This is a genomic window from Noviherbaspirillum soli, from assembly GCF_015352955.1.
Lineage (GTDB): Bacteria > Pseudomonadota > Gammaproteobacteria > Burkholderiales > Burkholderiaceae_D > Noviherbaspirillum_A > Noviherbaspirillum_A soli.
In genome coordinates this window covers 1-57496 of record NZ_JACYOX010000001.1, presented here as the reverse complement: position 1 = coordinate 57496, position 57496 = coordinate 1, and the positions used below count along the sequence as shown (strand labels likewise).

Annotated in this window: 51 protein-coding genes, 1 tRNA gene and 1 pseudogene (1 of these 53 cut by a window edge); 25 read left to right on the top strand and 28 right to left on the bottom strand. The window is 59.9% G+C overall.

The window, feature by feature from the left end; genetic code table 11:
* Positions 1-989, top strand: partial view of a putative bifunctional diguanylate cyclase/phosphodiesterase gene (locus tag IGW04_RS00265; protein ID WP_194711016.1) — the 3' portion only. 1420 nt of this gene lie to the left of the window's left edge; 989 of the gene's 2409 nt are visible here — the last part of the coding sequence; its start codon lies off the left edge, out of view; the stop codon is at positions 987-989.
* Positions 986-1333 carry a hypothetical protein gene (locus IGW04_RS00260; protein WP_194711015.1) on the top strand — a complete coding sequence of 116 codons (348 nt, stop codon included), beginning with the start codon at positions 986-988 and terminating at the stop codon, positions 1331-1333. The genes IGW04_RS00265 and IGW04_RS00260 overlap by 4 nt, the downstream gene beginning before the upstream one ends.
* Positions 1334-1346: 13 nt before the next feature.
* Here the strand turns inward: IGW04_RS00260 and IGW04_RS00255 are convergent, their stop codons facing one another.
* Complete coding sequence (locus IGW04_RS00255; protein ID WP_194711403.1) at positions 1347-1631, bottom strand: hypothetical protein; 285 nt, start codon at positions 1629-1631, stop codon at positions 1347-1349.
* A 163-nt stretch (positions 1632-1794) separates the two neighbouring features.
* Between IGW04_RS00255 and ompR the strand changes: the two genes are divergently transcribed.
* Together ompR and IGW04_RS00245 are read left to right on the top strand one after the other, a co-directional pair.
* Positions 1795-2559 carry an osmolarity response regulator transcription factor OmpR gene (gene ompR, locus IGW04_RS00250; protein ID WP_323744785.1) on the top strand — a complete coding sequence of 255 codons (765 nt, stop codon included), beginning with the start codon at positions 1795-1797 and terminating at the stop codon, positions 2557-2559.
* Positions 2560-2578: 19 nt separating this feature from the next.
* The gene (locus IGW04_RS00245) at positions 2579-3934 is read left to right on the top strand and encodes an ATP-binding protein (RefSeq protein ID WP_194711014.1); all 1356 of its coding nucleotides are present in this window, start codon (positions 2579-2581) and stop codon (positions 3932-3934) included.
* Between the two features lie 3 nt (positions 3935-3937).
* Here the strand turns inward: IGW04_RS00245 and ispF are convergent, their stop codons facing one another.
* Both ispF and ispD read right to left on the bottom strand, forming a co-directional pair.
* Positions 3938-4435 (bottom strand): 2-C-methyl-D-erythritol 2,4-cyclodiphosphate synthase, encoded by a 498-nt coding sequence (gene ispF, locus IGW04_RS00240; protein ID WP_194711013.1) that lies wholly within the window; start codon positions 4433-4435, stop codon positions 3938-3940.
* Positions 4428-5129: a 2-C-methyl-D-erythritol 4-phosphate cytidylyltransferase gene (ispD, locus tag IGW04_RS00235; RefSeq protein ID WP_194711012.1), complete on the bottom strand. Its 702-nt coding sequence runs from the start codon at positions 5127-5129 to the stop codon at positions 4428-4430. The genes ispF and ispD overlap by 8 nt, the downstream gene beginning before the upstream one ends.
* Positions 5130-5262: 133 nt before the next feature.
* On the opposite strand from ispD, the gene mfd reads away from it, so the two are divergent.
* From mfd to IGW04_RS00220, 3 genes are read left to right on the top strand one after another with little or no spacing between them, the layout of a single operon-like run.
* Entirely contained in the window at positions 5263-8712 is a 3450-nt protein-coding gene (gene mfd / locus IGW04_RS00230; protein ID WP_194711011.1) for a transcription-repair coupling factor, read from the top strand.
* 25 nt (positions 8713-8737) lie between these two features.
* A complete protein-coding gene (serB, locus tag IGW04_RS00225) occupies positions 8738-9580 on the top strand; it encodes a phosphoserine phosphatase SerB (RefSeq protein ID WP_194711010.1) in 843 nt (280 codons plus the stop codon).
* Between the two features lie 27 nt (positions 9581-9607).
* Positions 9608-9970 (top strand): DUF4870 family protein, encoded by a 363-nt coding sequence (locus IGW04_RS00220; protein ID WP_194711009.1) that lies wholly within the window; start codon positions 9608-9610, stop codon positions 9968-9970.
* A gap of 287 nt (positions 9971-10257) precedes the next feature.
* Here IGW04_RS00220 and IGW04_RS00215 read toward each other — a convergent pair whose 3' ends face one another.
* From IGW04_RS00215 to phaC, 5 genes are all read right to left on the bottom strand, one after another.
* Complete coding sequence (locus tag IGW04_RS00215; protein ID WP_194711008.1) at positions 10258-11427, bottom strand: cystathionine beta-lyase; 1170 nt, start codon at positions 11425-11427, stop codon at positions 10258-10260.
* Between the two features lie 32 nt (positions 11428-11459).
* Positions 11460-11885, bottom strand: coding sequence for a hypothetical protein (locus IGW04_RS00210; protein WP_194711007.1), 426 nt, complete (start codon positions 11883-11885; stop codon positions 11460-11462).
* Positions 11882-13246: a 30S ribosomal protein S12 methylthiotransferase RimO gene (gene rimO / locus IGW04_RS00205; protein ID WP_194711006.1), complete on the bottom strand. Its 1365-nt coding sequence runs from the start codon at positions 13244-13246 to the stop codon at positions 11882-11884. The genes IGW04_RS00210 and rimO overlap by 4 nt, the downstream gene beginning before the upstream one ends.
* A gap of 69 nt (positions 13247-13315) precedes the next feature.
* Positions 13316-13897 carry a polyhydroxyalkanoate synthesis repressor PhaR gene (gene phaR / locus IGW04_RS00200; protein WP_194711005.1) on the bottom strand — a complete coding sequence of 194 codons (582 nt, stop codon included), beginning with the start codon at positions 13895-13897 and terminating at the stop codon, positions 13316-13318.
* A 147-nt stretch (positions 13898-14044) separates the two neighbouring features.
* Complete coding sequence (gene phaC / locus IGW04_RS00195; RefSeq protein ID WP_228526714.1) at positions 14045-15775, bottom strand: class I poly(R)-hydroxyalkanoic acid synthase; 1731 nt, start codon at positions 15773-15775, stop codon at positions 14045-14047.
* A 63-nt stretch (positions 15776-15838) separates the two neighbouring features.
* Here phaC and IGW04_RS00190 point away from each other — a divergent pair, with 63 nt between their 5' ends.
* Complete coding sequence (locus IGW04_RS00190) at positions 15839-16099, top strand: hypothetical protein (protein ID WP_194711004.1); 261 nt, start codon at positions 15839-15841, stop codon at positions 16097-16099.
* Positions 16100-16112: 13 nt separating this feature from the next.
* Here IGW04_RS00190 and pgeF read toward each other — a convergent pair whose 3' ends face one another.
* Both pgeF and IGW04_RS00180 read right to left on the bottom strand, forming a co-directional pair.
* Complete coding sequence (pgeF, locus tag IGW04_RS00185) at positions 16113-16862, bottom strand: peptidoglycan editing factor PgeF (RefSeq protein ID WP_194711003.1); 750 nt, start codon at positions 16860-16862, stop codon at positions 16113-16115.
* On the bottom strand, positions 16859-17899 hold the full coding sequence (locus IGW04_RS00180) for an RluA family pseudouridine synthase (RefSeq protein WP_194711002.1): 1041 nt from the start codon (positions 17897-17899) through the stop codon (positions 16859-16861). The genes pgeF and IGW04_RS00180 overlap by 4 nt, the downstream gene beginning before the upstream one ends.
* Positions 17900-17944: 45 nt before the next feature.
* Between IGW04_RS00180 and IGW04_RS00175 the strand changes: the two genes are divergently transcribed.
* The gene (locus IGW04_RS00175; protein ID WP_194711001.1) at positions 17945-18754 is read left to right on the top strand and encodes an outer membrane protein assembly factor BamD; all 810 of its coding nucleotides are present in this window, start codon (positions 17945-17947) and stop codon (positions 18752-18754) included.
* A 43-nt stretch (positions 18755-18797) separates the two neighbouring features.
* Here the strand turns inward: IGW04_RS00175 and yaaA are convergent, their stop codons facing one another.
* Positions 18798-19565, bottom strand: a complete 768-nt coding sequence (gene yaaA / locus IGW04_RS00170) for a peroxide stress protein YaaA (protein ID WP_194711000.1) — start codon at positions 19563-19565, stop codon at positions 18798-18800.
* Between the two features lie 27 nt (positions 19566-19592).
* Here yaaA and IGW04_RS00165 point away from each other — a divergent pair, with 27 nt between their 5' ends.
* Together IGW04_RS00165 and IGW04_RS00160 are read left to right on the top strand one after the other, a co-directional pair.
* On the top strand, positions 19593-20066 hold the full coding sequence (locus tag IGW04_RS00165) for a putative toxin-antitoxin system toxin component, PIN family (protein ID WP_194710999.1): 474 nt from the start codon (positions 19593-19595) through the stop codon (positions 20064-20066).
* Positions 20067-20122: 56 nt separating this feature from the next.
* Positions 20123-21307 (top strand): pyridoxal phosphate-dependent aminotransferase, encoded by a 1185-nt coding sequence (locus IGW04_RS00160; RefSeq protein ID WP_407672007.1) that lies wholly within the window; start codon positions 20123-20125, stop codon positions 21305-21307.
* A gap of 58 nt (positions 21308-21365) precedes the next feature.
* Here IGW04_RS00160 and IGW04_RS00155 read toward each other — a convergent pair whose 3' ends face one another.
* Positions 21366-22010 (bottom strand): glutathione S-transferase family protein, encoded by a 645-nt coding sequence (locus IGW04_RS00155; protein ID WP_194710997.1) that lies wholly within the window; start codon positions 22008-22010, stop codon positions 21366-21368.
* Between the two features lie 167 nt (positions 22011-22177).
* On the opposite strand from IGW04_RS00155, the gene IGW04_RS00150 reads away from it, so the two are divergent.
* The 5 genes from IGW04_RS00150 to IGW04_RS00130 all read left to right on the top strand — a co-directional run bounded on the left by IGW04_RS00150 (position 22178) and on the right by IGW04_RS00130 (position 27134).
* Positions 22178-22957 (top strand): oxepin-CoA hydrolase, alternative type, encoded by a 780-nt coding sequence (locus IGW04_RS00150; protein ID WP_194710996.1) that lies wholly within the window; start codon positions 22178-22180, stop codon positions 22955-22957.
* Positions 22958-22967: 10 nt separating this feature from the next.
* Positions 22968-23669, top strand: a complete 702-nt coding sequence (locus tag IGW04_RS00145) for a histidine phosphatase family protein (RefSeq protein ID WP_194710995.1) — start codon at positions 22968-22970, stop codon at positions 23667-23669.
* A gap of 96 nt (positions 23670-23765) precedes the next feature.
* Positions 23766-24830, top strand: a complete 1065-nt coding sequence (locus tag IGW04_RS00140; protein WP_194710994.1) for a phosphotransferase family protein — start codon at positions 23766-23768, stop codon at positions 24828-24830.
* Positions 24831-24855: 25 nt separating this feature from the next.
* Positions 24856-26118 (top strand): acyl-CoA dehydrogenase family protein, encoded by a 1263-nt coding sequence (locus tag IGW04_RS00135; protein ID WP_194710993.1) that lies wholly within the window; start codon positions 24856-24858, stop codon positions 26116-26118.
* A gap of 323 nt (positions 26119-26441) precedes the next feature.
* Positions 26442-27134, top strand: a complete 693-nt coding sequence (locus IGW04_RS00130) for a glutathione binding-like protein (protein WP_194710992.1) — start codon at positions 26442-26444, stop codon at positions 27132-27134.
* Between the two features lie 102 nt (positions 27135-27236).
* On the opposite strand, the gene IGW04_RS00125 is transcribed toward IGW04_RS00130, so the two are convergent.
* The 4 genes from IGW04_RS00125 to IGW04_RS00110 are packed head-to-tail and all read right to left on the bottom strand — an operon-like array spanning position 27237 to position 30558.
* Positions 27237-27692 (bottom strand): MaoC family dehydratase, encoded by a 456-nt coding sequence (locus IGW04_RS00125; RefSeq protein WP_194710991.1) that lies wholly within the window; start codon positions 27690-27692, stop codon positions 27237-27239.
* 34 nt (positions 27693-27726) lie between these two features.
* Positions 27727-28188 carry a MaoC family dehydratase gene (locus tag IGW04_RS00120; protein WP_194710990.1) on the bottom strand — a complete coding sequence of 154 codons (462 nt, stop codon included), beginning with the start codon at positions 28186-28188 and terminating at the stop codon, positions 27727-27729.
* Positions 28189-28212: 24 nt separating this feature from the next.
* Positions 28213-29352 (bottom strand): acyl-CoA dehydrogenase family protein, encoded by a 1140-nt coding sequence (locus IGW04_RS00115; protein WP_194710989.1) that lies wholly within the window; start codon positions 29350-29352, stop codon positions 28213-28215.
* A 9-nt stretch (positions 29353-29361) separates the two neighbouring features.
* Positions 29362-30558 (bottom strand): acyl-CoA dehydrogenase family protein, encoded by a 1197-nt coding sequence (locus IGW04_RS00110; RefSeq protein ID WP_194710988.1) that lies wholly within the window; start codon positions 30556-30558, stop codon positions 29362-29364.
* A 325-nt stretch (positions 30559-30883) separates the two neighbouring features.
* Between IGW04_RS00110 and IGW04_RS00105 the strand changes: the two genes are divergently transcribed.
* From IGW04_RS00105 to IGW04_RS00095, 3 genes are read left to right on the top strand one after another with little or no spacing between them, the layout of a single operon-like run.
* Positions 30884-32401, top strand: a complete 1518-nt coding sequence (locus IGW04_RS00105; RefSeq protein WP_194710987.1) for an ArnT family glycosyltransferase — start codon at positions 30884-30886, stop codon at positions 32399-32401.
* 49 nt (positions 32402-32450) lie between these two features.
* Positions 32451-33392: a glycosyltransferase family 2 protein gene (locus tag IGW04_RS00100; protein ID WP_194710986.1), complete on the top strand. Its 942-nt coding sequence runs from the start codon at positions 32451-32453 to the stop codon at positions 33390-33392.
* Positions 33373-34254 (top strand): lysylphosphatidylglycerol synthase transmembrane domain-containing protein, encoded by an 882-nt coding sequence (locus tag IGW04_RS00095; protein ID WP_194710985.1) that lies wholly within the window; start codon positions 33373-33375, stop codon positions 34252-34254. The genes IGW04_RS00100 and IGW04_RS00095 overlap by 20 nt, the downstream gene beginning before the upstream one ends.
* A 677-nt stretch (positions 34255-34931) precedes the next feature.
* Here IGW04_RS00095 and IGW04_RS00090 read toward each other — a convergent pair.
* From IGW04_RS00090 to IGW04_RS00080, 3 genes are all read right to left on the bottom strand, one after another.
* Positions 34932-35960 carry a glycosyltransferase family 2 protein gene (locus IGW04_RS00090; protein WP_194710984.1) on the bottom strand — a complete coding sequence of 343 codons (1029 nt, stop codon included), beginning with the start codon at positions 35958-35960 and terminating at the stop codon, positions 34932-34934.
* A 152-nt stretch (positions 35961-36112) separates the two neighbouring features.
* Positions 36113-37033: a glycosyltransferase family 2 protein gene (locus IGW04_RS00085; protein ID WP_194710983.1), complete on the bottom strand. Its 921-nt coding sequence runs from the start codon at positions 37031-37033 to the stop codon at positions 36113-36115.
* 12 nt (positions 37034-37045) lie between these two features.
* Complete coding sequence (locus IGW04_RS00080) at positions 37046-38182, bottom strand: glycosyltransferase family 4 protein (protein WP_194710982.1); 1137 nt, start codon at positions 38180-38182, stop codon at positions 37046-37048.
* Positions 38183-38724: 542 nt separating this feature from the next.
* Here IGW04_RS00080 and IGW04_RS00075 point away from each other — a divergent pair.
* The 4 genes and pseudogenes from IGW04_RS00075 to IGW04_RS00060 all read left to right on the top strand — a co-directional run bounded on the left by IGW04_RS00075 (position 38725) and on the right by IGW04_RS00060 (position 43655).
* Positions 38725-39654: a glycosyltransferase family 2 protein gene (locus IGW04_RS00075; RefSeq protein ID WP_194710981.1), complete on the top strand. Its 930-nt coding sequence runs from the start codon at positions 38725-38727 to the stop codon at positions 39652-39654.
* Between the two features lie 412 nt (positions 39655-40066).
* Positions 40067-40945 (top strand): glycosyltransferase family 32 protein, encoded by an 879-nt coding sequence (locus IGW04_RS00070; protein WP_194710980.1) that lies wholly within the window; start codon positions 40067-40069, stop codon positions 40943-40945.
* 152 nt (positions 40946-41097) lie between these two features.
* A pseudogene (locus IGW04_RS00065) lies at positions 41098-42425 on the top strand (IS4 family transposase).
* 159 nt (positions 42426-42584) lie between these two features.
* The gene (locus IGW04_RS00060) at positions 42585-43655 is read left to right on the top strand and encodes an acyltransferase family protein (RefSeq protein WP_194710979.1); all 1071 of its coding nucleotides are present in this window, start codon (positions 42585-42587) and stop codon (positions 43653-43655) included.
* A gap of 519 nt (positions 43656-44174) precedes the next feature.
* Here IGW04_RS00060 and IGW04_RS00055 read toward each other — a convergent pair.
* Together IGW04_RS00055 and IGW04_RS00050 are read right to left on the bottom strand one after the other, a co-directional pair.
* Positions 44175-45293 carry an acyltransferase family protein gene (locus IGW04_RS00055; protein ID WP_194710978.1) on the bottom strand — a complete coding sequence of 373 codons (1119 nt, stop codon included), beginning with the start codon at positions 45291-45293 and terminating at the stop codon, positions 44175-44177.
* Positions 45294-45775: 482 nt separating this feature from the next.
* Positions 45776-45868: transfer RNA gene (locus IGW04_RS00050), tRNA-Leu, on the bottom strand.
* A gap of 150 nt (positions 45869-46018) precedes the next feature.
* Here IGW04_RS00050 and IGW04_RS00045 point away from each other — a divergent pair.
* Together IGW04_RS00045 and IGW04_RS00040 are read left to right on the top strand one after the other, a co-directional pair.
* Positions 46019-46810 (top strand): YdcF family protein, encoded by a 792-nt coding sequence (locus IGW04_RS00045; protein ID WP_323744784.1) that lies wholly within the window; start codon positions 46019-46021, stop codon positions 46808-46810.
* A gap of 69 nt (positions 46811-46879) precedes the next feature.
* The gene (locus IGW04_RS00040) at positions 46880-47644 is read left to right on the top strand and encodes a S1 family peptidase (protein ID WP_228526712.1); all 765 of its coding nucleotides are present in this window, start codon (positions 46880-46882) and stop codon (positions 47642-47644) included.
* A gap of 24 nt (positions 47645-47668) precedes the next feature.
* Here the strand turns inward: IGW04_RS00040 and IGW04_RS00035 are convergent, their stop codons facing one another.
* The 7 genes from IGW04_RS00035 to IGW04_RS00005 all read right to left on the bottom strand — a co-directional run bounded on the left by IGW04_RS00035 (position 47669) and on the right by IGW04_RS00005 (position 57382).
* Positions 47669-47893 (bottom strand): hypothetical protein, encoded by a 225-nt coding sequence (locus IGW04_RS00035; protein ID WP_194710977.1) that lies wholly within the window; start codon positions 47891-47893, stop codon positions 47669-47671.
* 211 nt (positions 47894-48104) lie between these two features.
* Positions 48105-49547 carry a mannose-1-phosphate guanylyltransferase/mannose-6-phosphate isomerase gene (locus IGW04_RS00030; RefSeq protein WP_194710976.1) on the bottom strand — a complete coding sequence of 481 codons (1443 nt, stop codon included), beginning with the start codon at positions 49545-49547 and terminating at the stop codon, positions 48105-48107.
* Positions 49548-49678: 131 nt separating this feature from the next.
* The gene (locus IGW04_RS00025) at positions 49679-50929 is read right to left on the bottom strand and encodes a pyridoxal-dependent decarboxylase, exosortase A system-associated (RefSeq protein ID WP_194711365.1); all 1251 of its coding nucleotides are present in this window, start codon (positions 50927-50929) and stop codon (positions 49679-49681) included.
* On the bottom strand, positions 50929-52515 hold the full coding sequence (locus IGW04_RS00020) for an acyl-CoA ligase (AMP-forming), exosortase A system-associated (RefSeq protein WP_194710975.1): 1587 nt from the start codon (positions 52513-52515) through the stop codon (positions 50929-50931). The genes IGW04_RS00025 and IGW04_RS00020 overlap by 1 nt, the downstream gene beginning before the upstream one ends.
* Before the next feature lie 10 nt (positions 52516-52525).
* On the bottom strand, positions 52526-53878 hold the full coding sequence (gene prsR, locus IGW04_RS00015; RefSeq protein ID WP_194710974.1) for a PEP-CTERM-box response regulator transcription factor: 1353 nt from the start codon (positions 53876-53878) through the stop codon (positions 52526-52528).
* Positions 53875-55968 carry an XrtA/PEP-CTERM system histidine kinase PrsK gene (gene prsK / locus IGW04_RS00010; RefSeq protein WP_194710973.1) on the bottom strand — a complete coding sequence of 698 codons (2094 nt, stop codon included), beginning with the start codon at positions 55966-55968 and terminating at the stop codon, positions 53875-53877. The genes prsR and prsK overlap by 4 nt, the downstream gene beginning before the upstream one ends.
* A 19-nt stretch (positions 55969-55987) precedes the next feature.
* A complete protein-coding gene (locus IGW04_RS00005) occupies positions 55988-57382 on the bottom strand; it encodes a TIGR03013 family XrtA/PEP-CTERM system glycosyltransferase (protein WP_194710972.1) in 1395 nt (464 codons plus the stop codon).
* Between the last annotated feature and the right edge of the window lie 114 nt (positions 57383-57496).

The window sequence follows — 57496 nt, the reverse complement described above, 5'->3', positions numbered from 1 at the left end:
GCATTGGCATAGCGGCCTACCCGGAGCACGGCCGGGATGCCGAATCCCTGCTGAGTCATGTGGAAGTGGCGATGCACGTGGCCAAGCGCAGCGGAAACCAGGCCGTGGTGTACGACCCGGCTTACGACGAAAGCAGCCAGCAAAGCCTGTCGCTGCTCAGCGAACTTCGCCATGCAGTCAACCACAACGAATTGCGGCTTTACGTGCAGCCCAAGCTGTCGCTTGGCATCGGAGAAGTACATGGACTGGAAGCCCTGGTGCGCTGGGTTCACCCGGAACGCGGCATGGTGTTTCCGGACCAGTTCATTCCCTTTTCCGAGCAGACCGGCTTCATCCGCGTGCTGACGTTATGGATCCTGGATCAGGCTGCGGCACTCTGCGCGCGATTGGCTGGGGAAGGCATGCATCCGCTTATCTCCGTCAATATCTCGGCACGCGATCTGATGGATCAGGATCTGGCCGAAAAATTCATGGCAATACTGCGCAGGCATCATGTTGCGGCATCTTCCTTCTGCCTGGAGATCACCGAGAGCGCCATCATGGACGACCCGCTGCGCGCGCAAAGTACGCTCAACAGCCTGCATGCGCTGGGCGTCCAATTGTCGATTGATGATTTCGGCACCGGTTACTCTTCGCTTGCCTACCTCAAGCAGCTACCAGTGCATGAACTGAAGATCGACAAGTCTTTCGTGATGAATATGGAGCATGATGCCAATGACGCAAAGATCGTCAGATCCACCATCGATCTTGGACACAATATGGGCCTGCGGGTGGTTGCCGAAGGCATCGAGACCAGGCAGGTATGGAATCTCCTGTCCGAAATGGGCTGCGACAGCGGCCAGGGTTACTATATGAGCCGGCCGATCCCGGCTGACGAATTCATCACCTGGTCAAGGCGGTGGGCATCGGAGCGTGACGCGGGAAGCAAAACCGGCACATTGGCTCCCATTGCGCGGGCGGTGGAAACTCAACTGGAGCAAGATGCATGAGCAAGTTGCCGCTTTTTTGCCTGCTTACCCTGTCCCTCTTCGCCAACCAGGCCGGCGCAGAGGACGACGAAGCGCGTCTGCGTGCTCTCGATCAAAAATGCGAAGTTGCGCGGGCAAAGCGCCTGGCGCCGATCCGGGAAGAAATGGCGCGGCGATGCGTGGCCGAAAAGCGCTATCTGGCGAATCCCGAACAGGATTGCAGGCTGGAGATGAGTACGTACGGCGACACCTTCCAGGGCCCCCGCGGGGCAGCAATCAAAGGGAAGTTTTACGATTTGCCCGAATGCCTGGCCGCGGCCAGCGCGTGGAAGGAATGGGAAGCGTCGCGCCCCTGGAAAAACTGAGCACTGTGCCCGGTCAGCGACGGGAACGGTAGATGTCATGCCCTGCTTCATCGATCTGGCGACGCAATGCCTGGCGCTCTTCCGGGGACAGCCGCCCCTGGCGCGGCTGCTCCGACTGATTGCGGCCGTCCCGGCCGCCGCGATCCGCTTCGGGGCGCTGGGAACGGGGATCGGCAGGATGGTGTCTCTCGTCCCTGGCCTGGCGCGGATCCTGGTCCCGTTGCTGAGTCAGCCCGGTCACCGCGCCTGTAATCAGGAGTAAGGACAGGCAGGCTTTTTCCAGCGTTTTTCTCATCATGGATTCTTTCGGGATGTCAGGCGCCGACGCATATCGTCACAGGTCAAAAGTGTATGTCGGTTTGCTCAATGTCCGAACTTGGATCCGGTAAAGTGTGTAACACTTTGTAATGCCCGCAGAAAACATCCTTAACCGGCCGCGCGCCTGACGTTACCATAGCAAAATGAATACGACAAACCTTTCTGGCATGCAGACCAGCCATACCAATACCCATCAAGCCAAGATTCTGGTCGTGGACGATGACATCCGTCTGCGCGACCTGCTGCGACGCTATCTGGCCGAGCAAGGCTTCAACGTCGTGACGGCGGAAAATGCGCAGGCGATGAACAAGCTCTGGCTGCGCGAGCGCTACGACCTGCTGGTCCTTGACCTGATGCTTCCGGGCGAGGACGGCCTGTCCATCTGCCGCCGGCTGCGCGGCGCGGGCGACCAGACACCCATCATCATGCTGACCGCCAAGGGCGAGGATGTCGACCGGATCGTCGGCCTGGAAATGGGCGCGGATGACTACCTGCCCAAGCCTTTCAATCCCCGTGAGCTGGTGGCGCGCATCAGCGCGGTGCTGCGCCGGCGCGGCCCGGAAGAGGCGCCGGGGGCGCCGTCGGAAACCCCGCAAACCTTTACCTTCGGCGACTTCGTACTCGACCTCGGCACCCGCACGCTGAAAAAGAACGGCCAGAATATCTCCCTGACCACTGGCGAATTTTCCGTGCTCAAGGTCTTTGCGCGGCATGCCCGCCAGCCGTTGTCGCGCGAAAAGCTGATGGAATTGGCGCGCGGCCGTGAATACGAGGTATTCGACCGCAGCCTCGATGTGCAGATCTCCCGCCTGCGCAAGCTGATCGAGCCGGACCCATCCAATCCCCTTTACATCCAGACCGTCTGGGGCCTGGGCTATGTATTCATTCCTGAAGGACAGCCGCGTTGACGCGTGCGCTCGCGGTTCGATGCTAGCCAAGCCTGCGCGGTTCGCCTGGCTGACCAGCGGACTCTACTGGCGCACTTTTTTCCTGCTGTCATTCCTGATCGCGGCCAGCATGGCGGCATGGGTCATCAGCTTCCGGATCGTCGAGCGCACGCCGCGCGCCGAACAGATTGCCAGCCAGGTCGCGTCCATCGTCACGATCACCCGCTCCGCGCTGCTCCATTCGGCCCCGTCATCACGCCGCGAGCTACTGTTCGATCTCGCCAGCAATGAAGGCATCCGGGTCTATCCGCGCGAGGAAAACGACAAGGTCACGCCGCCGCAAGACACTACGCTGATGCCGCTGATCCAGTCCATGGTGCGCTCGCGGCTGGGCATTGAAACCCGCTTCGCCGGCTCGGTAAACGACATTCCCGGCTTCTGGATCAGCTTCACCATCGACGACGACGACTATTGGCTGACGCTGGACCGGGAACGCATCGAGCGCACTTCCGGCATCCAGCTGCTGGGCTGGGCCACGATCACGCTGCTGCTGTCGCTGACCGGCGCAGCCTTCATCAGCCGCCTGATCAACCTGCCGCTGGCGCGCCTGACCCAGGCCGCGCGGGCAATTGGCCGCGGCCAGCAGCCGGCGCCGCTGCCCGAACGCGGGCCCACCGAGATCCGGGAAGCCAATGGCAGCTTCAACCAGATGGTGGTGGACCTGAACCGGGTCGAGTCGGACCGCACGCTGATCCTGGCCGGCATCTCGCATGATCTGCGCACGCCGATCTCGCGCATGCTGCTGGAAGTGGAAATGGCCAAGCTGAGCGATGAAGCGCGCGCCGGCATGCAGTCCGACCTGGCGCAGATGGATGCCATCATCGGCCAGTTCCTCGACTACGCCCGCCCTGCCGGCGAGGAAGTGCGCCAGCCGGTCGACCTGTCGGCGCTGATCATGGACATTGCGCGCGAGGCATCGCGCCTGCCCGACGTGCAGATCTTCTCGGACGTGACCAGCGGCCTGGAAGTGCTGGGCAACGGCATCGACCTGCGGCGCGTCGTCAACAACCTGATCGAGAATGCGCGCCGCTACGGCAAGACGCCGGGAAGCAGCCGTACCGACATCGATATCCGCTGCTGGCGCGAGGGCGACAAGGCGATGCTGGAAGTCGGCGACCGCGGCACCGGCGTGCCCGACAGCGAGCTGGAACAGCTGCTGCGGCCATTCACCCGCCTGGACAGCGCGCGCAGCCAGGCCAACGGCGCCGGGCTCGGACTGGCCATCGTGGAACGGGTGGTACAGCGCCACGGCGCCACGCTGCGCCTGTCGAACCGCGACCAGGGCGGCCTGCTGGCCCGCATCGCGTTCCAGCTTGCGCCAGCAACCAAAGCCTGATGCCTAGCGGCGATACAGCAACGCGATCGCTTCGGCGGCAATGCCTTCCTCGCGCCCGAGGTAGCCCAGCCGCTCATTGGTCTTGGCCTTGATATTCACCTGGCCGACTGCAACGCCGAGGTCGGCGGCGACGTTGGCCACCATGGTCGGGATATGCGGCGCCATTTTCGGCGCCTGGGCAATGATGGTGGCGTCGACATTGCCGACCAGATAGCCGGCGGCGCGAACGCGTCCGATGGCTTCACGCAGCAGCACGCGGGAATCGGCGCCTGCGAATTCGGCCGCCGTATCGGGGAAATGGCGGCCGATGTCGCCCAGTCCCGCCGCGCCCAGCAGCGCATCGGTAAGCGCATGCAGCAGCACATCGGCGTCGGAGTGTCCGAGCAGCCCGGTGGCGTGCGGTATCGTGACGCCGCCGATCACCAGCTTGCGCCCGCTCACCAGCGCATGGCAGTCGTAGCCTTGTCCTATGCGGAACGGCGGCATGGTCGTTTCAGTCATTCAATGCTTTCAAGTAGAGTTCAGCCAGAGCGAGATCGTCCGGCAACGTTACCTTCAGGTTGCGCGGGCTGCCTGGCACCAGCCGTGGCGTCAGGCCGAGCGCTTCGATGGCGCTGGCTTCATCGGTCACTTCCGCTGCAGCCTCAAGCGCCTTCCTGAGCAGGCCGTAACGGAACATCTGCGGCGTCTGCGCGGCCCACAGTCCGTCGCGCGGCACGGTGGCGTCAACCCGTCCGGCGCCGTCGCTGCGCTTGAGAGTGTCGACAATAGGCAGGGCCAGCAGGCCGCCAACATCATCCGTCTGCAGGGCTTCGATCAGGCGGCTGGCAAGGCCGGCGCTGAGGCCGGGCCGGGCGGCATCATGAACCAGCACCCATTCATCGTCTGCAATCTGCGGGCGCATCGCCAGCAGGCCGTTGAGGACTGACTGCCGGCGGGTGTCGCCGCCGTCGCGCACGATGGTCACCCGTCCCGCCAGGGTGGGCCCGTCGCGCATCAGGTCGTCGATGTAGCCGTCGCTGCCACCCACCACGGCGAAGGTGTGGGTGATGGCTTCCATGCCTGCAAAGGTGTCCAGCACATGGCGCAGCATGGGTTTTCCAGCCAGCTTCGCATACTGCTTGGGCATGGCGGCGCCCATGCGCGCGCCGACGCCGGCGGCGGGAATCAGGGCAAAGTAGCGGGGAGGAATCATGGTATGGGCGCCGGGCGGCGCGGATGGCGGCAATCGAAAAAAGATGCTTGGTTTATAATCGCAACTCTTTTTACTGTCAAATCAGCGGCCCTGCGCCACTTCATTGACATGGCACTCCCGATACCGCCTTCCGATGCCATTTGACCTCAAAAACATTCTTCCCAAACCCGGCTCCCGTTTTGCGCTTCCCGCCGTCCACGGCTCGGCCGACGCCTATTTGCTGGCACAGGCCGCGCTGACGCTGAAGGCGCGCGGGCAGACCCTGGCAATCGTGGTCGCCAATGCCGGCGATGCCCAGCGACTGCAGAACGAGATCCCCTGGTTCCGTGGCGACGACACGCAGGACCCGTTGCGCTGCCACCTGCTGCCGGACTGGGAAACCCTGCCGTACGACGCTTTCTCGCCGCACCAGGACCTGGTGTCCGAGCGGCTCGCCACCCTGCATGAACTGCAGAACGGCCAGTGCGACGTGCTGATCGTGCCTGCGACAACGGCCTTGACGCGCATGGCGCCGCCCTCCTTCCTGGCGGCCTACACCTTCTTCTTCAAGCAGGGCGAGACACTGGATGAGGCAAGGCTGAAGTCGCAGCTCACGCTGGCTGGCTACACCCACGTCAGCCAGGTGATGTCCCCTGGCGAGTACTCGGTGCGGGGCGGCCTGATCGACCTGTTCCCGATGGGCTCGGCGCTGCCCTACCGTATCGACCTGTTCGGCGACACCATCGAAACCATCCGCACCTTCGATGCCGACACCCAGCGCTCGCTGTATCCAGTGCGCGAGGTAAGGCTGCTGCCCGGCCGCGAATTCCCGATGGATGAAGCGGCCCGCACCGCCTTTCGCGGACGCTGGCGCGAGGTGTTCGAAGGCGACCCGACCCGCTCGGCGATCTACAAGGACATCGGCAACGGCATCGCGTCGGCCGGCATCGAATACTATCTGCCGCTGTTCTTCGACCAGACCGCCACGCTGTTCCAGTACCTGCCCGAGAACACCACCATCGCGCTGCTGGGCGACATCGACGGCGCCATCAAGCGCTTCTGGAACGATACCCAGTCGCGCTACCGCTTCCTGAAGAGCGATCGCGAACGGCCGCTGCTGGAGCCGCAGGCGCTGTTCCTGACCGACGAGGACTTCTTCACGCTGGCCAAGGCGCACGGCCGCCTGACGCTGCAGTATGACGACGCGCCGTCCGCGCTTTCCTCGCCGCTGCCCAACCTGGCGGTGAACCGGCGCATGGACGATCCGCTGGCCAACCTGCGCAGCTACTTGGATCGCACCGACCGGCGGGTGATGATCTGCGCCGAGAGCAGCGGCCGGCGCGAGACCCTGCAGCAGTACTTCAGCGAATACAACCTGCCGCTGTCGCTGTGCGACGGCTACCAGGACTTCATCACATCTTCCGCGCCGGTCATGCTGGGCGTGGCGCCGCTGCATGCGGGTTTTGAACTCGCGCCCGAACTCGGGCAGTACGCCTTCATCACCGAGACCGAGCTGTATGCCGGCTCCGGCCGCAGGGCCGGCCGCAAGCGCCAGGAAGCCGCGACCCAGGTCGAGGCCATGGTGCGCGACCTGTCCGAACTCAAGATCGGCGACCCGGTGGTGCACGTCAGCCACGGCATCGGCCGCTACATGGGCCTGATCAGCATGGACCTCGGCGAAGGCGAGACCGAATTCCTGCACCTTGAATACGCGAAGGAGACCAAGCTTTACGTGCCGGTGTCGCAGCTGCATGTGATCTCGCGCTATTCGGGCGCATCGCCCGAGGATGCCCCGCTGCACAGCCTGGGCTCGGGCCAGTGGGACAAGGCCAAGCGCCGGGCCGCGCAGCAGGTGCGCGATACGGCCGCCGAACTGCTGAACCTGTATGCCCGCCGGGCGGTGCGCCAGGGCCATGCCTTCGAATACTCGGCGCATGACTATGTCGCCTTCGCCGAAAGCTTCGGCTTCGAGGAAACCCCGGACCAGGCGGCGGCGATCAATGCGGTCATCCACGACATGACCAGCGGCAAGCCGATGGACCGCCTGATCTGCGGCGATGTCGGCTTCGGCAAGACCGAGGTGGCACTGCGCGCCGCCTTCGTGGCGGTGCTGGGCGGCAAGCAGGTGGCGATCCTGGCGCCGACCACGCTGCTGGCCGAGCAGCATGCCCAGACCTTCGCCGACCGCTTTGCCGACTGGCCGGTGAAGATCGCCGAGCTGTCGCGCTTTCGTACCGGCAAGGAAGTGAGCCAGGCGATCAAGGGTATGGGCGACGGCACCGTGGACATCGTCATCGGCACCCACAAGCTGCTGTCGGGCGACGTGAAGTTTGCGCGCCTGGGCCTGGTGATCATCGACGAGGAGCACCGCTTCGGCGTACGCCAGAAGGAAGCGCTGAAGGCATTGCGGGCCGAGGTCGATGTGCTGACGCTGACCGCCACGCCGATTCCGCGCACGCTGGGCATGGCACTGGAAGGACTGCGCGACTTTTCCGTGATCGCCACCGCGCCACAGAAGCGGCTGGCCATCAAGACCTTCGTGCGCAGCGAGTCCGAAGGCGTGATCCGCGAAGCCTGCCTGCGCGAACTCAAGCGCGGCGGCCAGGTGTACTTCCTGCACAATGAAGTCGAGACCATCGAGAACCGCAAGGCCATGCTGGAAGCGCTGATGCCGGAAGCGCGCATTGGCGTGGCGCATGGCCAGATGCATGAGCGCGACCTGGAAAAGGTGATGCGCGACTTCGTCGCGCAGCGCTTCAACATCCTGCTGTGCACCACCATCATCGAAACCGGCATCGACGTGCCGAGCGCCAATACCATCGTGATGCACCGGGCCGACAAGTTCGGCCTGGCGCAGCTGCACCAGCTTCGCGGCCGGGTCGGACGGTCCCATCACCAGGCCTATGCCTACCTGCTGGTCAATGATGTGCAGGGCCTGACCAAGCTGGCCCAGCGCCGGCTCGACGCCATCCAGCAGATGGAAGAGCTGGGGAGCGGTTTTTACCTGGCCATGCATGACCTGGAGATCCGCGGCGCCGGCGAGGTGCTGGGCGAGAGCCAGTCGGGCGAGATGATCGAGGTTGGGTTCCAGATGTATTCCGACATGCTCAACGAAGCGGTGCGCTCGCTGAAGAACGGCAAGGAGCCGGATCTCGCCGCGCCGCTGTCCTCCACCACTGAAATCAATCTGCATGTGCCGGCCCTGCTGCCCAACGACTTCTGCGGCGACGTGCATGAACGGCTGTCGCTCTACAAGCGGCTGGCCAACTGCGGCAGCCAGGAAGCGGTGGACGACCTGCAGGAAGAACTGATCGATCGCTTCGGCAAGCTGCCCGATCCGGCGCGCGCACTGATCGAGACCCACAGGCTGCGCATTGCCGCCAAGCCGCTGGGCATCGTCAAGATCGATGCCCATGCCGAATCGGCGCTATTGCAGTTCGAGCCGAATCCGCCGGTGGATGCGATGCGCATCATCGAGCTGATCCAGAAGAACCGCCACATCAAGCTCAACGGCCAGGACAAGTTGCGCATCACCGCCAACATGCCCGACCTCTCCGCCCGCGTGCAGCAGGTGAAGTCCACCCTGCGCTCGCTGGTGGGTTGAACCATTCCCCTTACTTACTCAGCTTATGAATCTGATTTTCCAAGGCAGCACCGACCGCGCAACCATAGACCGGCTGGCGGCTCCGTCCCGACCGGCCCGCATCGAGCAGATCCATGCTCACGCATGGCGCTGCGTCGATGTGGCCGATAATCCCGCGGTACGCAGCCAGATCGAGGAAGCCAGCCTGCAGTCCAGGGTGGATGCCACCTTCATCGAAGCCGGCCGGCAGTTGTCGGATTTCGGCCTGCTGGCAATGGACATGGACTCCACCGTGATCACCATCGAATGCATCGATGAAATCGCTGACATGCAGGGCCTGAAGCCGCAGGTGGCGGCCATTACCGAGGCGGCGATGCGTGGCGAGATCGAATTCGCAGAAAGCCTGACGCGCCGTGTGGCGCTGCTGGAAGGCCTGGACGCGAACGCGCTGCAGAAGGTGTATGACGAACGGCTGAAGTTCTCGCCGGGCGCGGAGGCGCTGATCTCCGCAGCCCATGCAGCCGGCGTCAAGACGCTGCTGGTGTCCGGCGGCTTTACCTTCTTTACCGACCGCGTGCGTCAGCGGCTCAACCTCGATTACAGCCATGCCAATGTGCTGGAAGTGGCGGACGGCCGCCTGACCGGCAAGGTGGTGGGCGGCATCGTCGACGCGGAGGAAAAGAAGCGCACCGTGGAGCGGGTCTGCGCCGAGCTCGGCATCCCTGCCCGGCAGGCCATCGTGATGGGCGACGGCGCGAATGACCTGAAGATGATGTCGGTGGCCGGCCTGTCCGTGGCCTATCGCGCCAAACCTGTTGTTCGCGCGCAAGCCGATGTCGCCTTGAATTTTTCCGGCCTGGACGGCATCTTGGCCCTGCTTGCGCAATAACGCCAGGCATGACCTCGGAGGCCGCAGATGATGCAGGAGCTGGTACTCGATACGCAGTTGCAGTCTCGCAAGAACCTTGCCTGGTGGCTTTACCTGTTTCACGCGGCGAGCCTGGTGTTTTCGCTGGGCGCGTTTTCCTGGATACCGCTGATCATCAGCTACCTCAAGCGCCCTGAAGCGGCCGGCACCTTCGTCTATAGCCATCACAGCTGGCAGATCCGGTCGTTCTGGTGGTACATCGTGTGGATGGCCCTCGGTGGCCTGCTGTGGCTGACCATCGTCGGCATTCCGCTGGCCATGGTGGTGTTCTTCTTCGCCTGGGTCTGGAAGGCCTACCGGCTGCTGCGCGGCTTTTTCGCTCTCAATGACAACAAGCCGATGCCTGGCTAGGCGCGCAATGCCATTGGATGAACCGCGCCGGGGATCGGCATGGTGCCATGCCCGAAGGGCATTGCACCATGAGGCGCCAAAACGGCAGGCATATGGCGGGCTTCGAATTGATCGGCAAGCTGGTGCAATTCCCCTTTCGGGGGATTGCACCCTACCCTACATCACTACGCCATCAGGGCAGGACGAGGAGGCAAAGCGCTGCGTGCGCCACGCCGGGGCCTGCACCATAAGGCCAATCTGGCCGGATGCGCTCTGTCGGCGGATTTTGTTGAAGCTTGCTGAAACGGCTATTGCAGCCCGCTGAAGGCCTGCTCGATGTCGGCGATCAGATCCGCCGGCTCTTCCAGGCCGATATTGAAGCGCAGCAGCTGCCCCTTCGCGTGCCATTCGCGGCGCATGCCCTGCATGCGGTACGGCACGCACAGGCTGTTTGCGCCGCCCCAGCTGTAGCCGATCTTGAACAGGCGGAGGCTGTCGATGAAGCGGTCGGTCTGGGCTTCGCTGTAGCGCTCGTCGAAGATCGCCGAGAACAGGCCGCCGGCGCCGGTGAAGTCGCGCTTCCAGTGGTCATGCCCCGGACAGTCGGGAAAAGCCGGATGCAATACCCGGCTGACCTCCGGCCTGGCCTTGAGCCAGGCGGCAACCTGCCGGGCACCCCGGTCATGCGCATCGAAGCGCAGCTTCATTGTCGCCAGGCCGCGCGAGACGAGGTAGGCATCGTCGGCCCCGACGCCGTAGCCGAGACGCATGTGCGCCATTTCCAGCCGCTGATGCAGCGCCTTGTCGCGGCAGATCACGGCCCCCATCAGCACATCCGAGCCGCCCGACTGGTATTTCGTCAATGCCTGCATCACGATATCGACGCCATGGTCGAAGGCTGCGAAGGCAATGCCGGCCGACCAAGTGTTGTCGATCGCCACCAGCGCGCCGGCCGCATGGGCGGCCTGGCAGATTGCCGGAATATCCGGCACTTCCATGGATACCGAACCGGGCGCTTCGGTCCAGATCAGCCTGGTATTGGGCTGTATCAGCGCGGCGATGCCGGCGCCGATCATGGGATCGTAATAGCGGGCGCTGACGCCAAAGTCCTTGCTGAGCCAATTGCCCAGTTCGCGGCTGGGATTGTAGACGTTATCGGGCAGCAGCACGTCATCGCCGGTTCTGAGCAGCGCCAGATCGACCATGGCGATGGCGGCCAGCCCGCTGGGCGCGAGCACGCAATGGCTGCCGCCTTCGATGGCGGCAAGGCGGGCTTCCAGCGTGAAGGTGGTCGGCGTGCCATGCAGGCCGTAGGTGTAGCCGGTCTTGTCCTGCCAGTTGCGCGAGCGCAGCGCCGCCACGTCCTTGAACAGCACGGTGGAGGCATGGTGGATCGCAGTCGGAAAGGCGGCAAACCCGTCCGGGGCCCGGTAGTCATGGTGTATCAGCCGGGTCTGCAATGATTTTTCTTCGCTCACCTATCCTCCTGATGCAATGACTTCCGCTGGTTCTACCGCGATGCCGGCCTGGCTGAAGCAGCAGCGTTGCCTGCGTCGATTGCCTTGAGCACGAACTGCCTGGAGACCGCGCCGTCGGCCGACTGCCAGGTGCCGTGCACCTCGCCGCCCTGCTGCCGGCCTTCCCACTGGCCCGATACATCGGTGCCATTTTCGGATTCCTCCATCAGCAGGCTGTCGCCATCGGTCTCTCCTGCCAGCAGGATCTGACCGCTTCGGCCGAAGACGATATAGCTGCCTTCGATGCCTTCGCTCGGGTCGGCCTTCGGGCGTACCTGCATCTGGATGTTGGCATCGCCCAGCGTGCCTCGCAGAACCACTGGCCGCGAGAACAGGCCGCCCGCGGCATCCTGCGCCTGCGCGCTGCATGCCAGCAGCCCCAGGCACAGCAGCGCTGCACGCATCAGCCTGCTGGTCATGCCTTGGCCCACAGGTCGTGGGCATCCGCCGCGGTCACGGTGACATCGTAGAATTCGCCGACCTTGAGCTTAAGATGCGGCTCATACGGCGCCTTGATATGCACCACGCCGTCGATCTCGGGCGCGTCGGCGGCGGAGCGGCCGGTGGCGCCGCCAGTGCGGTCCACCGCGTCCACCAGCACGCGCAGGGTCTTGCCGACCTTGCGCTGCAGGCGCTCGGCCGAGATGCGCTCCTGCAGCTGCATCACGCGGCCACGGCGCTCCTCGCGCACTTCCTCGGGCAACTGGTTGGCCAGTTCATTGGCGGTGGCGCCTTCCACCGGCGAGTAGGCGAAGCAGCCCAGGCGGTCGATCTGCGCTTCCTCCAGGAAATCGAGCAGGTACTGGAATTCCTCTTCGGTCTCGCCAGGAAAGCCAGCGATGAAGGTGGAGCGGATCGTGATATCCGGGCAAAGCTCGCGCCAGCCGCGGATGCGCTCGATATTCTTTTCGCCGTTAGCCGGGCGCTTCATGCGCTTGAGCACATCCGGATGCGCATGCTGCAGGGGCACGTCGAGGTAAGGCACGACATGGCCGCCATTCATCATCGGGATGATCTGGTCGACATGCGGATAGGGATAGACGTAATGCAGGCGCACCCAGGCGCCATACTGCTTTGCCAGTTCGCCCAGCGCGCCCACCAGCTGGGTCATGTGGGTCTTGAGCGGTGCGCCGTTCCAGAAACCGGTGCGGAATTTCACGTCAACGCCATAGGCGCTGGTGTCCTGCGAAATGACCAGCAGTTCCTTCACGCCGGCCTTGAACAGGTTTTCCGCTTCCAGCATCACGTCGGCGATCGGCCGCGACACCAGGTCGCCGCGCATCGAGGGAATGATGCAGAAGCTGCAGCGATGGTTGCAGCCTTCGGAAATCTTCAGGTAGGCATAGTGGCGCGGCGTCAGCTTCACGCCCTGCGCCGGCACCAGGTCGATGAAAGGCTCGTGCGGCTTGGGCAGGTGCAGGTGGACTGCGTCCATCACTTCGCCCAGCGCGTGCGGGCCGGTCACGGCCAGCACCTTCGGGTGCACCTTCTGGATGATGTCGTCGCCGTCGCCGTCCTTCTTGGCGCCCAGGCAGCCGGTCACGATGACCTTGCCGTTTTCATTCAGCGCTTCGCCGATCGCGTCCAGCGATTCCTGCACGGCGGCGTCGATGAAGCCGCAGGTATTGACGATGACCAGGTCGGCGCCATCGTAGGATTTGGCCGTATCGTAGCCCTCGGCGCGCAATTGCGTCAGGATCTGTTCGGAGTCGACCAGCGCCTTCGGACAGCCAAGAGAAACAAAGCCGACCTTGGGCGTCGGCGAGGTAAGGTTAGACATGAGGTGGGAAATAGCGGAAAAAACGAATCCGCTATTGTACCCGCATCGACGCCGGCCATCCGGCCGGGCTTATTTGTCCTTCTTCTCGCCGCCAGGTGCCGCTGGGGGCGCCGGCGGCGCGAACGGGAAATTGCCGAACATGTTCTTGGTCTGGTTCTGCATCTGTTCCTGCATCTGGATGAACAGGGTTTTGCTCTGCTCGATGTAGTTGGTCATCATGCCCTGCATGATCGGGCCCTGCACGCTCATGAACTGGGTCCACATCTCGGGGCTGAACGGCTTGCCTTCGTACAGGCCCTTGGAGTTCTCGGTCAGCTTGTTCTGGATGTCGATGAAGGCCTGGATGTTCTTTTCCAGGTAGGAACCCATCATGCCCTGCATCGCATGGCCGTAGTAGCGGATGATCTGGGCCAGCGCGCCGCTGGAGAACATCGGCGAGCCGTTGGATTCTTCCTCCAGGATGATCTGCAGCAGGATGCTGCGGGTCAGGTCTTCGTCGGTCTTGGCGTCGACCACGGTGAACTCCTCGTTGCCGAGCACCAGCTGCTTGACGTCGGTCAGCGTGATGTAGGAGCTTGTCTGCGTGTCGTACAGACGGCGGTTAGGGTATTTCTTGATCAAGCGCTCGGACGCCTTCTTGGCACTGTTCATTGGAAAATTCACTTTAATACGCTCTCTCGCTGCGCTGTAGATAGGACCTGGAATGGATGGGCGCGCCGTGGCGCCCACCTGATTATAGTTCTAAAAATTAAGTGTTAAGACCTGTTTCGCACCGCATCACGCGGCCTTGCAAGGTGATCAGGCCACCGCTTTCTGCTTCACATAGCGGCCTGGCGCCGCTTCGATCGGCTTGTATTTCGCGTTGCCATAGCGTTTCGGCGCACTGATTTCCCTGCCCCCCTGCTCGGCGAGGAAAGCAGCCCATTCCGTCCACCAGCTTCCTGGTTTCTCGGTCGCCGTCTCGAACCATTCCGCCGCGCTGGCTGGCGTTGCCTTGTTGACCCAGTGGCTGCGCTTGTTCTTCGCGGCCGGGTTGATCACGCCGGCAATGTGCCCGGAAGCGCCGAGCACGAAGCGGCTGTTTGAGCGCTTCTTTGTATTGATCAGGTTCAGCGACTCATACGCCGCCTGCCACGGGACGATGTGGTCTTCCTTGGAGCCGTAGACGAAGGCTGGGAGGTCGAGACGACCAAGGTCGATGCCCTGCCCTGCAACCTGCAGCTTGCCGGGCTCGCGCAGATTGTTTTCCAGATACATGTTGCGCAGGTAATAGCAGAACATCGGGCCAGGAAGATTGGTCGCGTCCGCATTCCAGTAAAGCAGATCAAAGGCCGGCGGCTCCACGCCTTTCAGGTAACTCTGCTCGACGTAATTCCAGACCAGGTCATTCGGGCGCAGGCTGGAGAAGGCCGCGGTGAAGTCCCGGCCCGGCATCATGCCGCCGCCGCCGATCTCTGCTTCGCGGCGTGCCACCTGCGCCTCGTCGATATAGACTTCCAGCACGCCGGTGTCGGAAAAGTCGAGCAGCGTGGTCAGCAGCGTCAGGCTGGATGCCGGCTTGTCGCCGCGCGCCAGCAGCACCGACAGCGCCGTGGCGACGATGGTGCCGCCGACGCAGAAGCCCAGGGTGTTGACCTGGTCCTGGCCGGTGATGTCGCGCACCACCTCGATCGCCTTGATCGCGCCCGTTTCGATATAGTCGTCCCAGCTTGCCTGCTTGAGCGAGGCATCCGGATTGACCCAGGACACCAGGAACACGCTATGGCCCTGCTCCACCGCATAACGGACCAGCGAGTTCGCGGGCTGCAGGTCCATGATGTAGAACTTGTTGATGCACGGCGGCACCAGCAGCAGCGGGCGCTCGAACACGGTCTTGGTCAGCGGCTTGTACTGGATCAGCTGGAAGAGTTCGTTCTCGAAAACCACCGCGCCTTCGGTGGTGGCGACATTCTCCCCGACCTTGAATGCGGTTTCATCGGTCTGGGAGATGCGGCCCTTCTGCATGTCGGCCAGCATCAGCGCAATGCCCTTGGCCAGGCTCTCGCCCTTGGTTTCGACCAGCTTCTTTTGCGCTTCGGGATTCGTGACCAGGAAGTTGGACGGTGACATCGCATCGATCGTTTGCTGGATCGCAAACCGGATCTTCTGCTTGACCTTGGGCGAAGCCTTCACTGCATCGGCCATGGCCATCATGAAGCGGGCATTGAGCAGGTAGGCCGCGGCGTTGAAGGCATACAGCGCGTTTGATTTCCAGGCTTCACCGGAAAAACGCTTGTCCTTGATGTCCGGGGTGCTCGATGTGGCAAGGCTTTGCCAGAGCGTCGAGAACTCCTTTACGTAGTCGCTTTGCAGGCGGGTAAGCGCCTCAGGCTCGATCAGCACTGCCAGGTCGGAGGACAAAGGGCCGGGCAGCATGCCGCTTCCATTCAATTGCCCCATCTGTGGCTGCTTGAGCCAGCTTTGCCATGCATTCGGGTCGGACAGCTGGGCCATCCATGCTGCTGCATCCTGCGGAGTGAGCGTCTTCATGCTTGTCTTCCAGGTTTCGCGTATCGTTAGGGTTTTAACTCTTCATTACCAGCGGTGTTCCTCATGTTCATAGTCGCCATTGGCTGGATGTATGTCGTGCTCATGATGTCGATCGCGGAAGAAAATGCGGTCGCCGGCGTCATGACGTTGATCCTGTATGGCCTGTTGCCAGTGGCCATACTCTTATACATCAGCGGCGGAGGCAAGCGCAAGCGCCGCCGCCTTGACCAACAGCAGCGACAGGCCGAGGCCGCGATTGCCCGTGCAGCGGCCAATGATGACAAAGCGTCGGACAAGGAGCCGCCCGGCAAGAGCCAGGGCTAGCTCATCAGGCTCATCAGGCGTCGATCCAGATCAGCGAGGCCATGCGTCCCGTGACGCCATCCCGACGGTAGGAATAGAAGCGCGGCGCATCCTCGACCGTACAGAAGTCGCCGCCATCAAGCAGGTCCACGCCGCAGGCATGAAGCTCCAGGCGCGCCAGCGCATAGATATCGGCAAGATATTTTCCATTTGGCTGCAGCGCAAAGTGCCGCCCGGCCGGATCAAGGCCAGCAAAGGCCTTCCGCACATCCGCACCGACTTCAAAACGCCGCGGACCGATCGCCGGCCCCAGCCAGGCCTGTATCCGCTCCGCGCCTGCCTCGCGCATGCGCGTTGCCGTATTGCCGAGCACGCCCGCCGCCAGGCCGCGCCAGCCGGCATGGGCCGCCGCCACCACTTTCCCCGCCATGTCGCAGAACAGGACCGGCAGGCAGTCCGCGGTCAGCACCGCGCAGACGACGCCGGGGGTCGTGGCAAAGCTGGCATCTGCATCGGGCACGCCGGAAACCGCGCCGGCATCGACCACGGCGGCGCCATGCACCTGGTTCAGCCAGACCGGATCGGACGGAAGCAAGGTCCGCAGCCAGGCACGGTTCGCGCTCACATGCGCGGCATCGTCGCCGACATGCTGCCCCAGGTTCAGGCCCGGCCCGCCCGCGCCGTCGTCATATGGGGCCTGGCTTGCGCCGCCGCGGCGGGTCGTGCACAGGGCCCGCACCGGCCCGGGGTCAAGCTTCCATGCGGGAACGATCAGATTGCTCATGCGTCGAGATTGGCGGTGGCGATGCCGGCTTTTTCCAGCAGGGCGGCAAAGTCCGCCGGCAGCAGCGTGGTCCATTCGCATTCTGCCCGGCTTCCAGGATGGACCAGGCCCAGCCGGCAGGCATGCAGCGCCTGGCGGTGGAACACCGATGCCAGGTGCGGCTTGCCGTACAGCGCATCGCCCACCAGCGCAAAACCCAGGTGCTGCATGTGCACCCGGATCTGATGGGTGCGTCCCGTTTCCAGTTCGCACCGCACCAGGCTGACCGGCTTGCCATCCAGCATGCCGGTGGCGAGCCGCTGGAAACGGGTGACCGCCGGCTTGGCGCTCAGATTGTTCTGCACCGACATGCGGATGCGCTCGCGCGGATGACGCCCGATGGCCGCATCGACCTTGCCGCCGACCTGCGGCGTGCCCCATACCAGCGCCAGATAGACCCGGTGCACGGTGCGCGCCTGCAGCTGGCGCACCAGGTCGGTCTGGGCCTGCATGGTCTTCGCAACCACCATCAGGCCGCTGGTGTCCTTGTCCAGGCGATGCACGATGCCGGCACGCGGCACATCGGCAATCGGCTTGTGATAATGCAGCAGGCCGTTCTGAAGCGTGCCGGACCAGTTGCCGGCGCCGGGATGCACCACCAGTCCTGCCGGCTTGTTGATCACGATGATCGCGTCATCCTCATGCACGATATCCAGCGCCATTGCTTCCGGTTCGTAGGCATGCGCATCGGCCGCGGCCTGTGGCTGAACCAGCACGGTCTCGTCGCCGAACATGGTGGTCTTGGCGCGGGCGGTCTTGCCGTCGACGGTGACGTGGCCGTCCTCTATCCACTGCTGGATGCGGCTGCGCGAATATTGCGGCAGCCGGCTGGTCAATACCTTGTCGAGACGCATGCCGCAGTCGGCTTCCGACAGCACAAGCGTCATTGGCGCGCCATCACCGGCGCCGGCTTCGGCATCATCGCCAAAGTCGTCGTCCTGGTCGGTCGGAAAGTCGGGTTGGTTCGGGTCTTCAATTGGCGGCACGGCAAATCCCATCAGCTATAATCATCTATTGTTCAGTCGTCTTCACGCGAAACTCCCATGCAAAAAAAATCCCTCAAAATTCTTTTGATCGCATTCATGTTGTCGCTTTCGGCGTGCAGTTTACTGCAAACCGAACCCATAGACGAAACCCGGAACTGGTCGGCGCAAAAGCTCTACGCCGAGGCGCGCGACGAGCTGAAGGCCGGCGGCTACGAGAAGTCGATCAAGTATTTCGAGAAACTGGAGTCGCGCTATCCGTTCGGCACCTATGCGCAGCAGGCGCAGATGGACATCGCCTACGCCTACTATCGCTCGGGCGACCAGGCGCAGGCGCTGGCCGCGGTCGAGCGCTTCATCAAGCTGCATCCGAACCATCCGAACGTTGACTACATGTACTACCTGCGCGGCCTGATCAACTTCAACGACAAGCTGAGCCTGTTCGACTTCGTCGCCCGCCAGGACCTGACCGAGCGCGACCCGAAAGCGGTGCGCGAGGCCTTCGATTCCTTCAAGCTGCTCATCGACCGCTTCCCCAACAGCATCTATGCCCAGGATGCGCGCGACCGCCTGGCTTACCTGGTCGATGCAATGGCCCGCTACGACGTGCACGTGGCCAACTACTATTTCCGGCGCGGCGCCTATCTGGCAGCTGCCAACCGTGCGCAGCAGGTGGTGCGCGAGTTCAAGGACACGCCCGCTGTAGAGGATGCGCTGTACATCATGATGCGTTCCTATGACGCGCTGGGCATGCCGGAACTGCGCGACGACGCCGCCCGGGTGTTCAAGCAGAACTTCCCCAACAGCGAACTGGCGCTAAGCGGCGGCAAGCGCAAGGAAAAGACCTCTCCCTGGTGGAAGATCTGGTAATTCCTCAACTGAAACCGGCCCGCCATATCGGGCCGGCGCATCCTCAACGTCTCCTGAAGTACCACTCTGACGGGCCGGAAGCGGCTGCATCGTAGGCGTAACCGTCGAGATCAAAATCCTTCAGCTGCTCCGGGTCGGTCACTGCATTGATGGCGGCATAGCGCGCCATCAGGCCACGCGCCTTCTTGGCGTAGAACGAGATGATCTTGTAGCGGCCATCCTTCCAGTCCTGGAAAACCGGCGTGATCACCGGCACGCCGAGCAGCGCCGGCTGCACCACCTTGAAATACTCTTCCGAAGCAAGATTGACCAGTGCGGCGGCCTGCCTGCCCTGCAGTTCACGGGCCAGCGTCCTGCTGACCAGATCTCCCCAGAACGCATACAGGCTGGCGCCGCGGGATGTCTTGAAGCGGGTGCCCATTTCCAGGCGATAAGGCTGCATCAGGTCCAGGGGGCGCAGCACGCCGTACAGGCCGGACAGGATGCGCACCTGCGACTGCAGGTGCGCCATCGCCGTCGCTGGCAGCGTGGCCGCATCCAGGCCGGCATAGACGTCGCCGTTGAAGGCCAGCACTGCCGCGCGGGCATTGTCGCTGTTAAACTGCGGCGTCCACGACGCATAGCGGCCGGCATTCAGGACAGCCAACGGGTCCGAGATCTTCATCAGGCTGGCAATATCCGAAGGCGACAATTGCCGCAGGCCGTCGATCAGCTCGGCGGAATGATCGATGAATTCAGGCAGGGTATGCTCTGGCGCATTGACCGGCGATTCATAGTCCAGGCTCTTGGCGGGGGATAAAACAATCAGCATGCACTTTCCACGAAAAAATTTTCCGCAATGATACCGAATCGCCTCGTACTCGATACCAACGTCCTGCTCGACCTCTTCATTTTTCACGATCCACGCTGGGCTGCCCTGCTGCTGGCCCTGCAACATGGCAAGGCGGAAGCCGTCACGCGCGCCGACTGCCGCGACGAGTGGCACCTTGTGCTGCGCTATCCGCATCTCCCTTTGAACGAGGAAACCCGGCCGGCGGCCGAGGCGCAGTTCGACTCGCTGATCAGCCTGGTGACGGCGCCGGCCGGCAGCATGCCGTTGCCGACCTGCAGCGACCGCGACGACCAGAAGTTTCTTGAGCTGGCACGGGACGCGCAGGCAGCGATGCTGGTGACCAAGGACAAGGCGCTGCTGAAGCTGGCACGGCGCGCGGCCAAGGCAGGCATGTTTCGCATCCTGACGCCGGAAGCCTGGGTGCGCGAGCATGAAGCTGCGCAAGAGGCTGCAAAGCTCGCTGCCGTGCCGTTAGAATGAACGGCCACACAGAATTGCCTGAACAACCCATTCCATCTCCTATTACCCGCATGAACATGGCCACTGACAACGCAGCTCACAGCATGGACTTTTCCCGCATCACCTCGCGCCTTCCCGACGTCGGCACCACGATCTTTACCGTGATGTCTGCGCTGGCCACCGAAAAGGGCGCGGTCAATCTGGGCCAGGGCTTTCCCGACTTTCATTGCGATCCGGCGCTGGTCGATGCCGTGGCCGACGCCATGCGCAGAGGCCTGAACCAGTACCCGCCCATGACCGGCATTCCCCAGTTGCGTGAGGTCATCGCCGACAAGGTGGAGTCTATCTATGGCCATCGTTACGACCCGGCCACCGAGATCACGGTCACGGCCGGCGCCACCCAGGGCATCCTGACCTCGGTGCTCTGCTGCGTGCATCCGGGCGACGAAGTCATCGTGATCGAGCCGGCCTACGACAGTTATGTGCCAGCGATCCAGCTGGCCGGCGGCGTCCCGGTCTTCGTGCAGATGGAAGTGAGCGATGCCGGCTATGCCGTGCCGTGGGACAAGGTGGCCGCGGCAGTCACGCCGCGCACCCGGCTGATCATGGTCAATTCGCCGCACAACCCAACCGGCTCGGTGCTGCGCGGCGCCGACATCGCGGCCCTGAGCGATATCGTACGCGGCACCGACATCCTTGTGCTGTCCGACGAGGTGTACGAGCACATGGTGTATGACGGCCACCGGCATGAATCGGTATGCCGCCATCCGGAACTGGCGGCCCGCTCCTTCGTCGTTTCCAGCTTTGGCAAGACCTACCATGTCACCGGCTGGAAGATCGGCTATGTCGCCGCGCCGGCGGCGCTGATGCATGAGTTCCGCAAGGTCCACCAGTTCAATGTCTTCACCGTCAACACGCCGGTGCAGCATGGCCTTGCCGCCTTCATGAAGGATCCCGCGCCCTACCTCGAACTGCCGGCGTTCTACCAGCGAAAGCGCGACCTGTTCCGCGACGGCCTGTCGCAGACCCGGTTCAAGCTGCTGCCATCCGACGGCACCTACTTCCAGTGCGTGGACTATCGCGCGGTGTCGGACCTGCCGGAAGCGGAATTTGCGAAGTGGCTGACAACCGAGATGGGTGTGGCGGCGATACCGGTGTCGGCGTTTTATCACCAGCCCAGGGAATCGGGCATCGTACGCTTCTGCTTCGCCAAGCAGGATGCCACCTTGAAGCTGGCGCTGGAACGGCTGGCAACGCTGTAGGGCAGATGCTTCGTTGTGCTGCGACGGCGCGGCTTGCGCCATCGCAGCACGGCAAGGCTTACTTCATTGCCTTGCGCATCGCCTCGTTGGCCTTGCGATCCGCATTGACCTTCTGTACCGTCGGACGCTCCGCCAGCATCTTGGTGTACTCGCGCACCGGGTACGCCGCCAGCACGTCTTCGCCATAGACGATCTTGCTGGCCATGCTGATGAGTGGCAGGTGCACCAGCGCGGCGCAATCAGCCATGGTGAACTGGTCCCCGGCAATGTAGGGGCCGAACATGGCGAGCTTGCCGAAGGCGGCGGCATTGCGCTTGAGCAGCTTGCCGACACGCTCCTTGGTCTCTTCCGAAACCGTGCCGCCGAAGAAGGCCTGCCCGTACAGTTCACGCGCCACCAGTTCCAGGTGCAGCTCCATGAATGTGATCAGTTCGCGCTGCAGGCCGCGCTGGTAAGGGTCCGCCGGCAGCAGGGGGTTTTGCGGATAGGCATCCTCGATATATTCCATGATGACCTGCGACTCGAACAGCGGGCCATGGTCTGTCTCGCAGTAAGGGATCTTGCCCAGGGGCGACTTCTCCATGAGCGCGGCCGAGCGGTCCGCCCATACCAGCTCCTCCTCGAACTCGACACCCTTCTCGAGCAGCGCGAGCTTGACCTTGTTGTAGTAATTGCTGAGAGCGAAACCGCAAAGCTTGAACATCTGATCTCCTTGATTTGTTGTTGGATTCAGGCGCCCGTGCCGATGGCACGGGGCACGCCGCAGGAATAGTAACCGCAGCAACCCGCCGGCACAATCGCACGACCATGCTTTTCAAGCATGCAGGGCGCAGTATATGATCCTTCATCCCAACCACCCTTCCCCGCGACATGACCGCTGAACTGAAGGCTTCCCGACAGGACGCCACGCTGATTCTCACCTTGTCCAACCCGGGCGCAAAGAACGCGCTGCACCCCGACATGTATGCCGCCGCCGTGGAATCGCTGGCCACCGTGGAGCGTGACAGTTCGATACGCGCGGTGGTGCTGACCGGCGCCGACAACTTCTTTTGCGCCGGCGGCAACCTGAACCGCCTGCTGGAGAACCGCGGCAAGGACAAGGCCGTGCAGGCCGACTCGATCGACCAGCTCAATGGCTGGACCGATGCGATACGCAACTGTCCCAAGCCGGTGATTGCGGCCGTGGACGGCGCAGCAGCAGGCGCCGGCTTCTCGCTGGCGCTGGCCTGCGACCTGATCGTCGCCGGCGCTTCAGCCAAGTTCGTGATGGCTTATGTGAAGGTCGGCCTGACGCCGGATGGCGGCGGCTCATGGTTCCTGTCGCATGCGCTGCCGCGCCAGCTCGCCACGGAAATCATGATCGAAGGCAAGCCGGTGGCCGCAAGCCGCCTGCATGACGTCGGCGTGGTCAACCGGGTGGTCGCGGATGGCACCGCGCTGGAGCATGCGCTGGCATGGGCCGAAGAGCTTGCCGCCCTGTCGCCCAATGCGACCGGACGCATCAAGACCCTGGCGCGCGACGCCTGTGACAATACGCTGGATGAGCATTTCAAGGCCGAGAAGCACAACTTCGTCGAGAGCCTGCATCACCGCGATGCGCAGGAAGGCATCAGCGCCTTTCTGGAAAAGCGCAAACCGCAATACAAATAGGCCGCCGACAATGACGACAGCAAAACGACGCCGCATCTACCTGATGCGGCATGGCAACGTGACCTATTTCGACGATGCCGGCAAGCCCTATCTGCCGGAGGCGGTGCCGCTGAATGAGCAGGGGCGCGCCCAGGCCGAAGCGGCAGGACGGGTTTTCGCAAGCGATGGCGTGCGTTTCGACCGGGTGATCGTGTCGGGCCTGCCGCGTACAGTGGAGACCGCCCAGGGCGTGCTGGCCCAGACCGGCCAGGACATTGCGCTTGAAGTCTGGCCCGAGCTGGTGGAGATACGCGGCGGCAAGCTGGCATCGATCGCCGACGCCGATTTGCAGGAAGCCTTTACCGGCGCATTCGAAGGCGTGGTGCCCGAACACAGGCGCTTCCTGAATGGCGAATCCATCGGCGAACTGATGGACCGCGTGCATCCGGCGCTGGAGCGTCTGCGCCAGGACAGCGACTGGGACACAGCCCTGCTGGTGCTGCATGGCGGCGTCAATCGCGCCATCCTGTCGCTGGCACTGACCGGCGAGCGCCTGTTCCTGGGCAACCTTGCGCAGACCGCCGGCTGCATCAATGCGCTGGACGTGGGCACGCATGCGAAGGACTGGGTGGTGCGCTTCGTCAACCATGCCGCGCCGGCCGTGCTGCAGGACGACACCCGCAGCACCACGATGGAAATCCTGCTCGAACAGTACCGTAAGTCGCGGCGCTGAACCGCGGCAAAAACGTCTTTCGATTAGTACGATCGTACGATTTTATGCGGTAGAATGCCCCGACAACAAGATTCCGACTCACATGTGGGAGACACGATGTACGAAGAATTCATGGGCACCAAGCCGGTGTCGGAGCGCCAGAAATTTGATGTCGACGCGCTGCAGGCGTATATGCAGCAGCACGTGGAAGGCTACTCGGGACAGCTGAATGTCGAGCAGTTCAAGGGCGGCCAGTCCAACCCCACCTTCAAGCTCACCGCGGACGGCCGCAGCTACGTGCTGCGCACCAAGCCAGGCCCGGCCGCCAAGCTTCTGCCCTCGGCCCATGCGATCGATCGCGAGTTCCGCGTGATGGACGCACTGAACCGGGCCGGCTTCCCGGCGCCGCGCCAGTATGCGCTGTGCACCGATGAATCCGTGATAGGCCGCGCCTTCTACGTGATGGACTTCGTGCAGGGCCGCGTGCTGTGGGACCAGTCCATGCCCGGCATGAGCAACGAGGAGCGCGCTGCCTACTACGACGAGATGAACCGCGTGATCGCGCAGCTGCACACCATCGACTACAAGGCCATCGGCCTGGAGAGCTTCGGCAAGCCGGGCAACTACTTTGCCCGCCAGATCGACCGCTGGACCAAGCAATACAAGGCCTCAGAGACCGAGAAGATCGAGGCGATGGACAAGCTCATCGAATGGCTGCCGGTCAACATCCCGCCGGGCGACGAGACCAGCATCGTGCATGGCGACTACCGCCTGGACAACATGATCTTCCATCCCACCGAACCCAGGATCCTGGCGGTGCTGGACTGGGAGTTGTCGACGCTGGGCCATCCGCTGGCCGACTTTTCCTATCACCTGATGAGCTGGCATATCGCGCCCGGCCAGTTCCGCGGCATCGGCGGCCTGGACCACAAGGCGCTCGGCATTCCCAGCGAGGAGGAATACATCGCGAAGTACTGCGAACGCACCGGCCGCACGATCAGGCGCGAGGACTTCACCTTCTACCTGGCCTACAACATGTTCCGCATGGCCGGCATCCTGCAGGGCATCATGAAGCGCTATGTCGACGGCACCGCGTCGAGCGAGCAGGCGCTGAAGGCTGGCCAGGCGACGCGTCCGATGGCCGAGATGGGCTGGGAATACGCTTCCGGCGCCCGTTCCTGAAACAACAATTCAACGAGGAGATGACATGGAATTCGAATATTCAGACCGCTGCAAGGAACTGCAGGGCAAGCTGCTGCGCTTCATGGATGAGCATATCTATCCAAACGAGAAAGCCTACAAGGCCGAGATCGACCGCAACGGCACTGAAAAGGGCAATCGCTGGCTGCCCACCGCCATCATCGAGGACCTGAAGCCCAAGGCCCGCGAGCAGGGCCTGTGGAACCTGTTCCTGCCCAAGTCGAAGCGCGCCCCCGAGGGCCTGTCCAACCTGGACTATGCGCCGCTGTGCGAGATCATGGGCCGGGTGGGCTGGGCGCCGGAAGTGTTCAACTGCTCCGCGCCGGATACCGGCAACATGGAGACCATCGAGCGCTACGGCAGCGAGGAACACAAGCAGCTATGGCTGGAGCCGCTGCTGCGCGGCGAGATCCGTTCCGCCTTCGCCATGACCGAGCCGGCAGTGGCCTCCTCCGACGCAACCAATATCGCCACCCGCATCGAGCGCGATGGCGACGAATATGTGATCAATGGCCACAAGTGGTGGATCTCCGGCGCCGGCGATCCGCGCTGCAAGATCTTCATCCTGATGGGCAAGACCGACCCGGAAGCGGCACGCCACTCCCAGCAGTCGATGATCCTGGTGCCTGCCGATACCCCGGGCGTGACCATCAAGCGGCCGCTGCCGGTGTTTGGCTATGACGACGCGCCGCACGGCCATTGCGAGATCCTGTTCGAGAATGTCCGCGTGCCCGCATCCAATATGCTGCTCGGCGAAGGCCGCGGCTTCGAGATCGCCCAGGGTCGCCTTGGGCCGGGCCGTATTCACCACTGCATGCGCGCCATCGGCGTGGCAGAACGTGCGCTGGAATACATGTGCCGGCGCCTGAACGAGCGCGTGGCCTTCGGCCGCCGCATTTCCGAGCAGAGCGTCTGGCGCGAGCGCGTGGCCGAGTCGCGCATCCAGATCGACACCGCCCGCCTGCTGACGCTCAAAGCTGCCTACATGATGGACACGGTAGGCAACAAGCATGCGAAGTCCGAGATCGCGATGATCAAGGTGCTGGCGCCGAACGTGGCCCAGCAGGTGCTGGACTGGTCGATCCAGGCGCACGGTGCGGCCGGCGTATCCGACGAATTCCCGCTGGCCTATATGTGGGCGGGCAATCGCACGCTGCGTATAGCCGATGGCCCGGACGAGGTGCATCGCAATGCAGTGGCCAAGCTGGAACTGGCCAAGCACATGACGCTGCAGGGCGAGGATACCGAGCTGCCTATCACCCGCTCCTGACACCCGGAGCATCTGGCTCGCCAACGAGAGGCATGCGCAAGCATGCCTCTTTTGTTTAAAAACCGCCCGTAGCCCGTAGGGCGCAATACCCCACAGGGGCATTGCGCCGCGCTTCGCATGCCGGGTGCCATTGCCGGCTGGCTTGGCTGATCGACCGATGGTGCAATGCCCTCCGGGTATTGCACCCTACGCGTTGGTCCACGCGTTCGTCCACGAGTTGGTCCGGGCCAGCGCCAGCGAGCCTGCTTGCCCCATGCGCAAAGCCGCAAAGTTCTGCATAATCCTGCAGCACCGTATCCTTCGTTCAACTTCAAGGGAAGTTCATGATAGACGTTTATTCCACAGCCACGCCCAATGGCCACAAGGTCCACATCATGCTGGAAGAAACCGGCCTGCCCTATCGGGTGCATCACATCGATATCGGCGCCGGCGATCAGTTCAAGCCCGCGTTCCTGGCGATCTCGCCGAACAACAAGATACCGGCCATCGTCGATGCCGACGGCATCGATGGCAAGCCGATATCGATGTTCGAGTCGGGCGCCATCCTGGTCTACCTCGCCAGCAAGACCGGCATGTTCCTGGGCCAGACCGACCGCGACCGCTTCACCACCTTGCAGTGGCTGATGTTCCAGATGGGTGGCGTTGGCCCGATGCTGGGACAGGCGCATCACTTCCGTATCTATGCGCCGGAGAAGGTCGAGTATGCAATCAACCGCTACACCAACGAAGCCAAGCGGCTATACGGCGTGATCGACAAGCAGGTAGCCAGGGAAGGATATCTGGCGGGGAGCGAATACACCATCGCCGACATCGCGACCTTCCCCTGGCTGCGCTCATGGAAGAACCAGGGCGTGGAGATCGAGGAATTTCCCAATCTGAAGCGATGGTTCGACGGGATTGCCGCAAGACCGGCGGTGCAGCGCGGCGTGGAAGTGCTGGCCAACCTGCGCAAGCCCATCACCGACGACAAGGCGCGCGAGGTGCTGTTCGGCGCCAGCCAGTACGCCAAGCGCTGATGCATCGATGCCGGCTGCAGCAAGGATCGCGCAGCCAATGAAGAAAGGCGCGATGCGGTTGCCCGCATCGCGCCTTTCGTTTTAAGTGCTTCTGGTAAGAAATCAGGTATAGCGACGAGAAATCGATTCAGCCACGCAGACCGGCTTGTCGCCGCCTTCCCGCTCTATCGTCACCTGCCAGGTCACCTGGGCGCCGCCTTCGATATCCTCGACCGACAGCACCGTGGTACGGCTGCGCACCTTGCTGCCCACTGGCACCGGCGCCGGGAAGCGGACCTTGTTCAGGCCGTAGTTGACGCCCATGCGCACATCCGTCATGCGCACCGAGTTCTGCATCAGCATCGGCAGCAATGACAATGTGAGAAAACCATGCGCAATCGGGCCGCCGAAGGGCGATTCGCGCTTGCAGCGCTCCACATCGAGATGGATCCATTGGTGGTCGCCGGTTGCTTCCGCAAACTGGTTGACCCTCTCCTGGGTGATCTCCACCCAGTCCGATACCGCCACTTCCTGACCAACCAGAGCCTTCAGCTCGGCCAGCGTTGCGATTTCACGCATATCGTCTCCATCAGGTTCGTTATTGTTGTGCGCATCAGCCCTGCTCGGGCCGACGCAGGAACATGCCCATGCCCTTGACGGTGGCCACCGTCTCGCCATGCTGGTTCTTCGCTTCCCACATCGTATGCACCACGCCGCGATCCGGCCGGCTGGATGAAGGGCGTGCATCGAGCACCGTGGTGGTCACCGCCAGCGTGTCGCCGGCGCGTACCGGCTTCAACCAGCGGATCTCGTCCACGCCGGGCGAACCCAGGCTGGCGGCTTCGGACAGGAAGCCGTCCACCATCATGCGCATCATCATGCTGCAGGTATGCCAGCCGCTGGCGATGATGCCGCCGAACATGGACTTCGCAGCCGCTTCCGGGTCGACATGGAAAGGCTGCGGATCGAATTGGCTGGCAAAGGCAATGATCTCATCCTGGTCCACGGTGCGATTGCCCACCGGGATGGTGCGGCCGGGCTCGAAGTCTTCGAAATACCATTTCAGCTGTGCCATGAGGAGTCCTTTGCCGGGTTGCGATCAGGCCGTCTGGGAAAAGCCGGGCTGGGCGACGAAGCGCGCCAGGTGGTAGTCGGTATCGCCCAGGGTCTGCTCGATCATGGTCAGGCGCTTGAAATGATGCGCTGCCGGCAGTTCATCGGTGACCCCCATGCCGCCATGCAGCTGCACCGCCTGCTGGCCAACGAAGCGGGCCGCCTGGCCTACCCGAGCCTTGGCTGCCGACACCGTACGACGGCGCTCCACCGGATCGCTCGACGCCACCTTGACCGCAGCCAGCGTGGCCATCGAGCTGGCCTGCTGGTACTGCATGAACATCTCGGCCATGCGATGCTGCAGCGCCTGGAATTTACCGATGGGCACGCCGAACTGCTGGCGGGTCTTCAGGTAGTCCAGCGTGGCGGCGTTCAGCGCTTCCATTGCGCCGATGGCTTCTGCGCACAACAGCGTCACGCCGTAATCGGCTGCCGCATCGAGGATTTCCCAGCCCTCGCCGGCGGCGCCCAACAGCGCCGATGCCGGCACCTGGACGTTTTCAAAGCGGATATCGGCGGCGCGCTGGCCGTCGATGGTGCGGTAGTCACGGCGATTGACGCCGGCGGCATTGGCCGGCACCAGGAACAGGGAAATGCCGCTGGTGTCGCGCTGCGCGCCGCTGCTGCGGGCCGAGACGATCAGCTGGTCAGCCTGGCCGCCATGGATGACGACCACCTTGGTGCCATTGATCACATAGCCGTCGCCGCTGGCGGCGGCGGTGGTGGTGATGTCGAACAGGTCGAAGCGCGCCTGCTTCTCACCCAGCGCCGCGGCCAGCTTCAGCTCGCCCGTGGCGACCTGCTCCAGCAGGCTTTCCTGCTTGCCCGCCAGCTTCAGGAACTGCGCGCCCAGTGCGGTGGCAAGATACGGCTCCACCACCAGGCCACGACCGATTTCCTTCATGACCACCATCATGTCGACGGCGGAGCCGTTGAAGCCGCCCTGCTCTTCCGGCACCGGCAGCGCCGTCATGCCGAGCTCGGTCAGCGTGTTCCATGCATCGGAAGACACACCGGCTTCGGAGTGGAGGATCTTCTTGCGGTGCTCGAAGGTATAGTCCTTTTCCATCCAGCGCCGCAAGGCATCGGAAAACTGCTGCTGTTCCTGCGTAAATTCAAAGTCCATGCTTGTCTCCTACAGTCCGAGGATCATCTGCGTGATGATGTTTTTCTGGATCTCGTTCGATCCGCCATAGATCGACGTCTTGCGGAAGTTGAAGTAGTACGATGCCAGCGGCGCGGCGTCGTCGTCGCCAAAGACGCTGTGCGCCTCCTGGCCTTCCAGGTAGTGGCGGTCGAATGGCAGGCTGTACGGGCCGACGGCTTCCACCATCAGTTCGGTCAGCATCTGCTGCACTTCGGTGCCCTTCACCTTCAGCATCGAGGCTTCCGGTCCGGGACCGCGACGCTTGCTGTCCTGGGAGATGACTTTCAGCACGGTGACTTCCAGCGCCATGATCTCGATTTCCAGCATCGCGACCTTGGCGGCGAATACCGGGTCTTCCAGCATGGGCTTGCCGTTCTTCAGATGCTCGGTGGCGATGCGCTTGAGGAACTGCAGCTCGCGCTTGGCACGGCCGACCGCGGCGATATTGGTGCGCTCGTGGCCCAGCAGGTATTTGGCGTAGGTCCAGCCCTTGTTCTCTTCGCCGATCAGGTTCTCGACCGGCACCTTCACGTTGTCGAAGAAGACCTCGTTCACTTCGTGGTCTTCGTCCAGCATGATGATCGGGCGCACGGTGATGCCCGGCGTTTTCATGTCGATCAGCAGGAAGGAAATGCCCTCCTGCTTGCGCGCGCCCGTGTCAGTGCGCACCAGGCAGAAGATCATGTCGGCATGCTGGCCCAGCGTGGTCCAGGTCTTCTGGCCGTTGACGATGTAATGGTCGCCCTGGCGCTCGGCGCGGGTTTTCAGGGAAGCCAGGTCGGAACCGGCGCCCGGCTCGGAATAGCCCTGGCACCACCAGTCGTCGCAATTAAGGATGCGCGGCAGGTAATATTTTTTCTGCGCCTCGTTACCGAAGGCCATGATGACGGGCGCCACCATGTTCACGCCGAACGGCAGGATGGGCGGCGTACCGGCGCGGGCGCACTCCTCTTCCCAGATATGGCGCTGCACCGCATTCCAGCCGGTGCCGCCGTACTCGACCGGCCAGCCGGTGCCGACCCAGCCCTGCTTGGCGACGATCTTGTGCCAGCGCACGAAGTCTTCCTTCGACAGGCGCTTGTGGTTCAGCACTTTCTGCTGGAGATCCTTGGGGAGATTGGCGTCGAGATACGCCCTGACCTGATCGCGGAATGCAATGTCTTCCGCACTGTAGTTCAAATCCATGCTGCCTCCGTTATTTTGTACCTTGTACCGTCTAAAAAGCACGACCGTTCAAAATTATACAGAGGTTTAATCGGAGTGGAAGCAGGAATTTTTGGCGATTCATTACTCCACACTGCGGCGCATTTCGGCTTCCGGGCCGGACTGAGCGCTGATGGCATGCTCCCTTGCTCACACGCAGCAACCCATGCCGCTTGCGCTGGGCCTGCATCGAATCCAGCAAGTGGAATCGGGTTAACTGTCCCTTCTGCCATGCTCGGGCAAACCATCCGGACCGCAACTTTGCTAACATCCGGCCTCGGTTTCTCTTTGGCACCAACCATCACGCATGCACAATCCCCCACGCGATCCGCTGCCGGTTCAGCAGTCATGGCTCAGAGACAGACAAGCGACCCGCTTTGTTCTTGTCCTTGCGCTCTATCTCCTGGCGCATCTGCTGATCCGGCTGAACCTGTCCGACTCGCTGGACCTGGACGAAGCCGAGCAGGCCTTCGAATTCCAGCAGCTGCGCATGGGCTACGGCACGCAGCCGCCGCTGTATAACTGGCTGCAATGGCTGCTGTTCTCCACGCTGGGCCTGAACCTGTTCGCGCTGGCGCTGTTGAAGAGCCTGTGCCTGTTCGGGATTTACTTTTTCATGTTTCTGACCGCCAGGCCACTGGTCGGCAGCCTGGGAGCGATGGCCGTCTCCGCCTCACTGCTGCTGTTGCCGCAGATAGGCTGGGAGGCGCAACGCGACCTGACCCATTCGGTGCTGCTGACAACGATCGCCAGCATGTCGCTGTATGCCTATTTCGCCCTGCTTCGGCACCCCACGGTGACCCGCTACGCCCTGTTCGGCTTGCTGCTGGGGCTGGGCATGCAGACCAAGTACAACTTCGTGATCTTCACCATCGGGCTGATTGTTGCCAGCGTCATGGTGCCCCAGCATCGGGCCATTGTTTGGAACCGCAGGATAGTCGTGTCCATTGCCGTCGCGGTGCTATGCCTGCTGCCGCACGGCCTGTGGGTGCTGCAGCATTTCAACACCGCAGCCGGCGGCACCATCGAACAGATGAAGGATGAGAGCACCACCAGTTTCCTGCTCAATGTTCTTGGCGGGCTGCGCAGCCTGCTGGTGGCCACGGTCAGCTTCCTCACGCCGATATGGCTGATCTATTTGCTGGCATGCAGGTCTTTTTTCGGCAAGGCGGACAAGCCCGTTCTTCGACGCCCCAGCACGGAAGCGCTGTTCTTCCTCTGCCTCTATGCCGGCTACCTCGGGTCCATCATCATCATCGTGCTGACTGGCGAGGTTACCCGGGTCAAGGACCGCTGGATGCAGCCCATGCTGTTCTCGGCGCCGCTGCTGTTTTTCCTGCTGCTGCCCGGCCTGGCCCAGCCAGCGGTGTTCCGCCGCATCATGAAGGTTGCTGCCTTCGTTGCTGCATGCTTTCTGCTGGCTTTACCGCTGCGCGTGTATCTCGGGCCATCCTATGAAAGGTACGTACGCGCCCATCATCCCTATCCGGCGTTGGCAAACGAACTGGCGCAGCGCTTTCCACAAGTGCATGACGTTGTCGCCACCGACAAGCTGTTGGCCGGCAATCTGCATTTTCAGCGTCCCGCCGTGCGCACGCTGCTATTGCCCAGGATGCTGGAAGAGCGGACCGCGCTTCCGGACGAGGGATTGCTGGTCTTGCGTGCCGGAGAGGAATCCGCCTGGCTGGCTACTTTCCAGACGGCATATCCGAACGCCAGGATATCGCCAGCCCAACCCATCAGCCTGTCCTATCGTTATGGCGGCGAGGATGCCATGTCCTTCCTCGTTGCGCACTTTGTGGTGCCCGCTCCTTCTCATCGGTAAAATGCAGGTCGCCGCAAGGTTGCCATTCAGAACCCCATAAGGAATAGTCATGTTTTTATCAGTCGTCATCCCGGTCATGAACGAGGAAGGCAATATTGCGCTGCTGACAAGCCGCATTGCCGAGGCGCTCGCCGGCATCGAGCACGAAGTGATCTTCGTGGACGACGGCTCGAGCGACCGCACCGTCGCGGAGATCGAGCAGTACGGTTCGCCATCCACCCGAATACTGGTGCTGAACCGCAACTATGGCCAGACCACGGCAATGGCGGCCGGCATCGATGCCGCGGAAGGCGAACTGATCGTGATGCTCGACGGCGACATGCAGAACGACCCGCTGGACATCCCGCTGATGATCAAGTGCATGGAAGAAGGCAACTGGGACGTGGTCGCCGGCATACGCGCCAAGCGCCAGGACGGCTTCCTGCTGCGCAAGGTGCCCAGCAAGATCGCCAACTGGCTAATACGCCGCAGCACCGGCGTGCACATGAAGGACTATGGCTGCACCCTGAAGCTGTTCCGCAGCGACGTCGCCAAGAGCCTGGGACTTTATGGCGAACTGCACCGTTATATTCCGGTGCTGGCCAGCATGTACGGCGCCAGGATGACCCAGATGGAAGTCCGGCATCACTCGCGCCATGCCGGCGTATCGAAATACGGCCTGGGCCGCACCTTCAAGGTTGCCAGCGACCTGATGCTGATGCTGTTCTTCCAGAAGTATGGCCAGCGTCCGATGCATCTGTTTGGCGGCACCGGACTGGCGCTGTTCCTGGTCGGCGTGCTGATCAACCTTTACCTTCTGGTGGAAAAGATCATGGTGGGCAGCATAGGCGGCCGGCCGCTGCTGTTCGTCGGCGTGCTGCTGACCTTCACTGGCATCCAGCTGATCACCACCGGCTTCATGGCGGACCTGATCATGCGCACCTATTACGAGTCGCAAAACAAGAAGCCCTACAACATCAAGAAGCAGATCCTTGTCCAGCCGCGCACGTAAGTGGATCAAGCTTTCCGTACAGGTGCTGGTCTCGGTGGGGCTGGTGGCATTCCTGGCGCAGAAGCTTGATTTTACGGAGATCAAAAACATCCTTAACCGCCCCGGTGGCTGGCCTTGGCTGCTGGGGGCATTTGTGCTCTTCAATGCATCCAAGATCGTTGCGGCGCTGCGGCTTAACATCTATCAGCGCCATGTGGGCGTGGTGCTGTCGGAGGGGCAGAACCTGCGGCTTTACTATGCGGGGATGTTTCTGAACCTGTTCCTGCCGGGAGGGATAGGCGGGGATGGATACAAGATTTTCGTGTTGAATCGGCAGCAGGGTGTGCCGGTGAAGAAGCTGGTGCTAGTGACGCTGGCGGATCGGGTGAGCGGGTTGTTGTGCTTGTTGTTGTTGTTGTGCGGGTTGGTGCCTTGGGTGGGGTTGGGGTGGCTATTCGTTACAGTCATAGCAGTTGCTGGAGTCGCCGCGCTATGCGTCGTCGCCACGCTAGTGCTGGGTCATCGCCTTGCTCTTCCGCTTGAATCAAATTCTTTAAACAAAGTCGTCAGTCTGGGGCTGACCGTTCAAGTCTTGCAACTTGGGTGCATGGCGTGCCTGTTAAGTTATGTGGCGCTGCCGCTGGCGCAATACTTACCTTACCTCTCGGTTTTTTTACTCTCGTCCATTGTTGCCGTGCTCCCGCTTAGCTTGGGAGGCCTGGGAGCGCGTGAAGTGACCTTTTTTTATTGCATGGGCTTGCTAAATCTTGATCCCGCATTCGGGGTTGCCGTTTCGGGTTCGTTCTTCTTGGTCTCCATGGCGTCTTCTCTGATAGGAGCGCTCTACCTTCGCAGCCGTTTTTCTCCGGACTTGCCAGGTTGAGCCGCGTTTTTCTTTGCGACAGACACTGGCATCTATAGCGTCTCGTCCGGAACGCCCAGAAACTTGGCTAGCCTGGCATGCGAATCTGGGCGAGGCAAAGAACTTGCTGAAAAATCGCATTAGTCTTTGTGAGACACTTGTTGCTGCATCTCCCAAATTTCTTCCGAACAGTTGTTTGATGTCAATGTGCCTGATGAACTAAACATTACAACTTAAATCTACACTCGTAATTGACTGTAGAACGCGCCTACACCCCTAGCAGTAGAAAACTGGCAAATAACCGGCAAATGGACCGTTTGCCCAAAATAAGCGCTTTAACGGGGTTATATCAAATGAGGCTTAATTAATTTTAGAAGACTGATTTTTCTAAAAGTTCTAATCGGAGAAAACTATCTGAAAAGCAAAAGGAGAACAAAATCGTGAAACATTTACCAAATTGTGCAAGCTTTAGAAGCACACCTGAATTTCCATTGCATCCACTCCCTTGCGACTGTCATGTAGAGCATGTACAGACCAAAAACCGCGCCCCCTTTCACCTGTATTCCAAGTCTTATTTTTTTGCTTTGCCAAGACTATCCAGCTTAATGAAAAGATTCAGAAAGGGCGAAGCGATTTAGCGTAAGTAACATAACACGCGCACCTGGATAGGTTAGCCGATACGTTTCGCTTTTTAAAGATCATGAGCGTGCAACATCAGTTTTGGCGATAAGGTTAGAACGCTTTTGCTGAAGCATGAGATGTTTACGCGTCGATATCTTGCCAAAACTTCTGAATATGTAGTCGGTGATTCCCAAGCGAACCGCCTTTGCACTGCCCGATTTTGAAAAAAGCCAGCGCACAAACTCAATTTTCCCCACGCAATCAACGCCCTTATCTGATCCAGCAATCCGGCTTAGAGACCAATAAATCGACTTTATATCGCTCAGCCTTTCTTTGAAGGATCCGTGTTTTTTCTCGCTTAGCAAGAGGGAATTACGAACGGAATAATAGGTTTTGATCGGTACTCGTTTGCCGCCAAAGGCGCGCGATTCCTTGTGGAAAACCTTCACGCCCAGATCGCAAACCGAATTGAACCCCTGTTTCGATGCCCTATAGTGGAAATCAGTTTCTTCCAATTGCAGGAAAAAGCGTTCATCGAGCAAACCGATGGAATTAAAGACATCCCGGTGCACAGCCAGGCAAGCGCCGTACGCAAAATTCATCGAAGTTTTGCCGTGCCAGATACCTGTAGGTGCATGATCTGGTGCCGAATCCCGTCCTGGATGTAACTGAGCCACTTCAGGTTCGTCCCAATAATAAATCGTGGGATGCAAAAGACACGCAGGCAGATCACTAACCGTGTCAAACAACGCTTTGGCTTGCCCACTTGGGAAAACCAGATCGTTGTTCATCAGGCAGATCCAATCGAATCCACGTTCCAAACCTATTTGGATACCCGTATTGTTGCCACCAGCCCAGCCAAGATTTTCAGGCAAGCAGAGAATTTCCGCCGAGGGGCAAGCCGCCTTAATAAAGTCAACGACGCCATATTCGGAAGCGTTATCGACCACCAGCACTTCTAGACCAGGACATGGGGACGCTAGCAAACTCTGAAGACAAGCAACGGTGTCTTCCTTGCCGTTAAAGCTAAGAACGATGCACAACATGCGCGCTGCCGGGATGATTTTGCGAACTTCGGATGAAACAAAGGAGGTAAGGGAATCCATTTTCTCGGCGTGGCAGGTAGAAGGCAAACGTTGGATTAGAAATTACATTTTGGAAATTATCATGACCGTGATAGTTTTGTACATAGTTATTTTAGATAGTCAACTCATTCAGTCTGTGCGGGCATACTCTTTGCCAGAATTGAACCATGCATTCAGGGGGAGCAGCTTCTGTAGAGAGCCTTCAAACTGCGCATATCGTTTGGTGACCAGAAGACCGCCCGTGCTGCATAAAACATGGATTGCAATCTCTTTCCACTTTGAAGAAAAACGCCAGAAGACTGTCTGAGATTGGCGGCATAATGCCAACGCATTTCCTTTTTCACTGCTTTCAATCTCGGGTCTTTCAGGCAAAACTTCGAGGCGCGCGGCGCCTCCCGCGCGGCTCGCAAGTGATTTTTTGTCATGGATTCATGGTATCGGCGCAGGTGAAATACCGGTCGGTTTATCCAATACATGTCTGCGAGACTGGCAAGAACTAAGCAGAAATGTATATCCTCGCCGTAGACCAGCTTTTCACTTAACGGACCACATTTCTCCAAAAGATCGCGCCGTATCATCATCGCTCCCAAAAACGGCAACATTCCCCAACCTGCAATCTTCTTTATAGGTCGACCAATTCGGAATAAAGACGGGGAAAGCTCTTCTCCATCCGTTGTAGCCTTTGAAAAATTATTCAATTGCGAATGCTTGCCGACTTCTCTGGTTTCAAGCATGTCACCCACAATCCAGCGTATCTCATCATACTTTTCTAGCAACTGAACCCGATGTTCCAACGTATCAGGCGCGACTACATCATCTGCGTCTAGAAAGGCAATCCAGTCACCAGTCGCGGCGGCGATTCCGGCGTTCCGTGCTTTCGACGGGCCGCCATTTCTTGCCTGATTGATTAAGACGACAAATGGCGAGGATCTCCATTGTTCAAGCAGCGCATTAGTTACAGCGTCAGTCGAGCAATCGTTTACAAGAATAATCTCACAGCCGCATCGATTCGGCATATTCTGCAAAATTGACTCAATCGCCTCACTTAGAAATTTTCCGCTGTTGAATACTGGAATAATCCAACTAATCTTCATAGCGACAACCGCCTATCTTTGAATTAATTTTTCGAGATCGTCAATATGGCGATCCCATCCGTGCTTTTCTTTGACATATCGATGAGCTTTATGACCAATTTTTGAAATGTCCATTTTCCCATCGATAATATCGGCCAGCATCTCCTTGAAGCCATCATCATCTCGCGCCAAGAAACCCGTGTGCTGATGAGCGACAATCTCATGATTGGCACCGATATATTTTTTATTGTCTGAGTAAAATGACAATGTGGGCAAACAAAAACTCATTGCTTCAAGTAGCACTACAGGTGAGTTCTCTAATAGAGAGGGGAAAACAAAAAGATGCGCCGCTCTATAAAACGGCTCCACGTTATCGACATGACCATGAAACGTAACGCGATCGTCGAGCCCGACGGAATGGCAATAAGCGCGCAACGCCTCCATTTCGCCTCCACTGCCAACAATGTCGAGCTTCCAGGGCTTTTCAGCCATCGCCTTTAAAATATCTATCAGAAAAAACAGATTTTTACTCTTGATAATGCGCCCGACAGAAAGAAGGCGAAGCGGCCGCTCGGAATTTTCACTCAAGGGTAAGTTTACCTGTTTTATCGGCATTGTAACGTTTACGATTTTTTCGGCGCCCGATCCGCCATAGTAATTTTTAAATGCTTCGCACGCGCTCCTGGTGAATCGCAACGTCACTTTAGCGGTTTTTAAACTGTGGTGCTCCATAAATCTGTATGCCCAAATTGCCACTTTTTTCTGCAATTTATCACCATATGGATAGGATTCAAGTTCAACCGGCGCGATGAAGGAATGGGGAAGATAAATAAGTGAATGTGATCGATAAATAAGGGAATATGGCACGATCATCGGCTGTGCGCTGCCGATAACAGCATCCGGCTTCCCTAATTTGAGTTTCTTCAACTCTCTCCAGTAGTGAAACAGTTGAACAATGCTTGCAAATCTCCACATCCCCAGGCCTATTTGACTTTCAGGCTTAGGTAAGATTAAGACTTGAGCGATCTCTTTTATTTCATTGACCGCTTCATGACAGATCAAGGTTACCTTATGGCCTCGCTCTACCAGATTTTCTATGAGGGCCCAAGTATAAACACCTGCGCCTCCCTTGCGAGTCGCATCGAGCGCAAGGATGTAAATAACAGCCATTTCCAACCCTATATAAATTATTAAAACGAAATTCCAGATAAAGCCAAACTCGTTCCATCTTCGCGACGGACTTCAAACCAAGCAGATTACTTTCAACTAGCAAGCCGGTTATTTTTCTAGGAACCGTTTATGCGTGCGCTTTGATTGGCAATTTTGGGATCGCTAATCTGGGATCAGACAGTTTACCGAAAAAGATGGCGATAATAGTCTTTCTACAGCGAAGATGCGTAAATACATGAATGTACAAGTAAATCACATATTATTCAGTTGCCGATGGCGCTTCCCTTAAATGAAAAATAGACGACACAAAAATTGTAAATTCCCATGACTAACAATTTTTCACATAGCGGTACCACCGAGGCAACAATTGTAGAAATTTTTATCTTTTTAAACGAATCTAATGATCAAATCATATCTCTCATGTTACCTTGTTGCAACATGCATTGGTGAGGTTTTTCCCACTCGCTTGCTTCTGGCGGGTTGGTCAAAGCGACGGATTGTTCAGAACCGACGACCTCGCCTTAACTTTAAGGCGCAAACAAATGAAGGTTAGCATTATTGTCCCGGTATTCAACGCAGGAACGTTTTTACGAGAGGCAGTACAATCAGCGCTTAATAATACCGCAGAAGGTTACGAACTCGAAATTCTGCTAGTCGACGATAAGTCGACGGATGAGGTCACGTTGAGCCTACTTGACGGCTTTGAAAAAGATCCCCAGATACGAGTAATACGACAGACAGAAAATGGCGGCCCTGCGAAGGCGCGCAACGCTGGACTTCGAGTTGCAACCGGCGATTGGGTCGGTTTTTTGGATGCCGACGACATTATGGCTCCAGGCACGATGGAACACCGTATAAACGTTATAAAGCAAATACCCGAGGCACGTTGGCTATTAGCTGATATTCTAGAAATGCGTCGCCCAAACGAGCTTTCTCACGAAAATCATTTCGCAACGATTCAGAATGTAGGAAAAGTAATAGCGCCAAGCTTGTACCATTTAAGTCGTCCCACAAAGGAAATGCTTGAGTGGCCAATGCTCCCAGTTTTAGGTGCAATGTTAGTACGTAAGGACGTTTTTGCTGAAACAGGATTATTAGGGGAAAAGCTAACTTACGGAGAAGACATACATTTTTGTTTGGTTCTTTCGCGATACGCTGACCTTTATTGGACACCTAAACCCTGTTTATATTTACGTCGGCACCATGAGTCAATGACGAAAGATACGTTTCGGGGTGCGCAAGCAATGCCTAAAGCGTCTCTACTGTTACTGAAGGATAAACAATTTTACCCTTACAAAAAGCAACTACGTTGGCAGCACGCCGCCAATTTGCGACTGCTTTCCAAAGCTTATGCAAATAATGGAAATAAGTTACGGGCGATCATCTCCGCAATATCAGCCCTGCGTTGGGTGCCAAATGATATGCGTAACATAAAGGCTTTGCAGGAGAGTTTCTTTTCTAAAATGGAATGAAAAAAGGCGAGTGAAACTCGACAGTCCGCCTTTTTCGTTTGGTCCACTGCAGCAGACCTATTACATGTCTAGTGCAATGAGCCAAATGAAGGCCTAGAAGTTCTGGCTAAATCTTTTATTAGGAACAAACACCTATCAGTCGGACCTCAGACCAACGGCGTAGCGTGCCGCTCGACTATGCTCTGTTGCTCGATGCATTACATCGGTCGCGCGGGGTCTCTGCTAAAAATCTGTTTAATAACATGTTCTTCCGCAATTGCTTATACGATTCTTCCGCAATTGCTTATACGATACATCTTCACACCGCGGGACCAAACCCGTAAGCATATGGCAAAATGCATCGCCCAATTTATTCTCTGCGCGAAATATTAAATAACCTACTAGCTATAAGAAAAACTACCAGGTGGTATCAGTGCGAACAGCAATAAACCTTTTTCCTCAGCTCAATACGATCCCTACCGGCAGCAAGGTGCCCGCCATTGCGGAGGGCGTGGGAATCCCAAAAATAATCCATCAAACGTTCTATGATAAAGTCCTCTCGCCAGAACTCCAGAACAACGTTAACCGGCTCAAAGCCTTAAATCCCGGTTGGAAATATCGCTTTTATGACGACACCGATATAGAACATTTCATCACGTCTAACTATCCTCGGCTAGTGTGGAACTACTTTTGCCGCATCGACAATACCTACGGCGCTGCACGTGCGGATCTTTTCCGCTATCTCCTGATGTACAAATGCGGCGGCGTCTATCTTGACATCAAAAGTTCGCTGAATAAACCGTTAGATGAAACCATCATGCCCGAAGACTGCTACCTGCTGTCGCATTGGAAAAATGGCGCAGGGGAACAATACGACGGGTGGGGAATGCATGAAGAGTTGATCGGGATGGCGCAGGGCGAATACCAACAATGGCACATTGCCTGTGCGCCGGGCCACCCGTTTCTGAAGGCCGTGATCGAAACGGTCCTTGCGAATATCGACAAGTACAATCCTGCGTTGCACGACGTTGGAAGGTACGGCGTGTTGCGGGTAACCGGCCCCATTGCTTACACGATCGCAATCAACCGTCTGCAATCCAAGCATCGCTGCCGCATCGTTGATAATAATGCGGAACTTGGCTTTGAGTACAGCATATACAAGCCAACTGATCCTCAAGGAATTTTAAGGACGCATTATTCTGCGTTGAAAATGCCAATTATTAAGCTGAACGCCGCAAAAAAGAATTCTGCCCTACTTCTTAAGGGCGCACAGCGGCTAAAGCGGTCTCTAGCAAAGTTGGCACATATGTAAACCCATATCGTTATGCACAACGCCGGGCTGCGTATCGTAGCGCGGGTGCAGACGGCCCTCGAAGTTTTTTAAACCCGGCCTTGTTTTTTTGCAAGCCCGGCCTTGTTTACTTTGGCCATAAGGCGTTTACTTTTGGATTTTCGGGTGACGCCGTGGACCAGACAACGCCGAGCTGGACCAAGCAGGAGTTCGCCAAACTGAACCTCGGAGATGGTTGCCTCAACAAGGTAGCGAGAAAACTGACGGAACGATTTTCGGCGCAGCCGGGCGCCAGCATTCCACAAGCATGTGACACCTGGGGTGAGACCTGCGTGGCGTACCGCTTTCTGGGCAATGACGCGGTGTAGTGGCGCGACATCCTGGCACTGCACTGGGCGCGCACCGCACAGCGCATGTGCGAGCATCCGGTGGTGCTGTGTATTCAGGACAGTATCGAGCTCGATTTCAACGGCCAGGCGATCGATGGCCTCGGGCCGTTGACTTACAAAGCACAACGCGGCATGTACCTGCATCCGACCCGGCGGTGACACCCATGCGTCAGTCATTGGGCGTGCTCGACCCGTGGATGTGGGCACGGGAAAGCCGTAATAGGCGAGGCGTGCGAGGCCAGCTGCTGGAAAGCACGCGCTGGATCGAGGGATATGAACGGGTGGCCGAGCTCGCAGCCAGCATGCACGACACCCGTCTGGCGTACGTGGCCGACCGGGAGGCCGATCTGGTGGCCATGATGCGCCGGGCACGCGAGTTGGGTACGTCGGGCGATTGGGCTGGTGCGTGCCAAGCATAACCGCTGCTTGCCAGAAGGCGATGGCGACAAGTTATGGGCCTACACGACGGTAGGCGCTGCCCTGGTCGAAATCGAGTTCACCACGCCCCGGCGTGGCAATCAGAAGGCACGGTCAGTGCACCAACATTTGTGGGGTCGGTCAGTCGAAATCACGGACGGGCAACGGGAACGCATTACCGCCATCTGCATCATCGCGCGCGAAGTGGGAGCGCCCACGGGCGTCAAGCCGATCGAGTTGCACCTGCTGACCACCCGGCCGGGCGTTACGCTGGAGCAAGTGGTCGGACTCATCGAGTGGTATCGGGCACGCTGGGAAATCGAGCTCGATTTCCATGTCCTCAGAATGGATATGAAGTCGAAGCGCTACAACTGTCGGGCATCGATCGTCTGAGACGAGCACTGGCGCTATTCATGGTGGTGGCTCGGCGGATCATGTATCTGATCCGGGTGGGGAGCGATTGCCCCGATCTGGATGCCGCGCTGTTCTTCGACGCTGACGAAATCCGGAACGCCTATTTGCTGGCGAAGAAAAAGAGGCCAGTCAAGCCGCCGACTGTGAACGAAGTCATCCGGGTCATCGCGTAGTTGGCAGGCTTCCTTGGTCGAAAAGGAAATGGCGAGCCGGGCGTCAAAACCAGCTGGCGCGGACTTGATCAAGTCATGACGGCCGCCCGGCTATTAATCCAGGGTTAGGTGATTACGATCACTGAGTGATGGGACACCAATACAATAATGTAGCAGTCATGGGTAGCGAAGCGGTCAATCCAAAGTGGATTGCAGCACAGGTTGTCCAGCCAATGCTGAACAGAAAATTCCCGGTCGTTAGCTTTCCAATATTTTTTACAGGAGCGCTTGAAAATTCCCAGAATCATCCCCGCCTTCACTGGCGTCCGCGGCTTCGCATCTGTATGGGTTGTCTTATTTCACCTCAGCCAGAGCTTTAAAGGCTTGTTAGGGCTTCATGAGTCAGCGCCTTTTGTCATTACTGGATTTCTTGGTGTAGACCTGTTTTTTATTCTAAGCGGCGCGGTGCTATACCACGTCCATGCGTCAGATTTCATGCATTACAAGGTCAAGGCTCACCTGCAATTTCTTAGACTGCGATTGGCTCGGGTTTACCCCTTGCATCTGTTTTGCTTGGTTACATTTGCTACAACTATCTTGATTCTCCCAGGATTTACCGAAACTTATCGCCAAGGAGGCTTCTCTTTCACCAATTTTCTGTCAACGCTGCTGATGATCAATAATTGGGGACTTTCTACTTCATCAATGTGGAATGTCCCTTCATGGTCGCTTAGCGCAGAGTGGCTCGGCTACCTAGTATTCCCATTCATCGTAGTAGCAATCGATAAGCAGGTTCGGGAAGGCTGGGAAGTGCCTTTGGCTTTGGCCCTCCTCGCTTTCCTAGTTCTAGGGACGTTCATGCTTGGCGCCAAAGATATGGGGGAAGCCGGCAAGTTCGGTATATTACGAATGGGCTGCGAATTTACCGCTGGTTGCATTCTGTGCAAGGCAGCTAGAAATGACATTACACCGCGCACAGGGATGACTTTGTTGGCTTTGGGAATCATACTAACCTGTGCATATAGCCTTGATTACCATTGGGGAGCTGTGTTTGGCTTGGGCTTACTGGTGCTTTCGTTATGCAATGCAGGGCCGGTCGCTAACCTTGTTTTCGGCAATCCAATAGCCCTATGGCTGGGAAATATCTCGTTTTCTCTTTACCTGTCTCACTGGCCGCTCATACAAATCTACCAATGGGTCGATTCCCGATTCGCTGGAGATAGAAATATTCTCGCCGCCATGCTCGTTGCTACCATCTTCGTTATAGCAGCCTTACTTTACCGTTTTGTTGAGGTACCGTCACGGCAATATTTGCGGCAAAAACTTCAGGCCAGACGACGTGCGGAATTAGCACTTTAAATAATTTTTTCCGACCTTATCTTTGTGTACATACGTGTCGACTTTAGGTCCACTTGTGGAGAGCTACTACGTCGGTGTCTAACCATACTTTAGAAAAGTACCCGCACATACCCTTTTTCTACAGTCTCTGCCATGGATTCATAGTTCAAAAGATCATTGATGCCTGCAATGCGTATGGACTCTGGGAAATTTAATGCGGAATGTTCAATACCGGGAAACCCGCCCAGAGCACGCGACTTTCGGATGCCAAATGGAGACTGGTTTTATCAGCAAGATCTGAACGATTTCTTCAATAACGCAAGCACAATGACATAACTCAACGCTTTTAAATGCTCTAGCCAGTTCGACGCAATTCAGTGGGAAACTGAAGATAAAAGTAGCAGTCAAACCCTCTGTAGCAACGATGATTCGTTAAATCTTCGGTAGATGAAGCCGCGAACTATTTTTCCTTACAGATTATGGACCACAACGCTAATCAAACTCTGAACGCTCTACCGTCGAAAAGCGAGATTAACTAGCTCACTGACTGACAGTTCCAGGCCCGTGTGCGAGTGGAGAATTCGATTCCGATAACACGGTCCTATTCCGCTGCTTTATTTGCAATACTGGAGATTCGATAAGTTTCCAGGAAAGGACAGCGAGAAGCAGCGTGATGAAGGTGCTTAATACGACGTGCTGCCACACGACTGTGATGCCACACCAAGTCAACGTCTGCTGCACTGGGAAAGCGTACAAGTAAATCCCATAAGAAAAATCGCCATACTTTCCGAAGCGGTTGAAGATTTTTGGTAAATGATATGCAGCAGTGAGAACTGCATAGGGAAGTGCTGCCCAAAGCATGGCAATGCCATAATCGGAATGTTTAAAGAAATATGTAACTACTAGCCCCACGACTGCAAGTAGCGGGCGAAAGCCTTCTCGTGGAGTACGTGCCAGAAGTGCTCCGATCAAAAAAAATGGTGCTATCTTGAGCAACGCGCCGCCCATACCGACAACATGTAGACGCCAAAAAATCTCTCCTGGATCGTACATTCCTGAAAATTTTCCGCTAAACCAGACGACGATGAAGACAAAAAGCATAGTGCCAATCGCCAAGGTTTTTCTCCTGAACGTAACGCACAAGACTGCAAGCACAAGGTACATAAAAACTTCATAGCGGATAGTCCACAGTGATCCGTTGAGGGTGTTTGGATATGGGTTAAGGCTAAAAACGTTTTGAATTGTGCTGTGCTCGTCCGTGAACATGATTAAGCCCGACAAGACGTACTGGTATGGACTCAGGCTCACCACGTAATCGGCGAAGGGTTGCGTACTAACAAAAGGCCCGACCAAGAATGCCGAAAAAATAAGGCAGACAAACAGTCCAGGAAAAATTCGCAGGATGCGATTACGTAAAAAATTATAAAGATTTGGGGAGCGCTCCCAACTTCGCATGACGAGGGCGCCGCTGATCGAAAAGAACACAAATACACAGAGGGCACCAATGCTCAAGCCGGCAAAATATTTGTGGTCAGGTAGGCCAGTCAAGGGAAAACTATGCGAATACAAGACACCGAACGCCGCTATAAATCGAATGAAATCAAATGCGTTTCTAGTGTGTGCTGGAGGCACTTCCAGTTCAGTATGTCCTTTTTTCATAGCCCACCCTAGTTATTTTATAGAAACTATACCATCTAGCGAAAGGCCCGGTTAGAGTTTTGTATCTAACACCTACTTCAAGAGACCAATTGCAGACTCGGTACAAATTTCCCAAGGTAGATAAAGAAGGCCAATATAAGTACTCATCGACTTTTCGCAACAGATTAATACATGGCGAAATCTACTTATCAAATCATGTATCCGCTCGACGGCAAAGATTCTAAAGTGCTAGCCGACTTATTCCTTAATCTTCAAGCCTTCTTCGCCGTGAGAAAGGCCACGTGCGTGCTTACCACAAACCATGCGGAGGATTGCATAAGCTTTACTTGAATTGTTATTCCAATACAAATAAGGCTCAGGAATCGCCGCAAGTGGATACCGTTGGCTTCCTGGCGTCTAAAACTGTCTTGTAAAGTGTGAGAAAACAAAAATTCTCACTTTCCCGAGAGGAAATACGGATTTTGTCATTGTGTTGGATAACCTGGTGCCCGAGACCGGAATCGAACCGGTACGCCCCCTCTCGGGTAAGCGGCGGATTTTAAGTCCGCTGTGTCTACCAATTTCACCACTCGGGCCGAGTGAGGACGAGATTCTAGCATGGCGGTTTATGGCTTCAAGGGAATTGGATGAGTTTTCGGCAAGCTTTTGTTGATGATCCTGCTTGACGGCAATCGCACGCATGGTATCTACTTGGCGCGCATTTTCCGATGGAGCGCAGGAACGCAATGAGCATGACCGCTGTGCTGGCAACGCTGGCTGATCTTCCCCGTGAACTGATACTGCCGCCCAGCAGCCTGTTCCTCCTGATGCTGCTCGGGCTGCTGCTGCGGCGCCGGTCGCCTGCCGCTGGCCGGGTCGTGTTCTATGGCGCCGTGGCGGCGCTGTTCGTCTTGTCGACCACTGCCGGCGCGCGGCTGTTCGTGGCACCGCTGGAGCGGCTTACGGCCCCGCTGCAGGCGGTCCACAATACCGGCGCCCAGGCCATCGTGGTGCTGGCCGCGGGGCGGCTGCGAGATGCGGCGGAATATGGCGGGCGGGACATTCCGGATTACGTCGCGCTCGGGCGGCTGCGCTATGCCGCGCGGCTGCAGCGCGAAACCAGGCTGCCGGTGCTGGTGTCGGGCGGCAATGGCGTGGTGGACGACAACGCCTGGTCGAAGGCGGACGCGATGGCCGCGGCGCTGCGCGAGGATTTCGGCGTGCCGGTGAAATGGATCGAGGGCCAGTCCAGGAATACGGCCGAAAACGCCAGTTTCAGCGCCCAGGTGCTGCGGCCTGAAGCCGTCACGCGCATCCTGCTAGTGACCGACGCAATGCACATGCCGCGCGCCCGCAATGCCTTCCAGCGCGCCGGCCTGGTGGTGGTCGCCGCCCCTACCCTGTTTTTCAGCCACCCGCCGCTGGGGTTTTCAGCGTTTCTGCCGAGCGCGGAAGGCTTGCGGCAATCCTGGTATGCAATCTATGAGCTGATCGGCATCGCATGGTATCGCTGGCGATATCACGCGGCTGGCGATTAAAGTCTACACGGCCAGCGCCCGGCGCTTACTCTCTTCCTTCACTGTGTCTGTTTAATTAAGGGGTTTTCCATGTTTCTCCGTCGTCGCCGTGCCTGCCTGCTCGCCATCGCCATGTTGGCCGCCCTGCCCGTGCAGGCCCAGGAAATGGTGGAGGTGATCAAGCGCGTCAAGCCGGCAGTCGTTGCCATTGGCACCTTCCAGCAAACCCGCAGCCCATCGGCCGACTTCCGCGGCACCGGCTTCGCCGTGGGCGATGGCCTGAGCGTGATCACCAACGCCCACGTGCTGCCGGCGGCACTGAACACGGAGCAGAAGGAAATGCTGGGCATCATTACCGGGGAAGGCGCGGCACCGGTGTTTCGCACGGCTACCGTGGCGGCAGTCGACAAGGAGCATGACCTGGCCCATCTGCGCATCAGCGGCACGCCGCTTCCGGTGCTGAAGCTGCAGGATTCGGACAAGGTCGAGGAAGGCCAGATGCTGGGCTTTACTGGCTTCCCGCTCGGCATGCTGCTGGGAATGCGCCATGTGACCCATCGCGCGATGCTGTCGGCCCATACGCCGCTGGCGATGCCGGCATCCACCGCCAGCCGGCTCGATGCCAAGATGATCGCCCAGATCCAGCGCTCGTCGCTGATGGTGTTCCAGCTCGATGCCACCGCTTATCCAGGCAACAGCGGCAGCCCGCTGTTCGACCCGGCCACCGGTGGCGTGGTGGGCATCATCAATATGGTCTATGTCAAGGGAGTCAAGGAAAACGCGGTCAGCAATCCGAGCGGCATTGCGTATGCGATTCCGGGAAATTACATCAGCCGCCTGCTTCAGGGAAAATAAAGCGGGCAGCTTAAGGGCTTAAGTTCAGGCCTGCGGCCGGCGACGCTCGGAAGGACGCAGCAGCACCCGCATTGCTACATCAAGGTGGATGAAGTTGTCCTTCAGGAAGGCGGCCGCGTGTTCAACGCCGAATTGTTCCTGCAACAGGATGCCCACTTCGACGATGTGGGCGCTGAGAAAGTCGCGCCGCGCAAACCGGGTCGCCGCGGCGGGAATGGTGCTGATGGCAATCTGCTCTTGGGTAGTCATTATCGTGTCCATTCTCTCTTGGAATCCGCCTGGCCGGTGTCTGCCTGCCCGACCTGGCGGCCGCAAAGTTAATTGTAAATTTCACAATTCTTTCTTTGCTTACAAACTGTTACATAGAGGATTTAGCAATAAGCGTGCCCATAGCGGAACCGCGTGAATTCAATCACTTGCGGCACCGCCGTCATCACCCTGTAAAACTTTCCGACAGAAATTACTGTGCTTTGGACTCGGGTGCCCGTGCGTAGATGTCTTCGAATCGCACGATATCGTCCTCGCCCAGATAGCTGCCGGATTGGACTTCGATGATATCGAGCGGCATCTTGCCGGGGTTTTCAAGCCGGTGCGTTACGCCGATCGGGATGTAGGTCGACTCGTTTTCACTCAGCAGCTTCACGGTCTCGCCGCAGGTGATGCGGGCGGTGCCGCGCACGACGACCCAGTGTTCGGCGCGATGATGATGCATCTGCAGCGACAGCTTTTCGCCCGGCTTGACCATGATGCGCTTGACCTGGAAGCGGCTGCCGGCGTCGATGCCCTCGTAGTAGCCCCAGGGCCGGTAGACGCGGGTGTGATTCAGGTGCTCGGTGCGTTCATGGCGCTTCAGATGCTCGACCACCTTCTTCACGTCCTGCACATGGTTCTTGTGCGCGACCAGCACCGCATCGTCGGTTTCCACCACGACCAGGTCTTCCACGCCGATCAGCGCCACCATCCTGCTCTCGGAGCGCACCAGCGAGTTCTTCACCCGGTCGACATAGACGTCGCCGCGCAGCACGTTGCCTTCGCCATCGCCCTGCTGCACTTCCCACAGTGCCGACCATGAACCGACATCGTTCCAGCCCAGCGAGGCCGGCACCACGATTGCATGCCTGGTATGTTCCATCACCGCATAGTCAATCGAGTCGGACGGGCTGGCGGCGAAAGCGGCAGCATCCATGCGGCAAAAATCGAGGTCGCCGTGGCGGCTGGCGACCGCGGCCTCGGTCTGCTCGGCAATGCTCGGCTGGAACTGGCGCAGTTCCTCCAGATAGCGCGACGCCTCGAACAGGAACATGCCGCTGTTCCAGCTGTAGGCACCGTCGTCGAGGAATTGCTGCGCAGTGGCGGCATCGGGCTTCTCGACGAAACGGTCGACGCCGAAGCAGCCATCGAAGCCGGCCACCGCGTTGCCGCAGCGAATGTAGCCGTAGCCTGTTTCCGGACCGGTTGGCTCGATGCCGAATGTCACCAGCGCGCCCTGGCCGAGCGCCACATCCAGCGCCCTCTGCACGGCGGCATGGAAGGCCTCGACGTCGCCGATCACATGGTCGGCAGGCAGCACCAGCATGACCGCCTCCTTGTCGCGGGCCAGCAGGAAATGCGCCGCCGCCGCCACCGCCGGCGCGGTATTGCGGCCTTCCGGCTCCAGCAGGATGCCGGTAGGCTTGATGCCGATTTCGCGCAGTTGCTCCGCGACCAGGAAGCGGTGTTCGTCGCCGCATACCAGCAGCGGCGGCTGCAGTTCGGGCCAGTTGGCCACGCGCAGCGCGGTTTCCTGCAGCATGGTTTTTTCGGAGGCTAGCGGCAGCAGTTGCTTGGGCAGCGCTGCCCGGGACAGCGGCCATAAACGGGTGCCGTATCCGCCTGACAGGATCACTGGGTAGATATTGGCCATCGTGTGGCTCCTTTCATGTTGATGCGCTGATCGCGCAATTTTGTAAATTCTCGTGAGAACGCTTGTAACTTTTTTAGTATGGAAACATACAGACGAAAACCTTCGTAAGACGGCTACGCCTGCCGTCCCCGCTACACCAGCACCTCTGCGGCGGCTGGACGGCTCAGGAACCCGGAAGGGCTCGCAGTCGGCCCATAGGCGCCTGACTGGAACACCGCGACGAGATCGCCGACGTCGGCACGCGGCAGCGGCATGCGGTCGGCCAGGATATCGAGCGGCGTGCACAGCGGTCCGACGATGTTGACGATTTCCGTGTCTTCCTCGCCGGCTTCCATGCGGCTGGCGATCGCCACCGGATAGTTCTTCCGGATGACCTGGCCCAGGTTGCCGGAGGCCGCCAACTGGTGATGCATGCCGCCGTCGGTCACTAGGAAGGTCTGGCCGCGCGACACCTTGCGGTCGGTTACCCGGCTGATGTAGACGCCGGCTTCGCCCACCAGGTAGCGGCCCAGCTCGATGGCCACATGGGCCTGCGGCAAGGCGTCCTTGACGCGCGGCAGCCAGGCATGGAGGTTGTCCGCGATCGGATGCAGGTCCAGCGCCTGCTCGCCCGGGAAATAGGGAATGCCAAAGCCGCCGCCGATATTGAGCAGGCGGATCGTCGCGGGCGCATGGTCGGCCAGGCGCTGGGCCAGCTGGAAAGTCTGGCTCTGGGCATCGACGATGGTGCTGGCGGACAGGCTTTGCGAGCCGCTGAAGATCTGCAGGCCGTAAAAGTCTAGGCCGAGCGTGCCGATTTCGCGCAGCAGGGCCGGCGCTTCCTCGGCATCGACGCCGAACTGGCGCGCGCCGCCGCCCATCTTCATGCCGGACGACTTCATCTCGAAATCCGGATTGATGCGCAGCAGCGCCCTGGGCTGAATGCCCAGCGCCTCGCCGATACGGGCGGCGCGCCGCGCCTCGCCGGGCGACTCCAGGCTCAGCACCACGCCGGCGGCGATCGCCTGGCCGAGTTCGGCATCGGTCTTGCCGGGGCCGGCGAAGCTGACCTCGGCTGCATCCATGGGGGTGTCGAGCGCCACCCGCATTTCGCTGGCCGAGGCAACGTCGAAGCCGTCGACCAGGCCGGCCATGTGCTGCACCAGCGCCGGCATCGGGTTGGCCTTGACCGAGTAATGCAGCTCGATTGCCGCCGGCAGGCTGGCGCGCAGGTGCGCGACGCGGCTGGTCAGCAGGCTGCGGTCATAGGCAAAGAACGGCGTGGCGCCGACGCGCTGGGCGAGCCGCGTGACCGGAATGCCACCCACCAGCAGGCAGTTGTTCTCGGTCTGGAAATGGGTCTGCGGCGCATGCACCGGGCGGGTATTGCGGGAAGTGCTCATCATGCCTGCTTCTTCAGTTGCGGGGCTGCCAGCTCGGCTTGCAGCAGCTTGCGGTCGATCTTGCCGTTCGGGTTGCGCGGCAGGCTGTCGTGCCGGATCACGATGGTGGCCGGCACCATGTAGCCCGGCAGCGCACGCCGGCAGGCAGCCGTCAGGCTGTCGGCGCTGAGGTCGGCATCGGACAGCGGCACCGCGACCACGGCAATGGCCTGGCCCAGCGTCGGATGGGACAGGCCAACCGCCGCCGCCTCCAGCACGCCGCCGGCGCCGTAGATCACCTCTTCCACCTCGGTCGGGCTGACCCGGTAGCCCGACACCTTGATCATGTCGTCGCTGCGACCGACGTAGTACAGGAAGCCCTCGGCATCCATGCGCACGGTGTCGCCCGACCAGACCGCGATCTCGGGCAGCGGCAAGCCGCCCTCGCGGCCGGGCGCGGGCCGGAAACGCTCGGTGGTGCGCGCCGGATCGTTCCAGTAGCCCAGCGCCACCAGCGCGCCGCGGTGCACCAGTTCGCCCGGCTCGTCCGGATCGCACGGGCTGCCGTCTGGACGCACCACCATCACTTCGGCATTCGGAATCGCGCGGCCGATCGAGTCGGGCCGGCGTTCCAGTTCCGACGGCGGCAGATAGGTCGAGCGGAAGGCCTCGGTCAGGCCGTACATCAGATAGATCTCGGCTTGCGGCAGCAGCCGGCGCAAGGCCGACAGCGCGGTGCGCGGCATGGCGCCGCCGGAATTGGTCAGGTAGCGCAGGGTGCCGGCCTCCGGCCATTCCAGTTGCGACAGCTGTATCCACAGCGGCGGCACCGCGGCCAGGCCGGTGATGCGCTCGCGCGCCACCGCGCGCACGATGTCGCGCGGCAGCAGGTAGTTGATCAGCACCACGCAGGCGCCGCACAGGAATGCGGTGGTCAGCTGCGACAGGCCGTAGTCGAAGCTCAGCGGCAGCACCGACAGGATGCGGTCGTCGGCGCGGTTATGCAGGTAGGCGGCCACGCTCTTCGCGCCGGTCACCAGGTTGCGATGCGACAGCACCACGCCCTTGGGCTGGCCGGTGCTGCCGGAGGTGTAGAGGATGGCGGCGACATCGGCGTCGATGCGGCGATGGCGCTGACGCGGCGGCGCGGCCAGCGGCAGGTCCGCCGCTGGCACCAGGCGCACGCCGGGCGGCATCGCCGCAGCGGCTGCCTGGCCGGTCACGATCACCGTATGAAGGCTGGCGCAGCCGGCCAGCGCCGGCGCCAGCGCGGCCAGCCGCTCGGCCGAGGTCACCAGGATGCGCACGCCGCAGTCGGCCAGGATATAGGCCACCTGCTCTGCCTTGAGCAGCGGGTTGACCGGCACGAAGACCGCGCCGGCATCGGCCGCGCCGAACAGCGCTGCCACCGTCTCCACCCGCTTTTCCAAATAGACGGCAACCCGCTCGCCGGCGCCGATGTCATGCGCCAGCAGCGCCTGCGACCAGGTTTCCACCTCGCGCGCCAGTTCCGCATAGCTCAAGCGTCGATCGCCGTACACCAGCGCTTCCGCGTCCGGCGCGCGTACCGCCGAGGCCTGGATGAAGTCGCTTACGAACAGACTCATTGCGGCTCGCCTACTTGATGCCGTGCCGGCTCATCAGGTCGTACAGCGTCGGCCGGCTGACCCCGAGCAGTTCGGCGGCTCGCACGATATTGCCGTCGACCCGGGCCAGCGCCTTGATGATGGCCTTGTACTCGGCTTCATCACGCACCTGGCGCAGGTTCATGAATTCATCGGTCGCCGGGGAGTCGCCCAGGCCGAGGTCGTCGGCCACGATCTGCGGGCCATCGGCCATGATGACCGCGCGCTTGATGATGTTTTCCATCTCGCGCACATTGCCCGGCCACGGATGGGTCTCGATCATCGCCATCGCATCGTCGCTGAAGCTGAGCGACGAGCGGCCTTCCTGGCTGCAGAAGCGGTTCTTGAAATGATGCGCCAGCAGCGCGGTGTCGCCGATGCGGTTGCGCAGCGGCGGTATCGTGATCACGATTTCCGAGAGCCGGTAATACAGGTCTTCGCGGAAGCGGCCGGCGCTGGCCAGCTCCTTCAGGTTCTGGTGGGTCGCGCAGACGATGCGCACGTCCACCGGAATTTCCTCGCGCCCGCCGATGCGCTCGATCACCCGCTCCTGCAAAAAGCGCAGCAGCTTGGCCTGCAGCGGCATCGGCAAATCGCCCACCTCGTCGAGGAAGAAGGTGCCGCCGTTGGCGGTCTCGATCTTGCCCAGGGTCTGCTTGGCAGCGCCGGTGAAGGCGCCTTTTTCATAGCCGAACAGCTCGGACTCGAGCAGGTTCTCCGGAATCGCCGCGCAGTTGATGGCGACGAAGCGCTTGTCGGCGCGCGGGCTCAGCTGATGCAGCGCCCTGGCCAGCACTTCCTTGCCGGTGCCGCTTTCGCCCAGCAGCATCACGCTGGCCGAGGTCGGCGCCACCTTCTCGATGCTGCGGCAGACCTTGAGCATGCCGGGGTCGCGGCTGATCACGCCGGCCATCGGCGAGTCGGCCTGGTTCAACAGGATCTTGCGGTTTTCCTTCTGCAGCGCATGCAGGTAGAAGGCGCGGTTGATCACCAGCGACAGCATCTCCGGATCGAAGGGCTTGTGGTGGAAATCATAGGCGCCGAGGCCGATGGCCTTGACTGCGTTGGCGCGGTCCTGGTTGCCGGTCAGGACGATGACCTTGGCGTCCGGCGTCAGCGACAGGATCTGCTGCAGCGTGGCGAAGCCCTCGGTGGCGCCGTCCGGGTCGGGCGGCAGGCCGAGGTCCATGGTGATCACGGCCGGCTCATGCCGGCGCACCATGGCCAGCGCCGCCTCGCGGTCGCCCGCCACCAGAACGTCATAGTCGTCCAGGCTCCAGCGCAACTGCTTTTGCAGGCCCGGATCGTCTTCGATGATAAGCAGATGTTTCTTAGACTGGCTCACGCCGACTCCTCTTGCTGTTCGTCTTGCTGCTGCGCGGCCCGTTGGCCGTTCAGCGGTAATGTAATGATGAAGCTGGTGCCCTCGCCCTGTCGGCTCTGCACTTCCAGGTGGCCGCCCAGCTCCTGCACATATTCCCGGCTTTCAAAAACGCCCACGCCCATGCCGGCGGACTTGGTGGTCTCGAACGGCTTGAACAGCCGGTCGCGGATGAATTCCTGGCTCATGCCGGTGCCGTTATCGACAACCTCGATCACGGCGTTGGCGCCATCGCGGCGCAATCGTACCAGCACCCTGCCGTCGCGGCCGCAGGCCTCGATCGCATTCTGGATCAGGTGGCCCACCACCCTTTCCATGCGGCCCCAGTTGGCCAGCAGCGTCAAACCGGTGTCGGCCAATTCCAGAGTCGGCCTGGGTTCGAATTGCGACTTCAGCGCCACTGCCTGGCTTAGCAGTTTATCAAGAGAAAGCGGCGCCGGTCCCTCGATCGAGTCGCTGCTGTTGAGCTTGTGCAGCAGAAGCTTCATTTTCTTGACCGAATTGTCCAGGGTTTCCATCATGTCCTTCTGGAATTCGGGATTGTTCTTGTGCTTTTCGGCATTGGCCACCAGGAGCGACAACTGAAAGATCAGGTTCTTAAGGTCGTGCACGATGAAGGTGGACATCCGGTTGAACGACTCGAACTGGCGCGCCACCATCAGCGCATTGGCCGTCTGCTGCTGGGCCAGGTAGCTGGCAGCCTGATTGCCGGCGATCTTCAGCAGATCGGTGACTTCCCAGTCCAGCACGATGCGGCTGCGCGGCTGGGAGAGCACCACGAAGCCGAGCAGGCTTTCATGCATGATCAGCGGCACCACCAGCCAGGCCCGCTCCAGGCCCGACAGCCAGCCGGGCAGCGCCAGGTTGTCGTACTTTTCCGGGTTGTCCCGCAGCTCGCCGAGATCGACGACCCATTGCCGTTGCTCCAGGAACTGGCAGAACGCACTGCCGGCCGGTTCGCTGCCGGCGGCATCGGGCATATGCCACTGGGCTTCCATCTTGTAGCCTGCGCCGTTCTGCAGCCACAGCGCGCCGGTCGGGCTCTCGACCAGGTCGGCGATGGCCTGTATCGCCCGTTCGCCCAGTCCCGGCCCCTTGGTCGACAGGGTGCGGGTGAAACGCAGCCATTCCTCGCGGTAGTCGTAGTTGTAGTTATAGAAGTTCTTGCTGATGAATACCTTGAGCCGCGAGCGGACGGTGCCCGAGAACACGATGCCGGCCAGCAGCGCCAGCGCGGCGGCGAAGAAAGTGACCTGCATCACCGCGCCCCAGCTGCCGCCGAAGAACTTGAGCCAGTAGCCGGCCACGGCCATCAGCAGCAGGTAAAGCGCGGCGCCGAACACCGCGGCCGAATGGAAGATCACCCGGCGCGACACCGCAATGTCGAGCGACCATTTCGGATTGCGCGCCGCCGAGACCGCGATCAGCGGCACGGCCAGCGCATTGACCATGCCGCGCGCGGCCCAGATCTCGGAACTCAGCGAGCGGAAAAGCATGGCGTCGCTGTAGAGATAGAAGTCGTAGATGAACAGGCCGCCGATGCCGAGGCAGGCGAACTTGATGGCCCAGCGCTCCTGCGGCGGCGTGCTGCGGTAAAGCTGCTCGACCAGCAGCATGCCGATCACGGCCAGCGCCACCCGGCCAACGAAGTTGAACATGAAGTAGACCAGCGCATCGACATCGCGCGCGATCCAGCGGGTGTACACCGTGCCGACCGCGCACAGCAGGTAGAGTGCGACCAGCCCCGGCAGTGCCAGTTTCGACTGCAGCGCCGGCGTGCCGCCGCTCTTGCGGTACGGGTTCAGCACCAGCAGCAGGAAGATGGTCCAGGCGGCGTCGCGCGCCAGTTCCAGCACATCGGAAAACAGCGACAGCTGTATGCCATGCGTGGCCTGCTGCGCCACCAGGCCGGCCCATGCCGCGGTCAGGCCGCTGGCCACTGCCAGCGCAATGCCGTGCAGCCGCCCGCGCCAGCTCGTGACCATCAGGAGCGTCAGCAGGAGGAAGGCCGCCGCCGCGATGCCGTAACTGACCGCGATGACGTTGACTACCATGGCGCTGACCTCGCCAGATTCACCTGCTGCCTTTGCTCAGGAGCACCACCTGCAGCGTATCCAGCAGGATCAGCAGGTCCAGGAACAGGCTGTTGTTCTTCACGTAGTACAGGTCGTACTGCAGCTTCTGCACCGCATCTTCCACCGAGGCGCCGTACTGGTAACGGACCTGCGCCAGGCCAGTGATGCCCGGCTTGATGCTGTGGCGCATGTTGTAGTAAGGCACTTGCTCGCACAGCTGCTCGACGAAAAACGGGCGCTCCGGACGGGGGCCAACGAAGCTCATGTCGCCCTTGATCACGTTCAGCACCTGGGGAATCTCGTCGATGCGCAGCTTGCGTATCACCCGGCCGACGCGGGTGGTGCGGGTGTCGCCGGTCTTGGCCCATACCGGCGCGCCTTCCTTCTCGGCATCGGTGCGCATGCTGCGGAATTTCAGCACCATGAAGGTGTTACCGTCCTCGCCCACCCGTTCCTGGCGGTAGAAAATCGGCGAACGGTCCTCCAGCCAGATCAGCAGTGCGGTGACCGCGGTCACGGGCAGCGTGCCAAGCAGGATCAGCAGGCTGGCAAACAGGTCGAACGCCCGCTTGACCAGGCTGCGCATGAAGGTCTGGTCGAAGCCGCTGCCGAACACGAACCAGCTCGGCTGCAGCGAATCGACGCGGATCTGGCAGGCTTCGCGCTCGAAGAAGGTGGCCGAATCGATCACCTTGATGCCGTTGAGCTTGCAGTCCAGAAGCTCACGGATCGGAAAGGCGCCGCCGCGCCGGTTCTGCACGGCCACCACGATCTCGGACGCGTTATGTTCGCTGGCAATGGCGACCAGCGACCGGCCCACTGGAAGAATGGTGCCGCCAGCCACTGCCGGCGTTTCATCGGGCATGGGCACGAAGCCCACCACGTCATATTTGTGATAGCCGCCATTGTTGCTGGCCAGGTCGGCGCATTCCTTGGCAAGCGAACCGGCGCCGAGGAACAGGATGCGCGACTCCAGCAGGCGTGATTCGGAGGACTTGAACAGCACCACCCTGACCACCAGGATGCCGCAGGCGGCGAACGCCAGCATCAGCACCAGGATGCCGCGGCCGAAGTAGAAGCTCGGCATCATGTAGAACACAAAGGCGGTCAGCACGAAGCCCAGCAGGAAGGAAGGCATCATGCGCAGCAAAGTGTTACGCAGCCCCTCCCGGAAGTCATGCTGGTACATTCCCAGCGCAGTCATGGCAAACACCATGGACAGCGCAAAGGCCATTGCCGATGGCAGGAACTGATGGTCGTCGGTGCGGAAGAAACCGCCTTCACCGGGCAGGCGAACTGCCGCAGCCAGGTAGGCAGACGCAATGAGGATCGCTATCTCGATAATCAGCAGTGCGGACGCAATCTTCGATACGTAGTGATTAGGGCGTGTCATCAATTGAACTCTCGGAAATTTGCCTGGTCATTAGCGCGTTGAAAGTAATGATGGGGCGCGTAGCGCTGAGGGGTGATGACAAGACGTTACGGATTGCGGGATGACCAGTGGGAG

Coding starts and splice junctions, on each gene's coding strand:
- IGW04_RS00260 (WP_194711015.1), top strand. CDS start 986: ATGAGCAAGTTGCCGCTTTTTTGCCTGCTTACCCTGTCCCTCTTCGCC.
- IGW04_RS00255 (WP_194711403.1), bottom strand. CDS start 1,631: ATGATGAGAAAAACGCTGGAAAAAGCCTGCCTGTCCTTACTCCTGATT.
- ompR (WP_323744785.1), top strand. CDS start 1,795: ATGAATACGACAAACCTTTCTGGCATGCAGACCAGCCATACCAATACC.
- IGW04_RS00245 (WP_194711014.1), top strand. CDS start 2,579: ATGCTAGCCAAGCCTGCGCGGTTCGCCTGGCTGACCAGCGGACTCTAC.
- ispF (WP_194711013.1), bottom strand. CDS start 4,435: ATGACTGAAACGACCATGCCGCCGTTCCGCATAGGACAAGGCTACGAC.
- ispD (WP_194711012.1), bottom strand. CDS start 5,129: ATGATTCCTCCCCGCTACTTTGCCCTGATTCCCGCCGCCGGCGTCGGC.
- mfd (WP_194711011.1), top strand. CDS start 5,263: ATGCCATTTGACCTCAAAAACATTCTTCCCAAACCCGGCTCCCGTTTT.
- serB (WP_194711010.1), top strand. CDS start 8,738: ATGAATCTGATTTTCCAAGGCAGCACCGACCGCGCAACCATAGACCGG.
- IGW04_RS00220 (WP_194711009.1), top strand. CDS start 9,608: ATGATGCAGGAGCTGGTACTCGATACGCAGTTGCAGTCTCGCAAGAAC.
- IGW04_RS00210 (WP_194711007.1), bottom strand. CDS start 11,885: ATGACCAGCAGGCTGATGCGTGCAGCGCTGCTGTGCCTGGGGCTGCTG.
- rimO (WP_194711006.1), bottom strand. CDS start 13,246: ATGTCTAACCTTACCTCGCCGACGCCCAAGGTCGGCTTTGTTTCTCTT.
- phaR (WP_194711005.1), bottom strand. CDS start 13,897: ATGAACAGTGCCAAGAAGGCGTCCGAGCGCTTGATCAAGAAATACCCT.
- phaC (WP_228526714.1), bottom strand. CDS start 15,775: ATGAAGACGCTCACTCCGCAGGATGCAGCAGCATGGATGGCCCAGCTG.
- IGW04_RS00190 (WP_194711004.1), top strand. CDS start 15,839: ATGTTCATAGTCGCCATTGGCTGGATGTATGTCGTGCTCATGATGTCG.
- pgeF (WP_194711003.1), bottom strand. CDS start 16,862: ATGAGCAATCTGATCGTTCCCGCATGGAAGCTTGACCCCGGGCCGGTG.
- IGW04_RS00180 (WP_194711002.1), bottom strand. CDS start 17,899: ATGGGATTTGCCGTGCCGCCAATTGAAGACCCGAACCAACCCGACTTT.
- IGW04_RS00175 (WP_194711001.1), top strand. CDS start 17,945: ATGCAAAAAAAATCCCTCAAAATTCTTTTGATCGCATTCATGTTGTCG.
- yaaA (WP_194711000.1), bottom strand. CDS start 19,565: ATGCTGATTGTTTTATCCCCCGCCAAGAGCCTGGACTATGAATCGCCG.
- IGW04_RS00165 (WP_194710999.1), top strand. CDS start 19,593: ATGATACCGAATCGCCTCGTACTCGATACCAACGTCCTGCTCGACCTC.
- IGW04_RS00160 (WP_407672007.1), top strand. CDS start 20,123: ATGGCCACTGACAACGCAGCTCACAGCATGGACTTTTCCCGCATCACC.
- IGW04_RS00155 (WP_194710997.1), bottom strand. CDS start 22,010: ATGTTCAAGCTTTGCGGTTTCGCTCTCAGCAATTACTACAACAAGGTC.
- IGW04_RS00150 (WP_194710996.1), top strand. CDS start 22,178: ATGACCGCTGAACTGAAGGCTTCCCGACAGGACGCCACGCTGATTCTC.
- IGW04_RS00145 (WP_194710995.1), top strand. CDS start 22,968: ATGACGACAGCAAAACGACGCCGCATCTACCTGATGCGGCATGGCAAC.
- IGW04_RS00140 (WP_194710994.1), top strand. CDS start 23,766: ATGTACGAAGAATTCATGGGCACCAAGCCGGTGTCGGAGCGCCAGAAA.
- IGW04_RS00135 (WP_194710993.1), top strand. CDS start 24,856: ATGGAATTCGAATATTCAGACCGCTGCAAGGAACTGCAGGGCAAGCTG.
- IGW04_RS00130 (WP_194710992.1), top strand. CDS start 26,442: ATGATAGACGTTTATTCCACAGCCACGCCCAATGGCCACAAGGTCCAC.
- IGW04_RS00125 (WP_194710991.1), bottom strand. CDS start 27,692: ATGCGTGAAATCGCAACGCTGGCCGAGCTGAAGGCTCTGGTTGGTCAG.
- IGW04_RS00120 (WP_194710990.1), bottom strand. CDS start 28,188: ATGGCACAGCTGAAATGGTATTTCGAAGACTTCGAGCCCGGCCGCACC.
- IGW04_RS00115 (WP_194710989.1), bottom strand. CDS start 29,352: ATGGACTTTGAATTTACGCAGGAACAGCAGCAGTTTTCCGATGCCTTG.
- IGW04_RS00110 (WP_194710988.1), bottom strand. CDS start 30,558: ATGGATTTGAACTACAGTGCGGAAGACATTGCATTCCGCGATCAGGTC.
- IGW04_RS00105 (WP_194710987.1), top strand. CDS start 30,884: ATGCACAATCCCCCACGCGATCCGCTGCCGGTTCAGCAGTCATGGCTC.
- IGW04_RS00100 (WP_194710986.1), top strand. CDS start 32,451: ATGTTTTTATCAGTCGTCATCCCGGTCATGAACGAGGAAGGCAATATT.
- IGW04_RS00090 (WP_194710984.1), bottom strand. CDS start 35,960: ATGGATTCCCTTACCTCCTTTGTTTCATCCGAAGTTCGCAAAATCATC.
- IGW04_RS00085 (WP_194710983.1), bottom strand. CDS start 37,033: ATGAAGATTAGTTGGATTATTCCAGTATTCAACAGCGGAAAATTTCTA.
- IGW04_RS00080 (WP_194710982.1), bottom strand. CDS start 38,182: ATGGCTGTTATTTACATCCTTGCGCTCGATGCGACTCGCAAGGGAGGC.
- IGW04_RS00075 (WP_194710981.1), top strand. CDS start 38,725: ATGAAGGTTAGCATTATTGTCCCGGTATTCAACGCAGGAACGTTTTTA.
- IGW04_RS00055 (WP_194710978.1), bottom strand. CDS start 45,293: ATGAAAAAAGGACATACTGAACTGGAAGTGCCTCCAGCACACACTAGA.
- IGW04_RS00045 (WP_323744784.1), top strand. CDS start 46,019: ATGAGCATGACCGCTGTGCTGGCAACGCTGGCTGATCTTCCCCGTGAA.
- IGW04_RS00040 (WP_228526712.1), top strand. CDS start 46,880: ATGTTTCTCCGTCGTCGCCGTGCCTGCCTGCTCGCCATCGCCATGTTG.
- IGW04_RS00035 (WP_194710977.1), bottom strand. CDS start 47,893: ATGACTACCCAAGAGCAGATTGCCATCAGCACCATTCCCGCCGCGGCG.
- IGW04_RS00030 (WP_194710976.1), bottom strand. CDS start 49,547: ATGGCCAATATCTACCCAGTGATCCTGTCAGGCGGATACGGCACCCGT.
- IGW04_RS00025 (WP_194711365.1), bottom strand. CDS start 50,929: ATGAGCACTTCCCGCAATACCCGCCCGGTGCATGCGCCGCAGACCCAT.
- IGW04_RS00020 (WP_194710975.1), bottom strand. CDS start 52,515: ATGAGTCTGTTCGTAAGCGACTTCATCCAGGCCTCGGCGGTACGCGCG.
- prsK (WP_194710973.1), bottom strand. CDS start 55,968: ATGGTAGTCAACGTCATCGCGGTCAGTTACGGCATCGCGGCGGCGGCC.
- IGW04_RS00005 (WP_194710972.1), bottom strand. CDS start 57,382: ATGACACGCCCTAATCACTACGTATCGAAGATTGCGTCCGCACTGCTG.